The 56,888-nt window shown below is 71.6% G+C and carries 46 protein-coding genes and 1 pseudogene (1 of these 47 cut by a window edge); 24 read left to right on the top strand and 23 right to left on the bottom strand.

The window, feature by feature from the left end; genetic code table 11:
* Window positions 1–97: 97 nt before the first annotated feature.
* From WMF22_RS48760 to WMF22_RS48750, 3 genes are all read right to left on the bottom strand, one after another.
* Window positions 98–1,117, bottom strand: a complete 1,020-nt coding sequence (locus WMF22_RS48760; RefSeq protein WP_438034197.1) for a hypothetical protein — start codon at window positions 1,115–1,117, stop codon at window positions 98–100.
* Window positions 1,114–1,704, bottom strand: a complete 591-nt coding sequence (locus tag WMF22_RS48755) for an RNA polymerase sigma factor (RefSeq protein ID WP_437296666.1) — start codon at window positions 1,702–1,704, stop codon at window positions 1,114–1,116. Before WMF22_RS48755 ends, WMF22_RS48760 begins: the two co-directional genes overlap by 4 nt.
* A 328-nt stretch (window positions 1,705–2,032) precedes the next feature.
* Window positions 2,033–2,284 (bottom strand): helix-turn-helix transcriptional regulator, encoded by a 252-nt coding sequence (locus WMF22_RS48750; protein WP_437296665.1) that lies wholly within the window; start codon window positions 2,282–2,284, stop codon window positions 2,033–2,035.
* A 372-nt stretch (window positions 2,285–2,656) separates the two neighbouring features.
* Between WMF22_RS48750 and WMF22_RS48745 the strand changes: the two genes are divergently transcribed.
* Window positions 2,657–3,352 carry an HAD family hydrolase gene (locus WMF22_RS48745; RefSeq protein WP_437296664.1) on the top strand — a complete coding sequence of 232 codons (696 nt, stop codon included), beginning with the start codon at window positions 2,657–2,659 and terminating at the stop codon, window positions 3,350–3,352.
* 89 nt (window positions 3,353–3,441) lie between these two features.
* Here the strand turns inward: WMF22_RS48745 and WMF22_RS48740 are convergent, their stop codons facing one another.
* On the bottom strand, window positions 3,442–4,026 hold the full coding sequence (locus WMF22_RS48740; RefSeq protein ID WP_231864596.1) for an RNA polymerase sigma factor: 585 nt from the start codon (window positions 4,024–4,026) through the stop codon (window positions 3,442–3,444).
* A gap of 285 nt (window positions 4,027–4,311) precedes the next feature.
* On the opposite strand from WMF22_RS48740, the gene WMF22_RS48735 reads away from it, so the two are divergent.
* Together WMF22_RS48735 and WMF22_RS48730 are read left to right on the top strand one after the other, a co-directional pair.
* Window positions 4,312–5,739, top strand: coding sequence for an ATP phosphoribosyltransferase regulatory subunit (locus WMF22_RS48735; RefSeq protein ID WP_438034196.1), 1,428 nt, complete (start codon window positions 4,312–4,314; stop codon window positions 5,737–5,739).
* A 112-nt stretch (window positions 5,740–5,851) separates the two neighbouring features.
* Window positions 5,852–7,135 (top strand): adenylosuccinate synthase, encoded by a 1,284-nt coding sequence (locus WMF22_RS48730; protein WP_437296662.1) that lies wholly within the window; start codon window positions 5,852–5,854, stop codon window positions 7,133–7,135.
* 149 nt (window positions 7,136–7,284) lie between these two features.
* Here the strand turns inward: WMF22_RS48730 and WMF22_RS48725 are convergent, their stop codons facing one another.
* Window positions 7,285–7,692, bottom strand: coding sequence for a hypothetical protein (locus tag WMF22_RS48725; protein ID WP_438034195.1), 408 nt, complete (start codon window positions 7,690–7,692; stop codon window positions 7,285–7,287).
* A gap of 84 nt (window positions 7,693–7,776) precedes the next feature.
* Here WMF22_RS48725 and WMF22_RS48720 point away from each other — a divergent pair.
* Window positions 7,777–7,949 (top strand): annotated as a pseudogene (locus WMF22_RS48720) (adenylosuccinate synthetase); the annotation flags it as partial.
* Window positions 7,950–8,057: 108 nt separating this feature from the next.
* Here the strand turns inward: WMF22_RS48720 and WMF22_RS48715 are convergent.
* Window positions 8,058–8,579, bottom strand: a complete 522-nt coding sequence (locus WMF22_RS48715; RefSeq protein ID WP_438034194.1) for a hypothetical protein — start codon at window positions 8,577–8,579, stop codon at window positions 8,058–8,060.
* A gap of 665 nt (window positions 8,580–9,244) precedes the next feature.
* Between WMF22_RS48715 and WMF22_RS48710 the strand changes: the two genes are divergently transcribed.
* Entirely contained in the window at window positions 9,245–10,075 is an 831-nt protein-coding gene (locus tag WMF22_RS48710; RefSeq protein WP_437296659.1) for a class I SAM-dependent methyltransferase, read from the top strand.
* A gap of 480 nt (window positions 10,076–10,555) precedes the next feature.
* The gene (locus tag WMF22_RS48705; protein ID WP_437296658.1) at window positions 10,556–11,401 is read left to right on the top strand and encodes a DUF4142 domain-containing protein; all 846 of its coding nucleotides are present in this window, start codon (window positions 10,556–10,558) and stop codon (window positions 11,399–11,401) included.
* Window positions 11,402–11,419: 18 nt separating this feature from the next.
* Here WMF22_RS48705 and WMF22_RS48700 read toward each other — a convergent pair whose 3' ends face one another.
* Complete coding sequence (locus tag WMF22_RS48700) at window positions 11,420–12,088, bottom strand: hypothetical protein (protein WP_044967360.1); 669 nt, start codon at window positions 12,086–12,088, stop codon at window positions 11,420–11,422.
* A 186-nt stretch (window positions 12,089–12,274) separates the two neighbouring features.
* Between WMF22_RS48700 and WMF22_RS48695 the strand changes: the two genes are divergently transcribed.
* From WMF22_RS48695 to WMF22_RS48680, 4 genes are all read left to right on the top strand, one after another.
* Complete coding sequence (locus WMF22_RS48695) at window positions 12,275–13,504, top strand: hypothetical protein (protein ID WP_438034193.1); 1,230 nt, start codon at window positions 12,275–12,277, stop codon at window positions 13,502–13,504.
* Window positions 13,501–14,544 (top strand): tetratricopeptide repeat protein, encoded by a 1,044-nt coding sequence (locus WMF22_RS48690; protein ID WP_437296656.1) that lies wholly within the window; start codon window positions 13,501–13,503, stop codon window positions 14,542–14,544. Before WMF22_RS48695 ends, WMF22_RS48690 begins: the two co-directional genes overlap by 4 nt.
* Window positions 14,545–14,787: 243 nt before the next feature.
* Window positions 14,788–15,882: a hypothetical protein gene (locus WMF22_RS48685; protein WP_437296655.1), complete on the top strand. Its 1,095-nt coding sequence runs from the start codon at window positions 14,788–14,790 to the stop codon at window positions 15,880–15,882.
* A 120-nt stretch (window positions 15,883–16,002) separates the two neighbouring features.
* A complete protein-coding gene (locus WMF22_RS48680; protein ID WP_437296654.1) occupies window positions 16,003–16,455 on the top strand; it encodes a hypothetical protein in 453 nt (150 codons plus the stop codon).
* A gap of 12 nt (window positions 16,456–16,467) precedes the next feature.
* On the opposite strand, the gene WMF22_RS48675 is transcribed toward WMF22_RS48680, so the two are convergent.
* Window positions 16,468–21,816 (bottom strand): AAA family ATPase, encoded by a 5,349-nt coding sequence (locus tag WMF22_RS48675; RefSeq protein WP_437296653.1) that lies wholly within the window; start codon window positions 21,814–21,816, stop codon window positions 16,468–16,470.
* 256 nt (window positions 21,817–22,072) lie between these two features.
* Between WMF22_RS48675 and WMF22_RS48670 the strand changes: the two genes are divergently transcribed.
* The gene (locus WMF22_RS48670; protein ID WP_438034192.1) at window positions 22,073–24,706 is read left to right on the top strand and encodes a hypothetical protein; all 2,634 of its coding nucleotides are present in this window, start codon (window positions 22,073–22,075) and stop codon (window positions 24,704–24,706) included.
* A 28-nt stretch (window positions 24,707–24,734) separates the two neighbouring features.
* Here WMF22_RS48670 and WMF22_RS48665 read toward each other — a convergent pair whose 3' ends face one another.
* Both WMF22_RS48665 and WMF22_RS48660 read right to left on the bottom strand, forming a co-directional pair.
* Window positions 24,735–26,687: a protein kinase domain-containing protein gene (locus WMF22_RS48665; RefSeq protein ID WP_437296651.1), complete on the bottom strand. Its 1,953-nt coding sequence runs from the start codon at window positions 26,685–26,687 to the stop codon at window positions 24,735–24,737.
* Window positions 26,688–26,764: 77 nt separating this feature from the next.
* On the bottom strand, window positions 26,765–28,642 hold the full coding sequence (locus WMF22_RS48660) for a sigma 54-interacting transcriptional regulator (RefSeq protein ID WP_438034191.1): 1,878 nt from the start codon (window positions 28,640–28,642) through the stop codon (window positions 26,765–26,767).
* Between the two features lie 599 nt (window positions 28,643–29,241).
* Here WMF22_RS48660 and WMF22_RS48655 point away from each other — a divergent pair.
* Complete coding sequence (locus WMF22_RS48655; protein WP_437296648.1) at window positions 29,242–29,883, top strand: mannan-binding lectin; 642 nt, start codon at window positions 29,242–29,244, stop codon at window positions 29,881–29,883.
* 205 nt (window positions 29,884–30,088) lie between these two features.
* On the opposite strand, the gene WMF22_RS48650 is transcribed toward WMF22_RS48655, so the two are convergent.
* Window positions 30,089–30,931, bottom strand: a complete 843-nt coding sequence (locus tag WMF22_RS48650) for a Uma2 family endonuclease (RefSeq protein WP_437296647.1) — start codon at window positions 30,929–30,931, stop codon at window positions 30,089–30,091.
* 528 nt (window positions 30,932–31,459) lie between these two features.
* Between WMF22_RS48650 and WMF22_RS48645 the strand changes: the two genes are divergently transcribed.
* Window positions 31,460–33,298 carry a TolB family protein gene (locus WMF22_RS48645; protein ID WP_437296646.1) on the top strand — a complete coding sequence of 613 codons (1,839 nt, stop codon included), beginning with the start codon at window positions 31,460–31,462 and terminating at the stop codon, window positions 33,296–33,298.
* 436 nt (window positions 33,299–33,734) lie between these two features.
* Window positions 33,735–36,047 (top strand): beta-propeller domain-containing protein, encoded by a 2,313-nt coding sequence (locus WMF22_RS48640; protein WP_438034190.1) that lies wholly within the window; start codon window positions 33,735–33,737, stop codon window positions 36,045–36,047.
* A gap of 64 nt (window positions 36,048–36,111) precedes the next feature.
* Here the strand turns inward: WMF22_RS48640 and WMF22_RS48635 are convergent, their stop codons facing one another.
* Window positions 36,112–36,840 (bottom strand): glutathione S-transferase C-terminal domain-containing protein, encoded by a 729-nt coding sequence (locus WMF22_RS48635; RefSeq protein WP_438034189.1) that lies wholly within the window; start codon window positions 36,838–36,840, stop codon window positions 36,112–36,114.
* Window positions 36,841–36,926: 86 nt separating this feature from the next.
* Here WMF22_RS48635 and WMF22_RS48630 point away from each other — a divergent pair, with 86 nt between their 5' ends.
* Window positions 36,927–37,655 carry a helix-turn-helix transcriptional regulator gene (locus WMF22_RS48630; RefSeq protein ID WP_437296643.1) on the top strand — a complete coding sequence of 243 codons (729 nt, stop codon included), beginning with the start codon at window positions 36,927–36,929 and terminating at the stop codon, window positions 37,653–37,655.
* Window positions 37,656–37,667: 12 nt separating this feature from the next.
* Here the strand turns inward: WMF22_RS48630 and WMF22_RS48625 are convergent, their stop codons facing one another.
* Window positions 37,668–38,531 carry a helix-turn-helix transcriptional regulator gene (locus WMF22_RS48625; protein ID WP_438034188.1) on the bottom strand — a complete coding sequence of 288 codons (864 nt, stop codon included), beginning with the start codon at window positions 38,529–38,531 and terminating at the stop codon, window positions 37,668–37,670.
* 158 nt (window positions 38,532–38,689) lie between these two features.
* Between WMF22_RS48625 and WMF22_RS48620 the strand changes: the two genes are divergently transcribed.
* Window positions 38,690–39,454, top strand: a complete 765-nt coding sequence (locus WMF22_RS48620) for an SDR family oxidoreductase (RefSeq protein ID WP_438034187.1) — start codon at window positions 38,690–38,692, stop codon at window positions 39,452–39,454.
* 54 nt (window positions 39,455–39,508) lie between these two features.
* Here the strand turns inward: WMF22_RS48620 and WMF22_RS48615 are convergent, their stop codons facing one another.
* Window positions 39,509–40,297, bottom strand: a complete 789-nt coding sequence (locus tag WMF22_RS48615; protein ID WP_437296640.1) for a Uma2 family endonuclease — start codon at window positions 40,295–40,297, stop codon at window positions 39,509–39,511.
* 216 nt (window positions 40,298–40,513) lie between these two features.
* Between WMF22_RS48615 and WMF22_RS48610 the strand changes: the two genes are divergently transcribed.
* A complete protein-coding gene (locus WMF22_RS48610) occupies window positions 40,514–41,299 on the top strand; it encodes an HAD family hydrolase (protein ID WP_438034186.1) in 786 nt (261 codons plus the stop codon).
* A 16-nt stretch (window positions 41,300–41,315) separates the two neighbouring features.
* Here WMF22_RS48610 and WMF22_RS48605 read toward each other — a convergent pair whose 3' ends face one another.
* Complete coding sequence (locus WMF22_RS48605) at window positions 41,316–42,257, bottom strand: hypothetical protein (RefSeq protein WP_438034185.1); 942 nt, start codon at window positions 42,255–42,257, stop codon at window positions 41,316–41,318.
* Window positions 42,258–42,291: 34 nt separating this feature from the next.
* Window positions 42,292–42,849 carry a glycine cleavage system protein R gene (locus WMF22_RS48600; protein ID WP_437296637.1) on the bottom strand — a complete coding sequence of 186 codons (558 nt, stop codon included), beginning with the start codon at window positions 42,847–42,849 and terminating at the stop codon, window positions 42,292–42,294.
* 223 nt (window positions 42,850–43,072) lie between these two features.
* Between WMF22_RS48600 and hisC the strand changes: the two genes are divergently transcribed.
* Window positions 43,073–44,170, top strand: coding sequence for a histidinol-phosphate transaminase (gene hisC / locus WMF22_RS48595; RefSeq protein WP_438034184.1), 1,098 nt, complete (start codon window positions 43,073–43,075; stop codon window positions 44,168–44,170).
* Between the two features lie 265 nt (window positions 44,171–44,435).
* On the opposite strand, the gene WMF22_RS48590 is transcribed toward hisC, so the two are convergent.
* Complete coding sequence (locus tag WMF22_RS48590; protein ID WP_438034183.1) at window positions 44,436–44,717, bottom strand: hypothetical protein; 282 nt, start codon at window positions 44,715–44,717, stop codon at window positions 44,436–44,438.
* On the opposite strand from WMF22_RS48590, the gene WMF22_RS48585 reads away from it, so the two are divergent.
* Both WMF22_RS48585 and WMF22_RS48580 read left to right on the top strand, forming a co-directional pair.
* Window positions 44,707–45,981 (top strand): DUF4832 domain-containing protein, encoded by a 1,275-nt coding sequence (locus WMF22_RS48585; RefSeq protein WP_438034182.1) that lies wholly within the window; start codon window positions 44,707–44,709, stop codon window positions 45,979–45,981. The genes WMF22_RS48590 and WMF22_RS48585 overlap by 11 nt on opposite strands.
* A 165-nt stretch (window positions 45,982–46,146) precedes the next feature.
* Window positions 46,147–46,959, top strand: a complete 813-nt coding sequence (locus WMF22_RS48580; RefSeq protein ID WP_438034181.1) for an alpha/beta hydrolase — start codon at window positions 46,147–46,149, stop codon at window positions 46,957–46,959.
* Between the two features lie 70 nt (window positions 46,960–47,029).
* Here the strand turns inward: WMF22_RS48580 and WMF22_RS48575 are convergent, their stop codons facing one another.
* A complete protein-coding gene (locus WMF22_RS48575; RefSeq protein ID WP_438034180.1) occupies window positions 47,030–47,962 on the bottom strand; it encodes a LysR family transcriptional regulator in 933 nt (310 codons plus the stop codon).
* Window positions 47,963–48,148: 186 nt separating this feature from the next.
* Between WMF22_RS48575 and WMF22_RS48570 the strand changes: the two genes are divergently transcribed.
* Window positions 48,149–49,102: a zinc-binding dehydrogenase gene (locus WMF22_RS48570; protein WP_438037342.1), complete on the top strand. Its 954-nt coding sequence runs from the start codon at window positions 48,149–48,151 to the stop codon at window positions 49,100–49,102.
* Between the two features lie 123 nt (window positions 49,103–49,225).
* Here the strand turns inward: WMF22_RS48570 and WMF22_RS48565 are convergent, their stop codons facing one another.
* Window positions 49,226–50,026: a helix-turn-helix domain-containing protein gene (locus WMF22_RS48565; RefSeq protein WP_438034179.1), complete on the bottom strand. Its 801-nt coding sequence runs from the start codon at window positions 50,024–50,026 to the stop codon at window positions 49,226–49,228.
* Window positions 50,027–50,080: 54 nt separating this feature from the next.
* Complete coding sequence (locus WMF22_RS48560; RefSeq protein ID WP_437296632.1) at window positions 50,081–51,097, bottom strand: aldo/keto reductase; 1,017 nt, start codon at window positions 51,095–51,097, stop codon at window positions 50,081–50,083.
* Window positions 51,098–51,324: 227 nt separating this feature from the next.
* Here WMF22_RS48560 and WMF22_RS48555 point away from each other — a divergent pair, with 227 nt between their 5' ends.
* Both WMF22_RS48555 and WMF22_RS48550 read left to right on the top strand, forming a co-directional pair.
* Window positions 51,325–52,083, top strand: coding sequence for an SDR family NAD(P)-dependent oxidoreductase (locus WMF22_RS48555; RefSeq protein WP_438034178.1), 759 nt, complete (start codon window positions 51,325–51,327; stop codon window positions 52,081–52,083).
* Between the two features lie 576 nt (window positions 52,084–52,659).
* A complete protein-coding gene (locus WMF22_RS48550; protein ID WP_438034177.1) occupies window positions 52,660–53,334 on the top strand; it encodes a hypothetical protein in 675 nt (224 codons plus the stop codon).
* Between the two features lie 301 nt (window positions 53,335–53,635).
* Here WMF22_RS48550 and WMF22_RS48545 read toward each other — a convergent pair whose 3' ends face one another.
* Window positions 53,636–54,775, bottom strand: coding sequence for a hypothetical protein (locus tag WMF22_RS48545; RefSeq protein WP_437296629.1), 1,140 nt, complete (start codon window positions 54,773–54,775; stop codon window positions 53,636–53,638).
* A 12-nt stretch (window positions 54,776–54,787) separates the two neighbouring features.
* A complete protein-coding gene (locus WMF22_RS48540; protein ID WP_437296628.1) occupies window positions 54,788–55,363 on the bottom strand; it encodes a hypothetical protein in 576 nt (191 codons plus the stop codon).
* Window positions 55,364–55,872: 509 nt separating this feature from the next.
* On the opposite strand from WMF22_RS48540, the gene WMF22_RS48535 reads away from it, so the two are divergent.
* Window positions 55,873–56,022, top strand: a complete 150-nt coding sequence (locus WMF22_RS48535; protein WP_437296627.1) for a hypothetical protein — start codon at window positions 55,873–55,875, stop codon at window positions 56,020–56,022.
* On the opposite strand, the gene eutB is transcribed toward WMF22_RS48535, so the two are convergent.
* Window positions 56,012–56,888, bottom strand: partial view of an ethanolamine ammonia-lyase subunit EutB gene (gene eutB / locus WMF22_RS48530; protein WP_438034176.1) — the 3' portion only. 1,325 nt of this gene lie beyond the right edge of the window; only the last 877 of its 2,202 coding nucleotides appear in the window; its start codon lies beyond the right edge, outside the window; the stop codon is at window positions 56,012–56,014. The two genes, WMF22_RS48535 and eutB, sit on opposite strands and share 11 nt — an antisense overlap.

Below are 56,888 nucleotides of genomic sequence, written 5' to 3'. Positions count from 1 at the left end.
CGGATGGGCGCTCCGGGCGACGGGCAGCGAGCGCGCGGAGGAACGGCAGCGCGTGGGCGCGGTCTCCTGCCACGCCATGACGATGCCTCTTTTCATATCAGTCTGCGGGTCCGCTCCTCCGCTGCACGGCTCCTTTGCGCGCGTCGAGCCCGGCGGCCGACTCGACGCGATCGGCGTGAGGGCTGCCCGGGTGTGCCTCGAGGAAGCGCCGCGCCGCCGCGTGTGCGCCCGCGCGATCCCCCTTGCGCGCCAGCGCCTCGACGCGGATCGCGGCGGCCTCGTCGGAGAGCTGGGCGCTCGGGAACTCGCGCGCGTGGCGAGCCAGGAGCGCGAGGGCGGCCGCCGGATCACCACGTCGCAGCGCGCGCCGCGCGGTGTCGAGCAGCGCCAGCTCGGCGGCCAGCGTCGGCGCGTTCCTCTCGCGTGCGCGCGGGCTGCTCGCCGCCGTGGCGGCAGGAGCCGTGGCGGCGGGCGCGGCCGTGGGCGGAGCCTCGTCCGTTCGCTCCTCCGGGACGCGCTCGTGCAGCTCCGCCTCGGCCGCGACGGGTGCGCGCGGCGCGGCGAGCGCAGCCGGCGCGCTGGCCGCCTCCTGAGCGCGCCCCGCGGGCGTCGGCGCGTCGACGTGCGTCCATTCGGCGACCCCGAGCGTGAGGACCCCTGCGACCGCGCCGATCCCGAGCGCGCTCAAGATGCCGCTCCCGCCCGCCACGCCCGCCACCTTCAGCGCGGCGCTCGCCCCCGCCGCGGCCGCGCCCCCCGTCGCGGCCGCGCCCCCCACCCCCGCGACCGCGCCTCCTGCCGCGACCGCGCCCCCTGCCGCGACCGCGCCCCCTGCCACGGCCGCGCCCCCCGCCGCGGCCGCACCCCCTGCCACGGCCGCGCCCCCCGCCGCGGCCGCACCCCCTGCCGCGCCCGCGCCCCCGGTCCCCGCCGCGGCCGCGCCCCCCGTCCCCGCCACGGCCGCGCTCCCCGTCCCCGCCACGGCGGCCCCGACGCCGACCGCGACGAGCATTCGCCGGGTCAAGCCGCTCGGCGGACTCTCGTCGAGCGCCGCGCGGAGGAGCGTCGTTCGCAGAGCACTCCCCTTCTGGTCCAGAAGGCGCTCGGGATCGGTCATGGCGATTCACCTCGGAAATGGGCCCGCGCCTCTATCCGCCTCACGGCGGCCTGGAAGTGCTCGCGCGCCCGGCGGAGGCGAGACGCGACGGTGCCTGCCGGAAGATCGAGCAGCGCCGCGATGTTCGCCGTCGTCATCTGCTCCAGCTCGAACAGCACGAAGACAGCGCGCTGCTCGAGGGGCATCGTGTCGAGGATGGCATCGAGCGCCGCGCGGGCGCGAGCGCGATCCATCATCTCCTCGGGGTCCGGCGCCGGGTCGACGCGCTCGCTGGGCGCTTCCTCCAGCACCTCCCGGCGCCGCTGCTGGGTCCTCCGCGCGCGCGAGGCGATCCGCAGCGCCGTGCTGAACAGGAACGCGGCCTCCCGGCCCGATTCGATGTCGCCGAGCCGCCGGGCCGCCACGAGGAACACCTGCTGCGCCGCGTCCTCCGCGTCGGCGCGCGGCACGCCGAGCCGCACCAGCGAGCGCCAGACGAACGCCGAATGCTCCATCACGAGCCCGGTGAGGCGCCCGGCCGCCGCCCGGCTGTCGGGCGGCGCTGCGGCGGGGAGCTGCATCAGGGTCAGCGCTTCACCACGGCTCACGCCTTGTGCAATCTCCGGATCGAGACAACTCGATCACAAAATCGACAGGCCAGCACGGAGCAGCAGCCTCTGGTGACCGCGGGCGCTTCGTGGATGAGCTGCGCCGAGCGTTCGAACCAACATGAACGCCGCACCAGCGGAAATTGCGGTCCTTATTGCACGTCGACGCGCACAAGCGCGCTAAGCGTGGGCTCCCCGTACTGCATCCGCGTCGCCTCACGTTGGAGCACGACCGCGCGCGCAGCGCCTTCGTCGTCGCCGGCGCTCGCGGTCACGACGACGCTTCCTTTCCTGTGCCCTTGTTCGACACGGGCAAGCACCGTTGTTCTCAACCCCGCTCGCCCGACGCGTCACCTTTCCACTGAAAGACGTGCTCGAGCGGCACACCGAAGGCCGCCGCGATGCGGAAGGCGACCTCGAGGGAGGGCGAGTAGCGGCCCTGCTCGACGGCGACGATGGTTTGACGGGTGACGCCGACCTTCTCGGCCAGCTCCGCCTGGGTCATCTCGCCCGCCTGAAACCTCAGCGTGCGGATGACGTTCGTGATCCGAGGTTGCCCCTTGCCCACGCCGCGCTCCATTCCTTGAACGTCACCTCGCCCTCCGAGCCAGCGCGTCCTTCCCCATCCGCAGGCGGCGAGCTCCGCCTTCCACACATCCGGCCGCAGATGGCCGGACGTCTGCGCCGCTTCACGCGCGCGGCCCCGGCTCTGTTTCCTCGCGGTTTCGCCCCGCTCGCGCCCCGACGCCCGCTCCGCGGCCGCGCTGGTTCGAGGTGTCCGCGATCCCTCCAGGGATCGCGGACACCTCGAACCAGGTAACTGACCGGCGAACCAATGTCAACTATTTCAATCATAGAGTCTTAATTAGTGGACACCGAGTCCGATTTTTATGACATCTGGGTGCTCGCCGTACCTTCCGTCAGCGAGGGCACCAGCGTAGGCTCTCTGGCGATGCTCACTCCCACGGTGGTCGTGTTCGACCTGGACGGTACGTTGATCGACAGTCGGGGCGACATCGTGGCGGCGGTGAACCATGCGCTCGTGGCGACGGGCCGTGCTCCGCTGCCCGGGCAGGTGATCGTCCGGTACGTGGGCGACGGCGCGCGCGCGCTGTGTGCGCGCGCCGCCAGGCTCCCCGAGACATCCGAGAGCGTCGAGGACGTCCTCCGCCACTTCCTCGACTACTACGCGCGGCACCCGCTCGACTTCACCCGCTGGATGCCCGGCGCGCAGGAGATGCTCGAGAGGCTCTCGGACCTCGGCGATCTCGCGCTCTGCGTCTGCACGAACAAGCCGCGCTCGACCACCGACGCGGTGCTCGCCGCGCTCGGGGTCGGCGCGCGCTTCCGCGCGGTGGTCGCGGGCGGCGACGTCGCCGCCAAGAAGCCGGACGCGGCGCCGCTGCTCCACCTCGCGGCGCGCCTCGGCGTCCAGCCGCACAAGATGGTGATGGTCGGCGACGGCCCCCAGGACATCGAGTGCGCTCGCCGCGCGGGCGCGCGATCGATCGCCGTCCTCGGCGGCTTCGCATCGCAAGACGAGCTCCTCGACGCCCGCCCCGACGTGCTCCTCCGTACCCTGGGAGAGCTCTGGGACGTCCTCCGCCGCTGGCGCGACGCGACGGTCAGGCTCTCCACCGTTCGTTAGCTGCACACCCCCGGGTGGTGCGCGTCGGATTTGCGCGCGCGGCCAGCCTCCCTCCCCGCACGCGCGGGACGTCGCCGCCCGCGCGCCCCTCAGGCCGCGACGCCCTCGGCGATCTCGCGCCCGAACGCCGTCGCGTTGAGGATCGCGCGCAGGCGCACGCGCGCCCGGTGGAGCCGCGAGCGGACAGCGCTCTCGCTCACGGCGAGCTTCTGCGCGATCTCCTGGAGGCCGAGGTCCTCGTGGTAGTGCGCGAGCACCACGTCGCGGTAGTCGTCCGGCAGCTCGCAGAGCGCCTCGCGGACGTACGCCTCCCGCTCCGCCGCGGACGCGGCGTCGTCCTCGCCGATCGTGCTGCGCATCGTCGGCAAGAGGCCGAGCTCCTCGAAGTCGAGCCCCTCGACGATGCGCGCGCGCTGCCGCCGCTGCGACCGCATCAGCATGAGCGCCTCGTTCGCCGTCACGCGGAAGAGCCACGTCGTGAAGCTCGAGTCGCCGCGGAACGAGCGGATCGTCCGCACCACCTGCAGCAGCGTCGACTGCACGAGGTCGAGCCGATCCTCGTCGGACACGGGGTAGCGCGCGAGCTGCCGCTCCACGTGCGGGCGGATGAGCCGCGTGAGCTCGTCGAGCGACTCCCGATCGCCGTCCTTCGCCCGGCAGATGACCTCGGCCAACGGGCCCGCGCTCGGGGCGCGGGGCGAAGGGCGCGACCCGACCACGCCGGGCGGGGTGAGACCGCAGGGCGCCAGAGGAGTCTCAGGCCTCGTGCTGGCGCTCGGTACATCGGTCGGAACGGCGGTCAGAGCCATGAGCCATCTCTCCGTCGAGGGCGCCGCGTGCGCTTCCGGCCCACGGGCCCGGTGGTGCGCACCGACCAGCAAAGGCCTTGCCACGGCAAGCTCAACGGACGTGCGCGCCGCGTGCGCACCGCGTGCTCAGCCGGTATAAGCGGGGCCACGATGTCCAGCGACGCTCCGCGATGGGAAGCCCCCCGAGGGGGAAACAGCCACGTTCCGACGCCCGAGATGGACCGGCCAGCGCCGTCCGCCTCCACCCCGCCGCGTGCGCTGGCCCACCCGCTGCCCGCCGGGATGCGCGATCTCCTCCCCGAGGAGGCGCGGCGCCGGCGCGCGCTCGCCAAGCGCGTGCTCGATCACTTCGTGCTCTGCGGCTACCAGCCGGTCTCGCTGCCCGCGTTCGAGTTCGCCGAGGTGCTCGAGCGCGGGCTCGGCACGCTCGACGCCGCGGACGTGCTGCGCTTCATCGAGCCCGAGTCGGGCGAGGTGGCGGCGCTCCGCCCGGACATGACCCCGCAGATCGCGCGGCTCGTGGCCACGCGGCTCGCGGACGCGCCCCGCCCCATCCGCCTCTGCTACGAGGGCACGGTCCTGCGCCGCCGCCAGGGGCGGGCGCGGCGCCACCGGCAGATCCCGCAGGCCGGCGTCGAGCTCTACGGCGTCGGCACGCTCGCCGGTGAGCTCGAGATCCTCCGCCTCGCCGCCTCCGCGGTGCGGGAGGCCGGCCTGGAGCACTTCGTCGTGGACCTCGGCCACGCGATGATCGCGCGCGCGCTGCTCGACGCCGTCCCGGCGGGGCTCGCGGCCGAGCTCTCGGAGGTGCTCGAGCTGAAGGACGCCTCCCGCCTCGCCGCCGTGCTCGCGAGCCCGAAGGCCGCCGACGTCCCGCGCCGCATCGTCGCGGCCATCGCCGCGCTGCCGGATCTCGCGGGCGGCGGCGCTGCCGACCCGGACGGCGCCGCTGTCTTCGACCGCGCCACGCGCCTGCTCACCGGCACGCCCGCCGAGGCGCCGCTCGCCGAGCTCCGCGCGCTCTGGGACGCGGCGAGGGCGAGCCCCGAGCTCGGCCCGGCGCTCCGGGTCGACCTCGGCGAGCTCCGCGGTCTGGCGTACTATACGGGTGTAATTTTCCACGTACTGGCCGATGGCCCCGGGGAGGCGATCGCGGCGGGCGGGCGCTACGACATGCTGCTCTCCCGCTTCGGCCTGCCGATGCCGGCCGTCGGCTTCGGGCTGAACCTCGACGCGATGGCCTGGGCGCGCGACGTCGCGGGCGCGGCGGACGAGCCGGCGCTGCGGGTGCTCGTCGCAGCGCGGCCGGAGCGCGCCGCGTCGCTCGCGGCGGCGCTGCGGGGGCTGGGAGTCCCGGCCGTGGCGCACGCGCCGGACCAGGATCCTGAAGGGTACGCGCTGTCCTGGCGGTTCTCTCACCTGGTGCGGGAGCGCGACGGGGCGCTTGTGGTCGAGGCGACATCCGGCGGCGGCGAGGCCGCGACGAGCGCGAGCGCGGTTCCGGCGGCCCTCGACGACGCCGCGGCGGCCCAGGCGATCGTGCTGAAGACGGGGGCAGGACGTCCGGGCGGCAAGTAGACGCTCGCTCGGCAAGCGAGCCTGGGGTAAAGGCGAACCTGGACCCGGACGGAGCCGCTCGGAGTGACGAGCGGGCCGAGGCCGGGCCACGTGATCCAAGAGGAGCTTCGGAATGACCGCGATCGTGATCGTCGGCGCACAGTGGGGCGACGAGGGCAAGGGCAAGGTCGTCGACCTTTATACGGAGAGCGCCGACCTCGTGGTGCGCTACGCCGGCGGGCCCAACGCCGGCCACACGCTGGTGGTGGGCGGGGAGAAGCTCATCGTTCGGCTCATCCCGAGCGGCATCCTCCGCTCGAACGCCCGCTGCGTGATGGCGCAGGGCATGGTGGTCGATCCCGGGGTGCTCGTCTCCGAGATCGACGCGGTGGAGGCGCGGGGCTGCTCGACGCAGGGGCGGCTGTTCGTGTCCGATCGCGCGCACCTGATCTTGCCGTTCCATCCGCTCGTCGACTCGCTCCGCGAGGCGGCGGCGGCGGACGGCGTGCGGCTCGGGACGACCAAGCGCGGCATCGGCCCCTGCTACGAGGACAAGGCGTCGCGGCGCGGGGCGCGGCTCGGCGATCTGCGCGACATGAAGCGGCTCGCGCAGCTCGTGTCGCGCTCGCTCGAGGCGTGGACGCCGACGCTGCGCGCCCTGGGCGGCGAGCCGCCGTCGCTCGACGCGATCCTCGACGAGCTCACGCCGCTGGCGAAGCGCATCACGCCGCTGCTCGCCGACACGTCGCAGCTCATCGACGGCGCGCTCCGCCGCGGCGAGCGCGTGCTCCTCGAGGGGGCGCAGGGGACGCTGCTCGACATCGACCATGGCACGTTCCCGTTCGTGACGTCGTCGTCGGCGATCGCGGGGGGCGCGTGCGTCGGCGCCGGGGTCGGCCCGACGCGCATCCGCCGCGTGCTCGGCCTGGCGAAGGCGTACTGCACCCGCGTGGGCGAGGGGCCGTTCCCGACCGAGCTCGACGGCCCGCTCGGCGAGCGGCTCAGGTCGGTCGGCGGCGAGTACGGCTCGGTGACGGGCCGGCCGCGCCGGACCGGGTGGCTGGACCTGCCGGCGCTGCGCTACGCGGCGCGGGTGAACGGCCTCGACGGGATCGCGCTCACCAAGCTCGACGTGCTGACCGGCATGCCGGAGCTCAAGGTCTGCGTCGCCTACGACACGCCGTCGGGGCGCACGCGCGAGTTCCCGATCGACGACATCGCGACGGCGAAGCCGGTGCTCGAGACGGTGGCCGAGTGGAGCGAGCCGATCGACAGCGCGCGGTCGATGACCGAGCTGCCGGCGGCGGCGCGGCACTACGTGGAGATGGTCGAGAAGGAGACCGGCGTGCCGGTCGACGTCGTCTCGGTCGGCGCGGACCGCGAGGCGACCATCGTCCGGCGCAACGCGTTCGCCTGAGGGGGCGGGACCAGGGGCGCGCCGCTGCGCGGGCGCCCCGCCGGGGAGTCGGTCGCTACCGGCGGCGCGGGCGGGTGTAGGCGCCCGCGGACACGCGGCTGGCGCTCGTCCGTCGATGACGGCGTAACGCAGTCACAGCCCGCGGTAGATCATTCCGGATCGGAGGGGGTGGAGGAGGGGGCCACGCTCGACAAGCAGAGCTCCTGCTTGACCCAATTCAGGATCAAGCTTCGGGCGATGGCCCGTCCATTGGCCAGGTGATAGGCGACCCATGCAACTCGGCCGTCGGCAGTTCTCTCCTTGGGATCTAGCCAGCTCGTAAAGCCACCAGATACGGACCCCGCGGACTCCTCCAGCTCGCGCTTGATCGACGCTGGATCAACTTGGACCCGAACGAACAACGATTCGAGGTATTCGGCCAAGGCGACGCACGGATGATTCCCGATGGCCCGCAGTCGCTCGACAACCTCGGCGTCGCTCAGCGAGAGGATCCAGACCTCCTCTGGACCATACCCACTGGAAAATTCAGCAAGAATCTCGTCGATCGACTTGTCCATCTCTCGTTCGCACCGCTCATTGCACCAGGCATTGACCAAAGCAAATGCCACTGGTGACCGGACCAAGATGCGCGCGTCGCACACCTCCGTGCAACATTCGGCGAGTACGGCTCGGTGACGGGCCGGCCGCGGCGGACCGGGTGGCTGGACCTGCCGGCGCTGCGCTACGCGGCGCGGGTGAACGGCCTCGACTTGATCGCGCTCACCGAGCTCGACGTGCTGACCGGCATGCCGAGCTCGAGGTCTGCGTCGCCTACGTGCGGCGCAACGCGTTCGCGTGAGCGGCGGGACCTCGGCTCACCGCAGCGGGCGATGAGCCGCCGTCTCGTCCAGCGGGACGGTTGTCCAGACGTGCAGCTTGAAGATTACTGGCCGGAGCCGCCGCTCTTGCTACCGCCGCCGGGCGCGCCGCCCCGCTGGCCGCTGCCGCCGCCCGGCGCGGTGGTCCCGCCCGGCGTGCCGGTTCCGCCGCCCGGCGCGTAAGCCCCTCCCCCCGGCGTGCCGCCGGTGCCGCTGCCCGGCGTGCCGCCCGTGCCCGGCGCGCCGCCGGTGCTCGGCGTGCCGCCCGTCGTGCCGCCCGTGCCCGGCGCGCCGCTCGGCGTGCCGCCGCTCGTGCCGCCCGTGCCCGGTCTGCGGTGGGTGCCGCTGCCCCACTCCTGCGCGCCTCCCTGGGTGCCCTGCCCGCCCTGGGCGCCCGGCTCTCCCATCTCTCCAGGCACCGTATCCGCGCCGGGCGTTCCGCTCTCGGGCGCTCCTGGGGTTCCAGGCGCGCCGGGGGTCTCTCCACCCGCCGGCGCGGGCGCCGGCGAGGCCGCCTCTCCGCCTTGATTGCCCCCACAGGCCATGAGCGGCAACGCGGTCAGGACTACCAGAAACATGCTTCGCATGATGTGTCTCCCAGGTCGTTTGCGTTCGCGGCTCGTGCCGAGCCGCCGGCGATGCGGACGCGCCCGTGCGCGCGAAGGCCGCCTCCGGAGCCTGGCGGCGTAGCGTCCCGCGCTCGACATGCTGGGGCCGGATCCGGCCCTCGGGATCGAGACGACGCCGGAACGGTGCATCGGGCCGCGCCCGATCGAGAGCCGTTAACCCCTCGGGACACGAACAACGCCTGACGCCGGCCGGCGCGCGCTCGACGACAGGCGCTCAGCCGGCCACGGAGCGAGCGAATCGATCCACACGCGCCACACGCGCCACACGCGCCACACGCGCCACACGTCACCGCGCCCGGGCCGCGCTGGCCCAGCTCCGGCGGCAGGGCGGCGGCGTGCTCATCAGACGCCGCGCGGGAAGGGGCGCCTCCTGCGCGCCGCGGTCCTCGGGCTCGCGGCCCTCGCGCCCGCCGCGCCAGGCCTCTTGTGGCTCCGCCCAAGGCTGCTCGCGTAGACGCGCGGCGGTGACGGCGCGCTCCATTGAAGGCGTCTGGACATAACGTCGGGACAAGCGCGCTTTACAGCCCGGGCCGAACAGCTCACCCGCTACGCGCCGCTCGACAGATCGATGCCGCTGGAAGAAGGTCGGGCGAAGTCAGCAGGGAGAAGTTCGCTTTTCCTCCATGGGATCGACTATTCTGTCCATTCCTATGGCCGAGGACAGCTACGTGTTTGCGGGTTCGGAGCGTGCGCGAGAGCTGGAGCGCCTGCGGCGGATCGAGGGCTTCTTCGACCCCGGCAGCCGGCGCCTTCTCAAGGCGTCCGGGATGGGGCCCGGCTGGAGCTGCCTCGAGGTAGGAGCCGGCGCCGGGTCGATCGCCTGCTGGATGGCAGAGCGCGTGGGCCTCGAGGGCGAGGTGGTCGCGGTCGACCTCGATGTCGGGTTCATGGACGCTTCTCCGCCGCCGGGCGTCCGGATCATCGAGGGCGACATCCGCCAGCTCAATTTCCACGCGGCGCGCTTCGATCTGGTCCACGCCCGCTACGTGCTCGTCCACAACGCGGATTTCCAGGATCTCCTCGACGCCATGCTCGCAGCGCTCAAGCCGGGCGGCCACCTGGTGCTCGAGGAGCCGGACTTCACCGCGGCGAGGGGCGCCTCCGGTCCGGATATCGAGGCCTTCGATCGGGTCAATCGGTCGATCCTCGCGATGTTCGAGGCCGACGGCAAGGACCCCGGCCTCGGCCTGCGCCTCCCCGCGATCCTGACGTCGCGAGGGCTCGCCATCGAGGCCGTCGAGAACGAGGTGCCGCTGTGCCCTGGCGGTCACCCGCTGTCCGAGATCATGAGCCTCTCAGCCACCCAGCTCCAGCACAGGTACCTCGCGACAGGGCGGGTCAGCGCGGAAGATCTCGCCGGCTACGCCCGGTTCGCGGCCGATCCGTCGGCGTGGGGTGTCTACTATGGCACCGTCGGCGTCCTGGCCCGCAAACCGGCCAGGATCTCCGACTGACGTCCTTCTCCCGCCCGGGCGGCCAGGTGACGTGCCAGGTGACGTGCCAGGTGACGGCGACCAAGAGCCCGACTCCGGGCCCGTCCTCCAGCAAAGCGGCAAACTCCGTCCTGCGCTCTCCGTCGAGCCAGGACATGGCATCACGCTGATCCTCCGACAGCGCCGCTCCCGGCCCCCGCCCGCCCTCACGCAGGGATTCCAGCGCCTCCGCCCGGGCGGGTGCCCGCGTCCGTTCATCGACGTCGAGAGGTGGCACCTCTGCGCCGGTCCGTCGCGCGGCACGGACGATTCAGCCGATCCTGCGCGCTGGTGAGAATTGCCTATTTGATGTTCTCGCGGCTTGCGTCTCCCAACAACAGTTCAAGATACGTGACGGGGCGGGCCAGGCATCACCGCCGAGCGCTCCAGCGCCGGCCCCGCTTCCGTCAATGACATGGGGGAATTATGAACATTCGAGTCGACTCTCTTCGTTTTGCATGGATGGCAGCCCTCGCGCTCGCGGGGACCAGCGCTTGCTCCGTCGCGGCGGGAGACGGTGTTCTGGTGGCGGCGGACGAGGACAGCTCGGAGGAGGCGGTCGAGTCCACCTCACAGGCCTTCTCGCTCACCATGCCGCAGCTCGCCGCGGTGCTCGCCGCCTTCAACGCGACCGAGCTCAGCGACGCGCAGATGGCCCGCGCCAAGGCGTCGGACGCGCACGTCTTCGAGCTCGCCCAGACGCTGTTCGATCATCACACCGCCGCGAGCGAGCAGCTCGCGCTCGCGCTCACGCAGATGGGCATGGCGCCGGTGGACAACGAGATCAGCCTGGCGCTGATCGAGCAGGGCGCGGCGAGCCAGCAGCAGCTCACGGGGCTCGCGGGGCCCAGCTTCGACTGGACGTTCGTCAATGTTCAGATCTATCGACACCGGGAGTTCCTCGCCCATCTCCAGGAGCAGATGGCCATCGTGGGGCCCGAGCTGCACCCGGGGCTCTCTCACCTCGTCCCGGAGGTCCTGAGCGCCACGAAGCGGAACCTCTCGTTCGCCACGTCGCTCCTCGCGCTCATCGGCAGCCCGTACATTCCGGAGGGCGGCTATCCGCCTGGCGTACCCTATTTCGGCAACTACGGCACCTACGGCAGCTACATCGACTACGGCAACTACGGTAACTACGGCAATTACGGCAGCTACGGCGGCGGCTTCGCCAACAGCGCGCCTTCCTACGGCCCCGTCTACTTCGGCGCCAACGGGCCCTACTCGCCCGCCGTCTCCCCCTACTACGGGGTTTACGGCCGCGGCGCGCCGTCTGGCTTCGGCGCGCCCGGCCCGTACCCCCGCCCGTGAGCCGAGGGGCGCGGCGCGCTACAGGCGGCGCCGCGCCCGGCCGCGATCCGGGATGACCGCGTGGATCTCCGCCTCGCTGAAGCCAGCCGCCCTGTAGAGACGCTTCAGGTGCACCAGCTCGATGTGCGCGCTCTTCGCCACCGAGGCGCGGATGCGGTCGAGCACGCTCAGCCGCTCCAGCGGCAGCCGGGTCGCCTCGACCGTCGAGCGCACCGCCGCCGCCGCCGACTTCACCTCGGCCGCCGCGGCCTGCGCCTTGTCCAGGCTGAGCTTCGGGTGGATCCCCGAGCCGAGCAGCTGCGCGAGCACCTCCAGCCGATCCGGCTGCCCCGTGAGATCGCCGTCCTCGTCGTCGGCGAAGTAGGCCACGCCGCCCGGGAACAGGATCGACAGCGCAGGATCCGCGGAGGGGCGGCCCACGGCGTTCCAGACGTCGTCGGCGACCTTGCCGAGCGCGTCGTCGGCGCGCGCGGACTCGGCCTCGACCTTGGCGAGCAGCGGCTCCGCCTCGGAGCGCGCGGCGTTGCGCTGGGCCTCCACCCCGTCGAAGAGCGTCAGCACGGGCACGAGCCGCTGCTCGGCGAGCTCCCGGAGGGGCCCGCCCTTCGCGGAAGCGCTGTGGAGCGTCGCGCGCACGTCACCGATGATGTCGTCCGCTGGCGCATCCTTGCGAATCACCTCGCCCATGATGTCGATCCTCCTCAGGCTCCAAGGCTGCGGAGTCCAGCGAAACACGACCCGCGAACGCCCCCCGTCGACGCTGTCACCTCGGGCACCATAACGGACCAACGCCCACCCGATCAACCGGATCGCAGCCCTGCGCCGCCGGCCCCGGCGTGAGCCTCCAGCGCGCCTCCCTGGTACACTCTCGCCGTGCACCTCGGCCCGCTGCTGCTCACGGCCCTGCTCGTCCTCCCGCTCGCCGCGCACGCCGGACAGGGCGGCGATCTGGTCGCCGCCGCGGCGGCCGCGGGGCGTCCGCCCGAGTGCTCGGCGCGATCCGGCCGGGCCATCGCGCGGGGGCCCACCGTCTGGGAGCGCGCGCGGGCGCCTGAGCTCCCGCGCTACTGCGACCTGCTCGCGCGCGGCCAGGCGCAGCTCGGCGGCGACGCCGAGGCGGCGCGCGCGTCGGCGCGCCTCGCCGACCAGCTCCTCCCGGGGCACGCCGCGCCGCAGGTCCTGCTCGCCCGCGCCGCCCTCGCGCTCGGCTCGCCCGAGGACGCCGCGCGCGCCTTCGAGCGGGCGCGGAGCGTCGATCCCCGCAGCGTCGAGGATCCGCAGACGATGCACGACCTCGCGCGCTCGCTCGCCCGCACCGGCAAGCGCGGCGAGGCGATCGCGATCTACCGCGCGCTCGTCCCGCGGATCGATCTGCTCGGGACCGCGGACCAGCGCGCGCTCGTGCTGCTCGAGGCGGCGCACCTGTCGATGGCCACCGCGGGCGCGGCGTCCGTCGCCGACGCGAGCGCGAGGCCGCCCGCCGGCGCGCACAGAGACGCGCACAGAGACGCGCACAGAGACGCGCACAGAGACGCGCACGGAGAGGCGGCCGCCCGCGGGGACCTCGACGAGGCGATCGCCTACCTGCGCGAGGCGCGCCTGCGCGCGCAGACGCAGCTCGCCCGCGACGTCACGCTGTCGCTCGCGCTCGCGCTGGACCGCTCCGGCGACAAGGCCCAGGCGGACGCCGCGCTCGAAGGCGACGTGACCGCGCTCGAGGCGGCGCGCCCGCGCGGCGAAGGTGCGCGCGGGCGCGCGGACGACCGGAGCGCCGGCGCGGCCGCGCGCGAGCGGACCGCGGACGACCTCGCCAGCGCGTCGGCGCGCCTGCGCACCGTCGAGTACCTCGCGGTCCCGGAGGACAGGCTCGCCCTCGAGGCGCTCGCGCTGGAGCGGGCCATGACGGCGGCCGCGATCGCGCGCTGGGAGGCGTACCTGGCGGGCGCCGGCGGCCAGGGGCCGTGGGCCCCGGCGGCGCGCGCGCGCCTCGACGCCCTCCGGCGAGGCGCCGGCGGCGGGGGACGCGCGCCCGCGCGCGCGGCCGGGCGCGCCCCGCAGGAGCGGAGCGCGGCGCCGCGGTCAGGCGCGGGAGGGGCGCGGTGACGCGGCCATCGCCCCCGCCCCGGCGGTCGCCCCTGCCGTGGCGCTCGCGCCTGCCGGGCGTCGCGGCGCTCCTCGCGTCCGCGCTCGCGGCGGGGCCCCTCCACGCAGCGCCGACCGTCTGGTCCCGCGCGCTCGATCCGGCGGCCGACGAGCGCGAGGAGCTCATCTCCCAGGCGGACGCGCTGCTCGCGCGGTACGACCAGCTCCGGCGCTCGCCGCTCCTGGAGCGGGTCGAGGAGATCGGCCCGCTCTGGCTGCGCGAGGCGCGCGCCCTGTACGAGCGCGCCGGCGCGGCGACGTCGCGCACCCCTTCGGTGCGGCTGCGCTACGCCGACATCCTGGAGCACCTCGGCGACGTGCAGGGCGCCGTCGCGACGCTCGAGGGGCTCCTCCGGCTCCAGCCTCCGGCGCCTTTCCGGGCCGACGCCTGGCACGCGCTGGCGGTCTGCTACGCGCGGCTCGGCAGGTACACGGACGAGATCGAGGCGTACGACGAGGCGCTGGTGCTCGAGCCGCACGCGGCCTCGCGGGCGCTGCTGCTGGCCAACCAGGCCGAGGCCTACATGGCGCTCGGCGACATCACGTCGGCGGTCGAGGGCTACCGCGCCTCGCTCTCGACCCTCGGGTCGCTCGATATGGTCCGTTACGGCGTGACCACGCTCTGGGGGCTCGCCGTGGCGCTCGACCGGTCCGGCGACCTGGAGGGGGGCATCGAGAACATCCGGCTCGCGAGGACCTACGACCGGGCCGACCAGCAGATCAACGGCGCGGGCTGGTTCTACGTGCCCGCCCACGACGAGGCCTGGTACGCGGCGCTCGGCCACTGGGCCGCGGCGCGGAGCGCAGAGCTCGGCGCCGCGCGCGCGGAGGCCTACCTGCAGGCCGTGGCCGCGTGGGACTCCTACATCGCCCGGGCGCCGGGCAACGATCCCTGGCTGCCGCTGGCGAAGGCGCGGCGGGCGCAGTGCGAGAGGGAATCGGAGCAGACGTTGAAGACGTTGAAGCGCCTGCGCAAGCTCGCGGCGCCGCAGCGGCGCTGAGCCGAGGCGGCGGGCGCTTCATCGTCTGGACGGCCGCGCGCCGCTCCCGCCCGCTCCGGCGGCGTACGGCGAAGGGCGGCGGCGCGTGCGCGTGGTTACCGATGGCGCTCTGGTCGTACAGCGTACAGCGGGCGATGGCGAGAGCCCCCTTTACGACCCCGGCCGGCGGGTTCACCTTAACGTGGTCGCCCTCGCGCGCGGGGGCGCGCCGGCCAGCTCACCCCGAACGGAGGATCCATCGAGATGCGTGACTCGGTGTTCGATGAGGTTGTGCTCTGGTCCGGACGTCCCAAGGTCGTCGCGACGCCGATGCTCTACCTCGTGGGCGCGGCGGTCTGCGGCGTGACCTCCGCGATCAGCACCGCGTCCGCCGTCGTCGTGAGCAAGGCGCTCGACGCGTCGCCGAACCAGCTGCTCGCCTTCGCGGCCTGGATGGCGAGCCTCGCGGTGGCGTTCAGCTACCTGCCGCGCTGGTGGCGCTCGGAGCTGGAGTACATGCTCACCGATCGGCACATCGTCGTGCAGCGCGGGAAGCTCCGGCGCTCCATCGAGCGGCGGTCGATCAGCTACGCGCGCATCCACTGGAACCCGAAGCACCCCGGCGTCGGCGACCTCGAGCTCGTCAGGGCGGTGCCGACCGGGGCCCTCCGGCGGCGGCTGTCGATCGTGCTGACCGGTGTCGTGGCGCCGGATCGCGTCTGGGCGATCCTCCGGGGCGTGGTCCCGTCGGCGCCCGCGGGCGACGGTCACCGCCTGCTCTCGCAGCGCCTCGACGAGGGCGAGCGGGTGCTCTGGTCGGCGCACCCGGCCGACGGCTGGCACAAGTGGCTCCCGAACGGCCTGCGCGGCGTCGGCTCGGTGCTGCTCGGCGTGCTCCTCGGCGGCTTCGCGGTGGTCACGGCGGTGCACGCCGTGCGCAGCATCCGCATCGTGACCGCGGCGGGCATGGATCCGGAGAGCGTCTCCTTCGTGGCGCTCGTCGCGTCCCTGTCGCTCACGATCGTGCTGCTCGTCGCCGCGGGCGCGGCGATGCTCTACATGTCGGTGGTGCGCCCGGCGCGGCTCGCGGCGCGGACGCGGTACCTCATCACCGACCGGCGCGTGCTCATCCAGCGCGGCGACGAGGAGCTGCACCTCGATCGCTCGCGCATCGTCGACGTGATCGACGCGCCGGGCGCCGGGGGCCTCCGGGACGTGTTCCTCGTGCTCGACGGCCCGCGCGCCCGCGCCGTCGCCGCGAGCGGCGCCTTCGGCGAGGCCCCGGGCGCCGGGCTCCAGCCGGTGCTGCACCGGGTCACGGACGTGGACTCGGTGCGGCAGATCCTGCGGCCGGCGTAGTCCGCTGCGCGGTGCCGTTCAGGCTGGATCTCGAGCGCTGCCTCACACGCGAGCCCCGATCCTGCGCCTCCGAGCTGAGCAGTGTACCCCGCGCACGCTGGATCAGGGTAAGGAGCCCCCATGCCGATCGTTCAGATCTCCGATCCGCAGCAGCCGGCGCCGACGAGCTGCGGCGTCATCGTCTTTCGCGTCGATCTCCAGACGGGCAATGTCGACGGCACCTTCGCCCTCGCCCTCTACGAGGGGGAGCTCGCGCGCGAGACCGGAACCAAGATCAGCGGCCCGCCCGGAGATTTCGAGGGCGAGTACTCGGTCGTCACCCTGCGCCCCGACGGGACCACGTTCGCCCGAGGCCGCATGATCGCCCAGCGGCTCGGCGCGCAGGGCGTCTACCTGGTCCGCTGGTACCTCGAGCCGGTCCCGGAGGCGCTCGAGGATCTCGGCTATGTCCCGGGGACGCGGCTCATCTACGAGGCGATAGGGATGACGCTCCGAGGCGGCGCGGAGATCGCGGTCGCCTGGGACAACAACGTCTTCGCGCGGCGCTGGCCCCAGGGATCCGCCCCGCAATAGAGAGCCCCAGCCTCAGCCGGGCAACGCGACGATGAACGTCGCGCCCTCGCCTTCCTTTCCATCGACCCGGATCGTGCCCCGGTGGGCCTGGACGATGTCGTAGCTCAGCGACAGCCCGAGCCCCGTGCCCTGGCCCGTGGGCTTCGTCGTGAAGAACGGGTGGAAGATCTTCTCCCGCAGCGCCGCGGGGACGCCGACCCCGTTGTCGCGCACCCGGATCTCGACCTCGCGCCCGAGCCGCCGCGTGCTCACCGCCAGCGTCGGCACGTACGGCCCGGCCGCCGAGCGCTGCTTGTCTCGCAGCGCGTGGAAGGCGTTCGTCAGGAGGTTCACGAACACCCGCCCGATCTCCTGCGGCACCAGCTCGATCGCGCCCACCGCCGCGTCGTAATCGCGCTCGATGATCACGTTCAGATCGAGCTTCTGCGCCCGCATCCCGTGGTAGGCGAGGCTCACGTACTGATCGAGCAGCCCGTTCAGCCCGACGCTCTGGCGCTCGCCCGTGCCGCCGCTCGCGTGCTGCATCATCCCCCGCACGATCCCGTCGGTGCGCCGCCCGTTCTCGGCGATCTTCTCGGCGCTCTGCTTCAGGCTCACCACCAGCTCCTCGATCTCGGCGACCCGGAGATCCCGGTTCGACGCGAGCCCGTCCAGGATCTCGGCGGCGATATCGACGTTCGCCTCGGCGAAGTTGTTGATGAAGTTGAGCGGGTTCTTGATCTCGTGCGCGATGCCCGCGGTGAGCTGCCCGAGCGAGGCCATCTTCTCCGATTGCACGAGCTGGAACTGCGTCGCCTTGAGGTGATGCAGCGCCTCCTCGAGGTCGGCGTTCTTCTTCCGCAGCTCCGCCGTCCGCTCCCCGACCCGCTGCTCGAGCTGCCCGTAGAGCACCGCGTTCTCGATGGACACGGCCATCTGGGCCGAGAGCAGCCGCAGGACCTCCAGCCGCTCCTGCGTGAACGCGCCCGTGGCCAGGTTGTTCTCGAGATAGAGCACGCCGATGAGCTTGCCCTGGTTGAGGAGCGGCATGCACAGGACCGACCGCGTCTGGTTCCGGGTGATGTAGGGGCTCTGGGTGAAATCGCCCTCGTGCGCCGCGTCGCCGAGCAGCACGCTCTCGCGGGTCCGCTCCACGTAGACGGCGATGCTCTCCGCGAACTGCCCCCCCTCCACGGAGGACACCAGATCCAGCTCCGTGACCGCGGGGGCGGCCCGCGGGTCGGCCGGATCCACGCGCGCCTCCACGCTGGGGATGAGCTCCTCGCCCTGCGCGAGCAGCAAGACGCCGCGCTCGGCCCCCGCGTTCTCGATGACGATGGTCATCAGCTTGGTGAGCAGCCGCTCCAGCACGAGCTCGCTGGCGATCGCCTGCGACGCCTTGAGCACGCTGCCCAGATCGAGCACCCGCGACGTCTGCTGCCGGGTGCTCGTGGTGGTGAGCGTCGTCCGGTCGAGGGGCGCCTCGGCCAGCGGCTGCGGCGGGTTGAGCTCCGCGTCGAGCAGCGCCACCTTGCGCCGCGCGCCCCAGAGCTCGAAGCCATAACGCGCGTCGGCAAGGTAATCCCTGCCGAGCCGCTCCTTCCCGCGCCGGAGCCAGAACCTGCCGTAAAGCTCGCTCGCGAGCGCCTCGTCCTGGAGGAACCCGTGCGCCCTCGCCGAGGTGATGGCGCGCTCGTAGCGCTCGATGGCCTCCCCGGTCTCGCCCGCGAGCCGCGAAAGCTCGGCTCCGACCAGCGCGTGCATGTGCGAGAACGTCTCGGGGCAGACCTCCGCCCAGCGCCCCAGCTGATCCCGCCTCGCCGCGGCGGCCTCCAGGAAGGCCCGCCGCTCGTCCGCCCCGGCGCCGTCGGCCAGCGCCGCGAGGCACAGCGCGTGATGAAACTGGTGCTCCGCCGACGCCACGTTGCCGGTGACGGCCGAGATGAGCGCCTCGGCCCTCGTCGCCGCGGCGCGCGCCCCCGCCAGATCGCCGTGCAGGTAGAGCGTCTGCGTCTTCAGGATGTGATGGTAACAGAGCGCCATCACGCTCTGGTTCGCCTCGCATGCGGCCAGGTAGTCGGCCTCGGCGGCGGGATCCGGCGCGGCGCCCCCGGCCCTGCCCGAGAGGTCCGCGATCGCGAGCTCCAGCCCGCGGATGATGTCGATCGCGATCTGGTTCTTGCTCTTCTGGTTGAAGTGCAAAAACTCCGGCAGATCCGCGAGCACCTGGGCGAGGGGCCTGCCCTCGTACAGCTGGTTGAACAGCTTGTAGATGAGGATGTAGCCCGCGTACCGCAGCTCCCCGGCCTCGAGCCCCGCCTTGTACCCAGCGTCGTTGACCGCCTGGGCCGCCGGCAGGTGCTTCACCCACGGCAACAGGAAATTGCCGAGGGCGAAGCAGCCGTTGCAGACGTCGCCGGGGCTGTTGAACCGCTCGCCGAGCCGCACCGCGAGCACCCCCATCTCGTAGCCCGCGAGCTGCTGGCCCCGGAACCCCGAGAGCACGATCCCGTAGAACGCGAAGATCGAGCAGGCGCCGGGGGCGAGCCCGTACTGGAGGCTCAGGCCGACCGACTTCGTGACGGTGAACGCGTAGAGCTGCCGGTCCACGTAGAACGTCGCCGAGAGCACGTTCGAGAGCAGCTTGAGCGCGGCCTTGCCGGCGGGGTCCTCCACGGCGGGCGCCTCCAGCAGCGACTCGAGGGGGCGATCGGCGAGCCGGCGGTCGACGTCCGCGAGCTCCGCCTCGAGCGCCGCGCCGAGATCCCGCTCGGGCAGGTCGATGCCGAGCAGGGCGAGCCCGCGCCGGGCCACGTCGATGGCCTCCGCGTACCGCCCGACCATGGTGCAATGGCTGACAAGCGCGTCGTAGACGCCGGCCTGCTCTAGCGGCGTCCGCGCGTGATCGAGCAGCGCCCGGGCGAGCGTCTCGGCGCGCGCGTGGTTGCCGTTGAGCCCCTCGGCCTCCGCGAGCGCGCGGTGGAGATCCGCGGTGAGATCGTGGTGCTCTCCCCAGGAGCCCTCGGGCAGGAGCGCGAGCCCCGCGGCGAGGTACTCCCGCGCCGCGGCGTAGGCGGTGGAGCTCTTCGCCCGCTTCCCGGCCTCCAGGTTCAGCCGGGCGATCTCGAGCCGCTCGACCGGATCCGTGACGAGGCTCTGGCCCTGGTTCAGGTGCGTCGCGAGCTGGAAGATCCGCTCGGCCCGCTCCGGCCCGCTGATCTTCGAGAGGAGCAGCCGCCCGATCCTGAGGTGCACCGCGGGCCGCTCCGCCTCCTCGACGAGCGCGTACGCCGCCTGCTGCACCCGGTCGTGCAAGAACCGGTAATGCCGCACGAGCAGCGAGGGATTGGTCGAGTCCTGGACCACCTCGAGCTCGGAGGCCGGGAGCAGGAGCCCCTCCAGCGCCGCCGCGAAGAGCGCCTGGGACAGCGCCTCCTCGGACCTGCCCGCCACCAGCGAGAGCGCGCGCCCGTCGATCTCGCTGCCCATGCAGGCGCCGAGGCTGAGCGCCTGCTGGGTCGCGGCCGGCAGGCTGCGGATCTTGCCGATCATGAGATCGATGATGCCGTCGGTGACGCCCTTCGCCTCGATCCGGCCGAGGTCCCATTGCCACCGCCCCCGCTGCCGGTCGAAGGCGATGAAGCCTTCCTTGTGCACCGCCTTCAGCAGCTCGCTCACGAACAGCGGGTTGCCCTCGGTCTTGCGCACGATGAGCTCCGCCAGCGGGCGGACCCGCTCCGGCTCCGCGTGCATGGCCTGGCCGAGCAGCTCCTCCACGTGCTCGCGCGCGAGCGGCCCGAGGTGGATCTCGCGCACCGCCGTCCCGTACGCGCGGATGGCCGCGAGCGTCATCGCGAGCGGGTGAGCCGGCCCGACCTCGTTGTCCCGGTAGGCCCCGATCAGGAAGAGGTGCGCCAGCCGCTCCTCGCCGAGCACCCGCTCGAGCAGCCGCAGGCTGGCCGCGTCGGCCCATTGCAGGTCGTCGAGGAAGATCACGAGCGGGTGCTCCCGCTTCGCGAAGACCCGCAGGAAGCGCTCGAGCACCAGGTTGAAGCGGTTCTGCGTCTCCGTCGGCCCGAGCTCGGGCACGGGCGGCTGCGGCCCGAGGATCGCCTCCACCTCGGGGATCACGTCGAGGATGACCTGCCCGTTCTGGCCGAGCGCGCCGCGCAGCGCCTCCTGCCACCCCGCGAGCCGCGCCTGGCTCTCCCCGAGGATCTGCCGCACGAGCGACCGGAACGCCGCCACCACGGCCGCGTAGGGCGTCGCCCGCTGGAGCTGGTCGTACTTCCCGCCGATGAAGTACCCCCGCCGCCGCGTGATCGGCTCGTACAGCTCGCGCACGAGCGCGCTCTTGCCGATGCCCGAGGAGCCGGTCACGAGCAGCAGCTCGGCCGCCCCGCGCGCCCCCTCGACGGCGCTCCGCGCGCCCTGCGCGACCCGCTCGAAGGTCGAGAGCAGCGCCTCCACCTCGCGCTCCCTGCCGTAGAGCCGCTGGGGGATCTGGAACCGCTCCGGCACGTCGCGCGCCCCGAGCTCGATCGCCCCCACCGCGCCCGTCTCGCGGAGCGCCGCGATGCACGCCGCGAGATCCGCCTTGATGCCGTACGTGCTCTGGTATCTCGCCTCGGGCGCCTTCTCCAGGAGCCGCATCACCACGTCCGACACCGCCCTCGGCACGCCTTTCGCCCGGGTGTGAGGCGGCGCCGGGAGCCTCGCCAGGTGGCAATGCACGAGCTCCATCGCGTCCTGCGCCGGGAAGGGGAGCGCCCCGGTGAAGAGCTCGTAGAGGGTGACGCCGAGCGAGTAGAAGTCGGTGCGGTAATCGATCGCCCGGTTGGTCCGGCCGGTCTGCTCGGGGGCGATGTACATGAGCGTCCCGTCGAGCACGTCCGGGCTCTTGAGGACGGGGTTCTCCCGCGAGAGCACGGTGGAGATGCCAAAGTCGATGATGGCGAGCCGCTCCCGCTCCGCGCTCCAGACGATGTTCGAGGGGTTGATGTCCTTGTGGATGATGCGCTGCTCGTGGAGCTGCCCGAGCGCGTCGACGACACGGACGGCGATGTCCAGCGCCTCGGCGAGCGGCGGCGTCCCCCGGCGCAGCAGCCTGTCCAGCGACTCCCCGCCGAAGTCCTCGATAGCCATCGTCCAGCCCTGCAGCTCGAGCCCGAGGCCGTAGGCGCGGGGGACGCAGGGCAGCTCGATCCCGCGCTGCATATCATATTCGCGCTGGAACCAGGCGAGCCGCTCGGGAGACGGGCGGAGCGGCTTCAGGATCTTGAGGATGAGGGGCGCCCCGTCCGCCTTGCGCAGGGCGCGGCAGACGCGGGTGTTGGTGCTGTCGTAGACCTGAGCCTGTATCTCGTACCCGGGCAGGACCATGCTGGATCTAGCCTCGAAGCGCCGCGGGGCAGCGGGGCGAGTGGCGGAGGGCGGCGCGCATGGGAGCGGATTGGACCACGGTCCGCGGGACAAAGCCATGTCCCCGCCGGAACCGACGCCCACGACGCCCACGACGCCCACGACGCTCCTTCGACGCTCCTTTGTTCGAGCGCGCGCGGCGCCTCCTCCCGCCGGAGGTGGTTGCGAGGCGACCCACATTGACGCCCGCATTGCGGTGCTGATAACAACGACCCTCATGCTCCGTTCAAGGGGGGGAAAAGCCCTCGCGCCGTGGATCCTGCTGGTGGGCCTCGGAGGTTGTTCCAAGCCGCCCCCGTGCGCCCCTGTCCAGATCCACGAGCGGAAGCACCCGTTCATCGCCTTCGATCGCCAGGAGATCCCCGCCCTGCGCCAGCGGGTCACCCAGGACCCTTACAAGACCTGGATGGACGATGTCCGCCGCGGCCCGCCGGGGCAGGGCCACCCGTGCGGGGCCCCCTCCACGGATACGGACGCCAAAGAGCTCCAGCTCTCCAACTGCGCGCTGTACGGGGCCCTCTCCTGGGTGATCGAGCAGCGCGCCGACGGATTGAAGGCGGCGCGCGGCGCGCTGCTGAAGGCGGGCGACACCGCCACCGGCTGGAGCCAGACGCCCGGCGCCTGGTACTGGGGCGGAAGCCTGCTCAACTATGCCTACGCCTACGACCTCGTGCAGCCGGCGCTGAGCGCGGACGACGACGCGGCCATCCGCGACAAGCTGGAGGACGCGCTCGGGAAGACGATGGGTGTGTACGAAGAGTTCAACACGACGTACGTCACCAACTTCCGCTATCGCGTGGGCAGCGGCGCGGCCACGCTGAGCTACGCCCTGGGCGAGCGCGATCACGCCTGCACCGTCGAGCGCGATCTCTTCGGCGACGCGCTGCTGGAGTCGCTCTTCGCCCTCCGCTCCTACGGCCCCTACATGCAAGCCTGCCTCACCCAGGACGGCACCTACGTCGAGGGCCCGAGCTACCAGGACGACGTGTTCTCCGTGATGCTGCCCTATCTCCAGGCCATGAAGAGGCTCTCCGGCGGGGCGCGCGACGGCCGGGATTACATCAACGCGGTGAACACGCCCGCTGCCTGGGGCAATGACAACCGCATCGCCCGCATGCTCCGCTACGGGGCCGCCCTCTCCATGCCGGACGGCAACGCGGCCACCATCGAGACCGGCTGGCGCGAGCCCCTGCAGCTGAGCAGCATCGCCGCCAGCATGCTCAGCGAGAAAGAGGGGCGCCGCGACGCGAAGGGCCTCTATGGCTGGCTCAGCGCGAAGGGCAAGGCCGTCGTCAACAACCCGGTCTACAGCATCCTCTACACCGATCCCGACATCGCCAAGGCCTTCGCCGGGGGCCAGGAGCCCACGTACACGTCGATCGTCACCTCGGACATGACGTCGCTGCGCTCCGGCTGGAGCGCGGACGCGGTTCACCTGCTGATGACCACCGAGCACGAGTACCGGCCGTCCTCGCACAGCCAGCCCGACCAGACGAGCTTCCTCCTGCACGCGAAGGGGCAATACCTGATCATCGATCCGGGCGACGGCCGCAACTACGACCCCGCGGGCAGCGCCCACACCTCGCTGTTCTACTGGGTCAACTTCAGCCCGGAGTCGCACAACCTGGTCACCGTCGACAGCTTCAAGGGGATCCGGGATACTTACCAGACGCCCGCGTGGCGCCAGCTCGGTGTCTTCAGCGATCTGACCCGGCCCGTGGACGATCCGGCGATCCTCCGGGCCTCGTTCCTGACCGGGGAGCTCGACTCCTCGACGGTCACGATCGACGACTACGTCAACGTGCCCGACGTGTCCACGCGGCGCACGGCGGCGCTCGCGCGGAGGAGCTACGTGGTCGTCTTCGACCACATGATCTCCGCGGGCGTCGGCTCGGCCCAGCCGATGCTCCACTATTACGACACCCACCTCCATTACAGCGGTTGGCTGGGCTGCCGGCCGGGCGCGCCCGCCATCTGCACCGACTACGCCACCGCCAGGCCCTCCTCGCCCAGCACCGATGTGGACTGCGGCGACGTCTGCGGCGAGGTCCGGATGGCCAGCGACCTCGCGGCGGAGGCAGCGACGGGGCTCGCCCCGAGCGGGCCGGTGACGCCGGACGCCGCCGGCCGCGCTGCGTCCGCCCCCACGGCGGGCCGGCTGGTGTGGGCGACGCGGACCGACGACGGCAAGCGCGAGCTCGAGCTCGACGTGGTCTACGTCCCCCGACCTGACGCCTTCTCGGTCGATCGAAGCGGCTTCACCAACTTCTTCCCGAACATGACCTTCCGGCACCCGTTCTCGGTGGCGCGCTACATCGCCTCCAGCACGCAATGGCTGACCGTGCTCTACCCGCGCGACCTCACCGCGGGCGAGCCGAAGCCGGCGGTCGAGGCGCTCACGGTGAGCGGCGGGAGCGGCTCGGCCGCGCTGATCTCCATCGCCGAGCAAGACACGCAGGATCTCGCGCTGGTCTCCGACGGCGCGCAGCCGGTGGAGGTCGGCGACGGTCCGCGCGTGCCCTCCACGAAGCTGCAGGGTCGCAGCGCGCTGCTGCTCCTGCGCCACAGGGCGCTCGAGCGCGCCCAGGTCGACGCCGGCACCTCCCTGAGCGTCGGCGGCCGCGCCCTGCTGCTCGCCACGTCGCCCGTGTCCGCGTCGCTCCGGCCCGAGGGCGCCGGCGTCGCCGCGGAGCTGGTGCTCCCGAGCGCGGCGCAGGTCGGCCTCGCCGTCTCCCAGAAGGACGCGCAGCTCTACCTCGACGGCAAGCCCGCGCCGACGCGCTACGACGCCGCCAGCGGCACGGCCTCGACGAGCGTGCCCCAGGGCCGCCACCGCCTCGCGGCGCGCTGAGGCGCTTCGCGGCAGCGCCTTCGCGGCCTCATCGCATGGTGGTCGTCGAGTGGACTCCGACGGTCGGCTCGCACCCTGCGATGACGTCGACCGGAGCGCGCTTGACGAGGTTGAAGACGCTCACGGGAGGGGCCCCCGGCAGCAGGCTCCTCGCGCCGACGTCTTCGAAATCGAAGAGCTGCTGCGCGGCCTCGCGGACGGTCGCTTCGACGAGGATCTCCCCGGGCCGCGACGCCCTGGCGAGGTGCGCGGCGGCGTTGACCACCTCGCCGAGCACCGTGTAGTCGAGCCGGCCGTACGCCTGAGATCCGACGCTGCCGGAGAGGACCTGCCCCGTGGAGAGCCCGATGCAGATCCCCTGCGTGTACGGCGAGCCCTCGCCGGCGCGGCGCGCCACCGCCGACATCTGCGCGCGGACGGCCACGCACGCGCTGAGCGCCCGCGACAGGTGATCCGGCCCCTGGAACACCGTCATCACCGCGTCGCCGAGGAACTTGTCGACGACCCCCCCCTTGGCGACGAGCTCCGGGACGATCACCTCGAAGTTGGCCCGGAGCAGCCGCATGGCCTCGCCCGGCAGCCTCTCCCTTGTCACGGGCGTGAACTGGAAGATGTCGATGAACGCCACCGTGGCCATGACCGCCTCGCTCGCGAGCGCGATCGCGGGGCCCATCTCCCGGATCCGCTCGATCAACGCCGCGCTCGTGAACTGCCGGAGGATCTTGTTCTCCTCGTCCGAGCGGGCGTTCCTCCGCAGCTCCGCGACGTGCTTGATGGTCTTGTCGATGGTCGCCTCGAGATCGCCGCGCTGGATCGGCTTGAGCAGGAAATCGAACGCTCCCTGGTTCATCGCGCTCCGGATGTTCCCCATGTCGCCGTAGGCGGACATCATCACCGTCCTCGCAAAGGGGCTCACCTCGGGGACGCGCCCAAGGAACGTGAGGCCGTCCATCACGGGCATGTTGATGTCGGTGACGACGACGTCGATGTCGGGGTGGCGCCGGAGCTCGTCGAGGGCGTTCTCGCCGTTGTCGGCGAAGATGAACTCGTAGACCCGGTCGCGGATCTTCTGCCGGAAGAGCAGCTTCATCATGAGCGCCACGTCGGGCTCATCGTCGGCGATGAGGATCTTGGCGGGGCCCCCGCTGGCCTCGATCACCGCCGCGAACGCCGCCACGAAATCGGCCGCGGACTGGAACCGCTGCGCCGGGTCCTTCGCGAGCGCGTGCTCGAAGAAGCGGTCGAAGCCGGGCAGCAGGCCGGGCACGAGGCCCGACGGCGCCGGGAACGGATCGGTACAGATGCTGATGAGCAGCTCTCCGATCCCGCTCGCCGCGAAGGGGAGCCGGCCCGTGAGGGCCCTGTAGGTGATGACGCCGAGCGACCAGAGATCGCTCAGGTGATCCGGCACGACGGCGCGCACCTGCTCGGGGCTTATGTACGACGGCGTGCCGACGACCCTGCCGAACGAGCCCTGCTGTTCCTCGTCCGACTCGAAGACCGTCCACACCACGCCGAAATCCAGGAGCTTCACGCACTCTCCTGGCTCCTTCCGCGCCAGAAAGACGTTCGCCGGCTTGAGATCGCGGTGAATGATCCCCGCTGAGCTCGCCACCTGCAGGCCAATGGCGATCTGCCGGAGCAGGGCGAGCGTCGCCGACGGCGAGAGCTGCCGCTCCCGGGTGAGCCTGGCCTCGAGGTCCTCCCCTTCGAGCAGCTCCATGACGATGTACGGGCAATCTTCGTCGATGCCGTAGTCGTGTATCTGGATGATGTGCTCGTTCTGGAGCCGCGCGATCGCCATCGCCTCTCGCTCGAACCGGCGTCGCGCCGAGTCCGAGCTGACATGCTCGGGCGTCATCACCTTGAGCGCCACGGGGCGCCGGAGCACCTGATCGAACGCCTCCCAGATGACGCCCATCCCGCCGCGTCCGATCTCTCGTCTCAGCGCGTACTTCCGCGCGATCGTGCGATTCAGCATGGTCAGCGCAGTGTAGCGAGCTCCCAGCGCGCTTGCTCAGGTTCGAGACGCGGGAGCGCGCCGGCGGCAGCCGCGCATCATCGAGGAGACGGCCGCTTCACCCCCAGGACCTTCATGCGGTAGGACAGCGTGCGCACCGGGATCCCCAGCCTGCGCGCGGCCTCGGTCCGGTTCCAGCCCGCGGTTTCGAGCATGTCCTGGAGCAGCTTGGCCTCGTACTGCTGCACCTTCCCCCGGACCCGCCCGCCCTCGGGGGGCGCCTCCTTCGGGGCGGACGGCGTGGGGCAGAACACGGCCATGTCCGGCGGAGCGCCGCCGAGCTCGGCGTCCCTCCCCCGGTCCGCGGGGCGCTCCGACTCGCCGCGCGCCGCCGCCGCGCGCACCCTCGGGGGCAGATCCTCGAGCCCGACGAGCGCGCCGGGCGTCACCACCACCGCGCGCTCGATCACGTTGCGCAGCTCGCGCACGTTGCCAGGCCACGCGTACGCGCAGAGCAGGGCGAGCGCCTCGGGGGTGATGCCCTCGACATGGCGCCCGTTGGCCGCGCTGGCCGCGCGCAAGAAATGCCGCGCGAGCGGCTCGATCTCGTCCGTTCGAGCGCGCAGCGGCGGGATGTCGATCACGACCCCGCCGAGCCGATAATACAGGTCGGCCCGGAACGCGCCCGACGCGGCCATCGCCTCGAGATCCCGGTGCGTCGCCGCGACGACGCGCACGTCGACCTCGATCTCGCGGCTCGAGCCGACGCGGCTGAACGACCCCGACTCGAGCACGCGGAGCAGCGCGGCCTGGGCCGGCGGCGGCAGCTCGCCGATCTCGTCCAGGAACACCGTGCCGCCGTCGGCCTCCTCGAACACGCCCTTCTGCTGCTGCAGCGCGCCCGTGAACGCCCCGCGCTCGTGGCCGAACAGGGTGCTCTCCACGAGGTCCTTCGGGATCGCGCCGCAGTTGACGCGCACAACGCGCCGCCCCTTGCGCGGGCCGCCCTCGTGGATCATCCGCGCGACGACCTCCTTGCCGGTCCCCGTCTCGCCGTGAAGGATGACCGGGATGCGCGAGGCGCCCACGCGCCTCACCGTGTCGATCACCTCGCGCATCTGCTGGCCGGCGATGATCCCCCCTTCCTCCGGCTCCTCGCGCGCGAGCACCGAGGTCGCGGCGGGGCCGCACGCCACCGGGCGCTCGGGCGAGGCGTGGCGGGCCGCCTCGCGGGCGGCCGCGAAGACCTCGTCCGCGGTGCTGCCGGCGTCCGGGTAGAGGGCGAGGCCGACGAGGAGCCGGGCGTCGCTGCCCACGAAGGAGGCCGCGATGGCCTGCGCGGTGCGGCTCGCCTCCTCGGCGCCGGCCTCGGGCAGCAGCACGTGGGCAGCGCAGGTGCCGTAGAGCGCCACGCGGTGCACGGGCTGGAGGCAGGCGCGCACGGCGTTGATCCAGCCCTCCGCCGCCACCGCCGCGCTGATGCGCACGTGGAGCAGCGCGAACGGGCGGCGAAAATGCCGGGCGCGCGTCAGCTCGTCCTCCACGCGGCGCAAGAGCTTCTCCTCCCCCTCGAGATCGAGGGACTCGCCCCCGGCGCCGAACGCCTGCACCCGCAGCGCGACGCTGCCGAGAACGACCTCATCCCCTACCGCGATCCCGGCGCGGGAGACGCGGCGGCCGTCGAGGAACGTGCCGTTCTTGGATCCCAGGTCATCGACCCACACCCGCCCGCGCGAGAGGAGGAAGCGGGCGTGCTCCCGCGACAGGGTGCGATCGTCGATGCAGAGCGCGGCAGGCGCGGCGCGCCCCACGACAAGCGGCGTGTCGGGCGAGAGCAAACGTCTCTCCGTCTTTCCGGCGTAGTGCCAGACGAGCGCGATGCCCAGCGCCGCGGTCTGCTGAACGGCAGAGATCGACCTCCCTGCCAAGGTCCAGGTCTTCGCCGCGTCGTCCTGCACCGATTTGCCTGACCGCATGCACTCCGCCTCGCTGGTCTCTATATCAGGCTCCTCCGGGAGGTCCAAGCGCCACCACGGACCTCGCCGCTCATGAGTATCCGCCGCGCCGCTGCTGTTGGTGTCGCCAGGTCGACGCAGGCGGTCGATTCATTTCCACTTCCACTTCCACTTCCACTTCCACTTCCACGTCCATTGCGCGCGAGCATTCGCCGACGCGCCTGGCGCGCCCGGTCATGCACGGTGGGCCAGGGACCGGGGGCTCTGGCCGGCTCACGTGCCGGGCGGAGGGACGATCTGGACGAAGGCCGCGATGATCGCCGGAAGGACACCGCTGTTACGTTCGGCCCATCCTTGCCGGCAAACTCTTGCCGGGCAACTCGCGACGGCGATCTCTCGCGGGCAAGGTCTTGCCGAGACGGCCGCCGGCGGGCGCGCCGCGCCCCCGGCGACGCGCGGGTGCCGCTCGCATTCTGCCCGCTGACATAGAGGGCCTGGCGCTTCCGAGGAGAGCGCGCCCTGGTGGCACGCGCGCTGCAAACAACCGAAACCAGAAGCGGACGGGCGGCGAACATCGCGACCCAAGACATCCACCAGACCGACCACTCCAGGAGCCGACCATGAACACGAAACACATCTTCTCCGGACTCTTCACCTCCAGCGCGCTCGGCATCATGCTCATCGCGGGTTGCAGCGTACCGATGGAAGAAGGCGACTCCGAGCAGGCGTTCGCCGACGAGGAGACCGTCGAGGAGGCGTCGCAGGCGCTCGGCCCTGCGTGCGTCGCCACGAACCTCGCGCTGGAGGCCGGGCCCATCTGGAACAACATCGATGCCCAGACCAAGTGCCCGAACGTCTGCGACCCCCAGAACATGAACTGGAACGGTCAGTGGTGGACCACCGTTCCGGGCGCGATGTCGGTCTGCGAATGCAGCCCGCGCCCTGCCGCCGTCGTGCAGGCCGGCCCCATCTGGAACAACATTCACGCTCAGACGCAGTGTCCGAACACCTGCGCCGCGTACAGCAGCGCGACGAAGTGGAACGGGCAATGGTGGACGACCGTCCCGGGCCAGATGTCCGTCTGCGAGTGCGCGTTCACCCCGCCGGCCACGGTGTCGCTCGAGGCCGGGCCCATCTGGAGCAACGCCGACGCCCCGAGCAAGTGCCCCGCCGCCTGCGGCACGAGCCGCGCCTGGAACGGGCAGTGGAGCACGACCGTCTCGGGCCAGATGTCCGTCTGCGGATGCGCTTGCACGCCCTGACGTCGCGACGACCCGCTCGTGAGCGCGCTGGCGCAGCCGGGTCGCGGCGCTGAGGCATCCCCTCGAATTCTTCGGGGAATTCACAGGGAGACGGGGAGGGGAATCTTCAAATACTCCCTGTCTCCTCGCCTCCCTGTTCAATTTCTCCGCTGAAAAGGGCTGCAAAAATCAGGGGATTCCTCGGGCCCCGGCGAGCGCACCGCGCTCACCTCCGGGTCACGCGGGCCTCCAGGTCGCGCACCCGCGCCTCGAGCTCGCGGACCCGCGCCTCGGCGGCGGCGCGGGCGCGCTGCTCCGCGACGCGGGCGCGCTGCTCCAGGGCGCGCGCCTCGCCCTCGGCGCGGAGGGCCTCTTCCTCGGCAGGCACGAGATCCGTCGCGCGGGAGCTCCGCGCGACGCGCAACGTCGGGTGCGGGCCGTCCTTCAGCACGACGAGGTGCGCGTCGAGCGCCTCGATCCAGACGGGATCGCCGCTCCCGTGGACCCGCAGGTAGGTGCCGTCCGCGTCCCGCCGGTACAGCTGGAGAGGCACCCGCTCCTCCGCGAGCGGCGCGCGGGCAGCAGCCGCCTCGGGATCGAAGAGCAGGAGCTCGGGACAGCCGAGCTGCCAGTACTTCGCCGGCGCATCCTCGTACATACGGCGCCAGTCGCCCGCGACCACCTCCAGCGCGAACCGCGGCGGACGATGGCCCGGCAGCCAGGTCTGCCACTGCCGCGGGATGGGCGGCAGCGGGCGATGATCGAGGACGTAGAGGTCCGGCAGGACGCGCACGAACGGCTCGCTTCGCACCCACGCGAAGAAGTGCCCGGTGCCTGCATACAAGTCGGCCCAGCCACGCTCGCGCGCCAGCTGCGCGATCACCGAGAGCAGCAGGCGGACGACCTCGGACCTTCCGACCTTGTCAGGACGCTCCGCGTCATCGGGCAGATACCAGCCGGACCAGTCGATCGCGGCGCCGGCCTCCTCCGGCGAGAGATCGCGGAGCACGAGCGCGCGGGGAGAACGCCGAGGGGTAAGGGGGAACCCGATGCGATTCGGCGATGCCACGCGAGGAAACTAGCACCCCGACAGGCCCCGCGGGGCAGCAGAGACAACGGACGCAACCGACGCAACGAGCGCAACCGACGCGGCCGACGCGGCCGACGCGGCCGACGCAACCGTCGCAACCGACGCAACCGACGCAACCGTCGCAACCGTCGCAACCGACGCAACGCGACGCAACGCGACGCGACCGGCGGCAACCAGGCCAGGCGACGTGCCCCTGCCGGGCGCTTGACAGCGACAAGGGTCCATGTCCTCTTACCTGCTCGAACCTTTCTTCACATCGTCGTCAACGGCGGCAACGGCGGCAGCCTCGCGCTGAGCGATCTCGCGATCCGCTGCTGGTACACCCCGGAGCCCGGCGCGACGAACCAGCAGCACCGTGACCACGCAGCCATCGCGTCAGCCCGGGTTCGGGCGCGTCGCGCAAGCGTCCGGGATCAACGCCGGCCGCGGCCGCGAGCTCACGGCTGTACCTCACGGTGTGCTGGTCCGGTAGCGCCGAGCCCCGGGCGCGCGCACGGAGGAACCTGGATGAGAACCTTGCATCGACGGATCGGGACTCTGGTGATCGGCTCTGCCTGCGCGATCGCCTGCTCTGCAGGCGCGGATCGGCCCCCGCAGCAGGTCCAGGGAACTGGCGGCGCGGGCGGCATCCCGGACGACATCGGCGGCGGAACGGGTGGCATCTTCGACGTGGGCAGCGGCGGCCCCGTGGAGCCGCCTCCCTGCGCGGTGTGCGAGGACTTTCCCGCGGCCCCGGTGCTCGACGACAGCGGGACGCCGCCGCCGGCGAACGCGGCCGAGCTCTTCGGCGCTCCGGGCAGCGGCGGGACAGGCGGCCCGTGCCTGGCCGAGCCGGAGATCGGCGCGCTCTACCCGAACAACTGGCTGCGGCCCAGGTTCCGCTGGATCGCGCCGCAGGGACAGGACCTGTTCGAGATCCGCGTGCACGCCGACAGGGAGAAGAACGATCTGGTCGTCTACACGACGAACAGAGAATGGAAGATGCCCAAGGACATGTGGGAGCAGCTGGCCGCGCACGTCCGCGGCGAGCCGATCACCATCACGATCCGCTCCGTGTCGACGAGCGCGCCGGGCGCGCCGCTCGTGGGCTCCTCCGGCCCGATCACCATCGCGCCGGCGCCGGCGGGCGGCAGCATGGTGTACTGGGCGGCGATCGGCGAAGGGCCCGCGGACGCCTGGCTGGCAGGCTTCGGCGTGGGCGAGGAGGGCGTCGTCGACGCGCTGAAGGTCGACCAGGTGCAGCAGGGCGGCCGGCGCGACGAGAACGGCAACGTGAGGGGCGACGGCAAGGCGCGGTGCATCGGGTGCCATTCGTCGACGCCCGACGGCGAGGCCGTCATGTTCATGGACCACTGGCCGTGGGATCTCGCCATCGCGTCCGTGAAGGAAGACTCGGTGGGAGCGGTCCCCGCCTATGTGACGCCCGGCGGCTCGGAGGCCATGAACCAGGCCTGGCTCGGGCCACCCAAGATGTCGCCCGCGCATTTCTCCCCCGGAGACCGGATCTTCATCACCTCCTATGGCCGGGACAAGGGCAGCGTCTGGGATGGCCAGTCGCACACCAGCATGCCGAACGCGCGCCTCGCGTGGTTCGACCTGGAGTCGCCCGCGCCGACCTACGCCGAGGGGACGAACGCCACGATGGCCAAGACCGAGATGGCGGCCGCGGAAGGGACCGCCTTCGGCTTCATCGAGCGCGAGGGCGACCCGCGCGGGGCGATGATGCCGGACTGGAGCAACAACGGCCAGACCATCGTCTACGTGTCGACCGACACCGGCAAGGACGGGCGCCTCGCCGCAGGCGCCGGCGATCTCTACACCGTGCCTTACAACAACAGGCAGGGCGGCGCGGCCGCGCCCCTGCCCGGCGCCGCAGAGGCGAATTTCAACGAGTACTACCCGGCATTCGCCCCCGACGACAAGCTGATCGCGTTCAACAGGGCGCCTGGTCCGGGGGAGATGTACTATAACCCCAACTCCGATATTCACGTCATCCCCGCGGCCGGCGGCACGCCGACGCGGCTCGCGGCCAACGACCCGCCCGCGTGCCTCGGGGTCACGAGCCCTGGAATCCACAACAGCTGGCCTCAATGGTCGCCCGAGGCCACGACCGTCGACGGCAAGACGTATTACTGGGTCATCTTCTCGTCGTCACGCGACGGCTATACGCTCCAGAAGGCCTCGAACAAGAAGGCTTCGCAGCTCTACGTGACCGGCGTGGTCGTGGAGGGCACGACGGTGCACACGTATCCGGCCATCTACCTCTGGAACCAGGATCCAGGCACGAGCAACCACACGCCCGCATGGGACGTGTTCAAGATCCCTCCGGCGCCCGTCCCCCTCTGATCCAGCGAGAGACTCACACGTTTCAGAACGCTCACCCCACAAGGTGTGCTGTCCAGGTCTCATGAAGGTCCGCGCCATCCCGTACTGACGGAAACCAACAGTCACACCATCCGTCTGGCACACGTGTGCCAAGCGGCCTGCGGCCAGTGCTTGCATGTCGTGCTCTCCGCGGCGCGGCAGGAGCGGCGCGCGAGCGAAGCGCGGTGAACCGAGCGAGCGGGCGGCTGGCGCGGGCCTTGCGAACGCAGCAGGCACCATGCGAACCCACCGCACCCATTCCTCCCTTTGGCTCCTCCTGGCAACAGGCCTCCTCGCTGTCGGATGCGAGACGGGATCAACGCCTGGCGAGCCTGTCGACTCTCAGCGGGCGGCGCTCCACCGGGCTCAGTCCTGCGACGACCTCGAAGCGCTGCTGAAGCAGGACGCGCTCGCCAAGATGAACGCCCAGATCGACGCCACGATCGCGAGCTACTCGGCGTACGGCTACCCCCGCGGCGGCGTCGTCGGCGGCGTCGACAACGGCAGCGTCGGCGTCCCCGGAGGGGCCCAGGATCCCACGGACACGCCCGCCCCGGTGCCGCCCACGGCAGGCGACGGGGATACCGGCCAGGAGACCTCGGGGGAAGACAGCGGCAGCGGCGCCGACCCTGCCCACTCCGAGACGAACACCCAGGTCGCCGGCGTCGATGAGGCGGATATCATCAAGACCGACGGCAACAACATCTACGTGCTCCACGGCCAGAGCTTCTACACCCTGACGGCGTGGCCGGCGTCGTCGCTCGCGGTGGGCAGCTCGCTCGCTATCGAGGGGTCGCCCCTCGAGATGTTCGTGGCAGGCGACAAGGTCGTCGTCTACTCGTCGGTCAACGGGGCCGCGATCTACGAGCAGGCGGGCGTCACGCCGCGGCCGGGGTACTACGACTACCTGCTCGTCGACACCATGGTCGGCGGCGGCGGCGTCGCGCCGACGCCTGGAAACCCCAGCGCGCCGAGCGGCGCGCCGGGGACCCCCGCCGACGGCGGAGACGCGAGGCCGCTGCCGCCGGACGACACCGAGCCGCCGTCCGGCGGTGATACGCCGTCGGAGGACGACACGCCCCCCGACGCCGAGGAGCCGTCCGGCGGCGAAGCGCCGGCGCCCCCGCCTCCGGACGGCGGCGGGGCCGATGAGCCGCCGCCGCCCGACCCGGGCGTCGACGTGCCCGGCTCGGGCGGCGTCTGGGCGCCGCTCACGAAGATCACCGTCCTGAGCCTCGCCGGCGGCGCACCCAGCGTGGTCAAGGAGGTCTACTTCGAGGGAGGTTACAGCTCGGCGCGGCGCACCGGCCCGAACGTGCGCACGGTGCTGGCCGGCGGCGCCCACGGCCCCGCGCTCCGCTACTGGCCGTCAGGCCTGACCGAGTACCCCGAGACCGCCGAGGCGTGGACCGCGGCGTTCGAGCAGCTCCGCACCGAGAACGCGGCGCTCATCGAGGACGCCCCGCTCTCGACGTGGCTGCCGTACCGCTTCGAGAAGCAGGGAGAGGCGGTCACGCTGCTCGACGCGAGCTGCTCGGACTTCTACGTTCCGGAGGCCGGCACGACGTCGTACGGCCTGACGCAGATCGAGTCGATCGACCTCGGCGACCTCGCCGCGGCGCCGGAGTCGACGTCGATCGTCGGCGCGACCGACACCGTGTACGCGAGCCACGACGCGCTCTACGTCGCCGCGCGCTCCTGGCAGCAGCAGGCGGCGCCGGGCGAGGTGTTCGTCGGCACGAACCTCACCCACCTGCACAAGTTCGATCTGATCGCCGACCCGAGCCAGCCCGGGTACGTCGCGTCAGGCTCGGTGCCCGGCCACATCATCAACCAGTTCTCGCTCGACGAGCACAACGGCAAGCTCCGCGTCTCGACGACCTCGCAGGTGCCGGCGGAGCCGAGGTGGACGACGAGCAACAACGTGTTCGTCCTCGAGGCGCAAGGGGCCGATCTCGCCCAGATCGGCGCCGTCACCGATCTCGCCCCCGGCGAGACCATCCAGTCCACCCGGTTCGTCGGAGATCGCGGTTATGTCGTGACGTTCCGCCGGGTCGATCCGCTGTTCGTGATCGATCTCGCGGACCCGGCGTCCCCCTCCGTCGCGGGTGAGCTCAAGATCCCCGGCTTCAGCGAGTACATGCACCCGCTCGACGACGGTCACCTCCTGACGATCGGCAGGGATGGCGAGGAGGACGGCACGGTGACCGGCCTTGCTCTCCAGATCTTCGACGTCACGAGCGCGTCGGCGCCCGCGCTCCTGCACAAGGAGGCGCTCGACGGGGCGCGGTACATGCACTCCGAGGCCGAGTACAACCACAAGGCGTTCACGTACTACGGCGAGCTCGGCGTGCTCGCCTTCCCGCTCGTGAGCTTCGACGGGGAGACCGGCGCGATGTCGAGCACGCTGGAGCTGTTCAACGTCGATATCGAGGACGGGTTCAGCCGGCTCGGCGCGGTCGACCACAGCGGCTTCTTCAGCAGCGTGCCGTCGGGGTGCACCTACGGCGGGGCCGCCGTGCAGCGCGGGCTGTTCATCGAGGACTACGTCTACTCGTACTCCCAGGGCGGCGTGCTCGTGAACGCGCTCGACGACCTCGCGACGCCGGTGGCGTCGCTGCCCCTGCCCACCCCGGACTCGACCGGGTACGCGTGCGCCGGCGTCGACGGCGGCGTCGCGGAGCCCGCGCCGGCGCCCGAGCCGGCGCCCGAGCCGGCGCCCGAGGAGTAGCGCCGACCAGGCGGCGATCGGCCGCAGCGCCGCCGCCCCGTCCGGGCCGGCGGCGCTGCGCCGCTCAGGCGCCCGGCCGCGCCGCCTCCCACGGGTGATCCGGGTAAAACTCCTTCATGAGCCGCGCGGTGTACGCGGTGAGGTTCGCGAACCCCTCGGCCCTGCGCCGCAGCGGCGAGTCGAAGAACGGCGTGAGGATGCCCGCCAGCACCGCGAACGCCGTCGCGTCGACGCCCGCCGGGCGCGCTCCGAAGAGGTACGGCTCGTCCCCGAGCAGCGCGGAGAGCGCGGAGAGCGAGCGCGCGCCGAGCTCGACGATCTCGGCGTCCGAGTGCCGCCCGATGCCCATCGCGCGGAAGTTCTCGCGGACGCGCGCGAGGAGCTCCTCGCGCAGCTTCGGTCGCGCCTCCTCCGGCGCGCCGTTGACGAAATTCGCCGGGCCCTTCGCGAAGTTCTCCGGGATGAGCCAGCGCGCGCAGCCCGAGGCCGCGGCGAGCTGGTGCTCGAGCATGCGCTCGACGGCCCACGCCTCGGCGCGCTGCCGGGCGTCGAGGCCGGCGTCGAGATCCTTGCCGTGCTTCTTCTCGAGGTGCTCGCGGATGAAGTGCGAGTCGGCGATGCGCGCGCCGCCGTCGTCGATGAAGGGCAGCTGCCCCTTCGGCGACAGATCGGGCCGCGCGCGCTCCTTCGCGTAGGGCAGGCCCAGCAGCTTGAGCTGGACCTCGGTCTTGGTGACGTAGGGGCTGGCCTCCGGCAAGCCGAACATGGGGCCGAAGCTGTGGAGCGTGATCATGGGCAATCTCCGAGCGGTTGTGGGTGCGCGGTGGACTGCGCTTGATGTAGCCCCGCCCTGCTGACAACCTGGTGTCAGCATCCCCCGTGCGACGCGCCGATCGCCTGTTCCAGATCCTGCAGATCCTGCGCCGGCAGCGGGCGCCGATCACGGCGGCGGCGCTCGCCGAGGAGCTCGAGACGTCGAAGCGCACCGTCTACCGCGACATCGCGGACCTCCTGGCCCAGCGCGTCCCGATCCGCGGCGAGGCCGGCACGGGGTACGTGCTCGATCGCGGCTTCGACATGCCGCCGCTGATGCTGACGCCCGACGAGATCGAGGTCGCGGTCCTCGGCGCGCAGTGGGTCGCCCAGCGCGGGGACGTCGCCCTGCAGCGGGCGGCGAAGGACCTCATCGCGAAGATCGCCGCGGCGGTCCCCGAGCGGCTGCGGCCCTTCGTGTTCGAGCCCGCGACGGGCGCGCACGCCGCGGGGGACCAGGCGCCCGACGCGCTCGACCTGGCCGAGGTGCGGGCGTCGATCCGCGCCGGCACGAAGATCGCGCTTCGCTACCGCGACGAGACGGGGTGCGAGAGCGAGCGCGTCGTGTGGCCCGTGATCGTGGGGTATCGCGAGTCGACGCGGCTCCTCGCGGCGTGGTGCGAGCTCCGCCAGGACTTCCGCCACTTCCGCACGGACCGCGTGACAGGCGCCAGGTTCCTCGACGAGCGCTACGCCGAGAAGCCGAGCGCCCTCCGCGCGCGGTGGCGCGCGCACATGCGCGCGCGCAGGGAGCTGCCGGAGCACGCCGGCGCGACGTCGGCCAGGGCGCGCTAGGACGTCAGCAATTCATCCGCGGTCAGCCCCGCACAGCGCCGCGAGGCGGCGCTCGTCCTCGGGTCCGCCCGCAGCGCGCGCCGTGTAGTAGACGAGCTGCTGGCGGCTCGACGTCGTCGAGGCGAGCGTGTGCCACTCGAGCACGAGCGGCCCGGCGCCGCCGGCGTCGCTGCCGCCCGCGCCCTCGGCCTCGACGCGGAAGGCCTTCGTGCCGCTCACCTTGGCGCGGACCTCGTGCCGCGCCCAGATCGCCCGGAACGCCTCGCTCGTCTCGAGCAGCTCGGCGACGAGCGCGTCGAACTCCGGATCTCCCACGTGCGAGCTCGCGCTGAAGCGGAAGGCGGCCACGACCTCCCGCTCGATCACGCCGATCTCCGCGTAGCGCGCGCGGTAGGCCGCATGGCGGAAGGTCATCCAGAGCAGGTTGCGCCTCCGCGGGGAGACGTCGCCGAAGTCCACGAGCAGGCGGCGCGCCGCGCCGTTCCACGCGAGCACGTCGAACCGAGGGCTGAAGACGAGCGCCGGGACGCGCATCGCCTCGAGCGCGCGCGCCATCGCCGGCTCGGCCCTCTCCTGGCGCGCCGCGGCCCGCGCGGGCTCGGGCCTCGCCAGGTAGAACAGGTGACCTCGCTCGTCGTCGTCGAGCTTCAGCACGCGCGCGATCGCCTCGAGCGTCTCACGCGACGGGTTCACGTCACGCCCTTGCTCGAGCCGCGTGTACCAGTCGACGCTGAGCCCGGCGAGCTGCGCGATCTCCTCGCGCCTGAGGCCCGGCGTGCGCCGCCGCTTCCCCGCGAACGCGCCGCCCGCGATCGGCGCCGCGCGCATCCGCCTCCCTCGGAGGAAATCCGCCAGCTCGCTCCGCCTGTCGCTCACGATCGCGCGCGCCCCGGGCACGCATCGAAAGATGCACTGTTCGCGCTTCTCTATCCAGGGATTGCGAATCCCAGGTTCGCGGCACGTCTGCCTAACCTCGACGCGGAGCTCCAGATTGCGGGCACCCCCGAGCGGGGACCCAACCAGGAGCTGGCACCATGTCTCAACATCTCCCTCTCGCAGGTCGCATCGCCGTCGTCACCGGGGCCTCCAGCGGCATCGGTGCGGCCACCGCGCGCAAGCTCGCAGCGCAGGGCGCCGCCGTCGCGCTCCTCGCGCGCCGCAAAGACCGCCTCGATTCGCTGGCCGAGGGCATCCGCGCCGCGGGCGGGCGCGCGCTGGCGCTCGCGGTCGACGCCAGGGACAGGACCGCCGTCGCCGGCGCGGCGCGGTCGATCGCGGCCGAGCTCGGCCCCGTCGACCTCGTGATCAACAACGCCGGCGTCATGTTGCCGTCCGGCGTCGAGGAGCACCGGATCGCCGATTTCGAACAGATGATCGAGGTCAACCTCACCGGCGCGATGCGGGTCGTCGACGCGTTCATCGATCCGCTGCTCGCGGCCGCGAGGCGGGGCGGCCCGTCGGACCTCATCAACATCTCGTCGATCGGCGCGCACGGCGTCTTTCCGACGTTCGCCGTGTACTGCGCCACCAAGGCCGCCGTCACCCACCTCTCGCGCAACCTGCGCGCCGAGCTCGGACCGAAGCACGTCCGCGTCTCGGTCATCGAGCCTGGGTTCGTCGACACGGAGCTCCAGAGCCACATGACCGACGAGGCCGCCAAGGCGTGGATCGCCGAGGCGAGGCAGCAGATCACGTGGCTCACGGCGGACGACCTGGCGAGCACCATCGCCTTCACGGCCGCCCTCCCGCGGCACGTCAACCTGGCGCACGTCACCGTCATGCCGACCCAGCAGGTGTGACCGGCGCCTCCTCGCGACCGGAGACGCTCGCGGCGCCGTGACGCGCGCCCTGCGCTACCCGTGATCCAGCTTCTCCAGCTCGCGCACGCGCGCCTCCAGCTCACGCACGCGCGCCTCGGCCGCCTCCCTCGCGCGGGCCTCGATCGCCGCGGCTTCCTCCTGGGTGGGCACGAGCTCGCCCTTGCCGCCGGTGCGCGTGAGGCGGAGCCGGGCCTCGGCCCCGCTGCCGATCACGCAGAGCCAGCTGTCGAGCGCGGGGCTCCACACGCGCCCGGCGCCGGCGTACACGCGGACATACGCGCCGTCGGGGTCGCGCCGGTAGGCCTGGAGCGCCACGCGCCCCGCCGGCGGCCGGTGCGTGGCGGCCAGCGGATCGAAGATCGCGAGCTCGGGGCAGCCGAGCTGGCAGTACTTGAGCGGGACGTCCTCGTAGGCCTTCTGCCAGTCGGTCGCCACGATCTCCAGGGCGAAGCGCGGGGGCCGGTGTCCGGGCAGCCAGGTCTGCCACTGCTTGGGCAGCGGCGGCGCGGGGCGGTGATCGAGGAGGTAGACGTCCGGCGAGACGCGCACGAGCGGCTCCTCGCGCACCCAGGCGAAGAACCGATCCGTGCCGGCGTGGTGGTCGGTCCAGCCGCGCTCGCGTGCGAGCTGCGCGATCGAGGAGAGGAGCAGGCGGGAGATCTCGTCGTGCTCGCCCCACGCGCCGATGCCGTCCGCGTCGTCCAGGTACCAGTCCGACCAGTCGATGGTCGCGCGGAGCTCCTCGGGCTCCGGGTCGCGGACGACGAGCGCGCGCGGCAGGCGCGTCGCAGGGGGAGCGGCTCCGGAACGGGCAGGCAGCACGAGCCCGCACGGTAGCACCCCGAGCGGAGCGGCGGGAGCCACAGGCGGGCGCGACGGCGCGCGGCAGTCGGCCGTGGCGCGCCGTCGGGCGGAGCCGGAGGAGGCGCGGCGCGGCGCCGCGGGCGGCTGTCGCCAGCGCGCTCCAACGGACTGCGCGCCGCGTCGCCGAGGCGGCGTGGGGCTCCCGATCCGGCGCGCCGGCGCCATGTCGGCGGCATGCGTTCTCTCGGGGGAGTGCTCTTCGACGTGGATGGGGTGGTGGTCGACTCGCCGCATGAGCGCGCCTGGCAGGAGGCGCTGGAGGCGCTGATGGCGACCGAGTGGCGCGCGATCGCGCCCGAGACGCGCTACGCGCCGGAGCGGTTCACGACGGCCGTCTACCAGAGCGAAGTCGCCGGCAAGGCGCGCGAGAGCGGCGCGCGCGCGGCGCTCGACTACTTCGGCGTGCCCGACGCGGCGGAGCGCGCCCGGGTCTACGCCGAGCGCAAGCAGGAGGTGCTGCTCCAGAAGATCGCGGCGGGGAAGTTCGTCGTGTTCCCTGACGCGACGCGGCTGATCCTGGAGCTCAAGGCGCGCGGCGTGCTCCTCGCAGCGGCGTCGTCGTCCAGGAACGCCAGCGAGCTCCTCCGCAGGATCCGCGTCGACGCCTTCGTCGAGCACCAGAACCCCCGCCGCGCGCCGGTCTCCCTGGGCGGGACGCTGCTCGATCTGTTCGACGCCGACCTCTGCGGCGTCGCGGTGGCGCGCGGAAAACCGGCGCCGGACCTGTTCCTGGCCGCCGCGCGCGCGCTCGGCGTCCCGCCGCCGCGCTGCCTCGTGATCGAGGACGCGCCCTCCGGGGTGCAGGCCGCGAAGACGGCCGGGATGATCTCGATCGGCGTGGCGCGGCTCGCCGACGAGGCGCTGCTGGCGGCCGCGGGGGCGGATCGCGTCGTGACGACGCTCGACCAGCTCGATGCGGACGCGCTGGTCGACGGGCGGATCGCGGCGCGCGCGGCGTGAGCCGCGGCGCCCCCCCTCAGCCGCCCTGCTTGCGGACGATCGCCAGGCTCCAGATCTCCCCGGCGCTCGTCCCGACCCACAGCGTCGGCGACCCCTTGCCCGCGACCGCGAGCACGGCCGGCTCGCCGCGGGCGCCGAGCGTGACGCTCGCCGTCGGCGCGGGCGGCGCGCCGGAGGCGGCCTCGATGGCGGCGCCGTCGAACAGCGCGACGCGGCCGTCCGCGAAGGCCGCGAAGAGGCTCGACTCGAGGACGGCGACGTCGGCGACGGGATCGGCGAACGTGAGCATCTTGGCCGCGAGCTTGCCGGACGACCTCACGACCGCGCAGAGCGCGCTCGCGCCGCGCTTGTACACCGCCGTCAGCTTCGGGCCGCCGCGCACGCGATCGAGGTTCTGGGCCGCGCGCGGCAGCGAGGCGCGGAGCGTCGGGCCCGGCTCGGGCGTGGCGCCGGGGTGGACGCGGAGCTCGCCGCCCTCCCCCACGCCGTCCATCACCACGTGCGCCTCGGTCTCGGTCAGGTCGAACGCCCGCGCGGAGCCGCGCACCGCGAACGTGCGGCCGTTCACCTCGGTCTTGTCGAGCTTGAGCTCCGTCGCGCTGCCGTCCCAGCCGAGCGCGAGCGCCGTCTCGCCCGACGGCCGCGTGGCGAGCTGCCGCGCGTCCCGGCCGACCTGATCGAGCTTCGGGCCGTGCGTGATGCCGAGCAGCGCCCACACCGCGTCGTCGCCGCTCCGCACCACGGCGACGTCCTTCGACAGGAGCGCCACGTCGTGCGCCGAAGGCAGCGACAGGTTCGTCGTCTTCGCGCCGGAGCCGCCGACCGGGCAGACGACGAGGCGCACCGGATCGGTCGAGACCATCGCGACGAGCCCGGGGCTCGCGAGGACCGCGGCGCCTCGGATCTCCGCGTCCAGGCCGTGCACCTTGCGGGGGGAGCTCAGATTGCTGAAGGGCATGGCCCGCTAGGATACCGGTTCTCGCGCGGCGCGGTCAGCCCTTGATGAGCGAGCGGACGTCGATGTCGAGGTTCTCGGACTCCGCGACCGCATCCATCGCCTTGCGGAGCTGGGTGACGGTCACCCCGGCGGGGACGTCGACGCGGGCCTCCATCCGGAAGAGCTGCGAGCCGGTGACGGGCGCCTCGTAGGCCGAGGTCTCGAGCGAGACGATGTTGACGCCGACGCCGTGGAGCGCGCGCGACACCGCGCGCACGATGCCCTCGTGATCGAGCGCGTCGACGGAGATGACGCAAGGGATGGTCGCCGCGCGCCGGTGCGACTCCGGGCTCTTGGTCCTGCGGCTCTGCACCGTGAGCCCCGTCGCCCGGGTGAGCGCCTCCGTCTCGCGCTCGACCGCCGCGATCGCGCCGGGGGGCCCCGACGCGAGCAGGAGGATGCCGAACTCGCCGCCGAGCACCGCCATCCGGCTGTCCTCCACGTTGGCGCCGCGCTCCGTCAGGTAGTGGGTCACCTCCGCGACGATGCCCGTCCGATCAGGGCCGAGGCAGGAGAGGACCAGGAAGACTTCAGGCTCGGACGTCGTCGTCATGCGGCGCATCTTAGTCCGATCCGCGCGGCCAGCGCACCTCGCCGCCGGCGCGCGGCGAGGCGCGCGTCCCGGACGACGAGCGCCCGGGCAACGCCGTCCGTGTCCTCCGGCCGAGCTCCCCCGAGGGCGGCCGGATCGAGCGCCGCGCGCGCGTCCGCGCGCGTCATGCCGGCGACGAGGCGCTTGTCTCCGGCGGGCCAGTGGGCGAGAGACGGCCATCCCCATGCTGTACGAACGCGACAACATCCATCGACTCACGCCCTACACGCCCGGCGAGCAGCCGCAGCGGGCCGACGTGGTCAAGCTCAACACGAACGAGAACCCGTACCCGCCGCCGGCCGCCGTGCTCGAGGCGATCCGGGACGTCTCGGCCGATCAGCTCCGCCGGTACCCGCCGCCCCGGGCGCAGCAGTTCCGCGAGACAGCGGCGCGGATCCATGGCCTGTCGCCCGAGCAGGTGATCGCCACGAACGGCGGCGACGAGCTGCTCCGCATGGCCGTGACGGTGTTCTGCGAGCCCGGCGGCCGCGGCATCGGCGAGACGTACCCGACCTACTCGCTCTACGACGTGCTCGCGGAGATCCACGGCACGACGATCACCCAGGTCCCCCTCGCGGAGGACTGGTCGGTCCCGGAGGATTTCGCAGAGCGCCTGAACGAGCGCGGCTGCCGGCTCGCGCTCCTCGTCAACCCGCACGCGCCGTCGGGGCGGCAGGAGCCGCTCGACAAGCTCGAGCGCGTCGCGCGGGCGTTCCGCGGCGTGCTCCTCATCGACGAGGCGTACGTCGACTTCGCGGAGCTCGACGCGACGCCGCTGCTCGACCCGGCGCGGGGGCTCGACAACGTGCTGCTGCTGCGGACCCTGAGCAAAGGGTACTCGCTCGCGGGGCTCAGGTTCGGGTACGGGCTCGGGCACCCGCGGCTCATCGAGACGCTCGACAAGGCCCGCGACAGCTACAACACCGACATCCTCTCGCAGGCCGCGGCCACCGCGGCGCTGTCCGCGCGGGACGAGGCGCGGAAGAGCTGGGAGAAGGTGATCGCCGAGCGCGCCCGGCTCACGGGGGCGCTCCGGCAGAGGGGGTTCACGGTGGCGCCGAGCCAGAGCAACTTCGTCCTGGCGAGCCCGCCGGGAGGAGGGCTGTCGGCGCAGGCGATGTACCGGGCGCTCTACGACCGCGCGATCTTCGTGCGCTACTGGGACGCGCCGCGCATCCAGGACAGGCTGCGGATCACGGTGGGCACGCCGGAGCAGAGCGACGCGCTGCTTAACGCGATCGACGAGCTGTCGCGCGCCGCCGGGGCCGCGAGCGCGTCATGAGCTGAGCCGCCGTGGCGGATGGGGCTATGCGCCCTCGCGCGCCGTCCGCTTCGTGCGCACGTGTACGATCGTTGCGCAGCCCCTGGCCTCAGCGCATCGCGCGCCGGCGGGCCGCGCCTGTGGCATCGGCCCTGCAATCCCCTCGACCATTCACTGCACAGCGTGCCCCACAGGTCGGGTCCTAACGCCTCGTCGATCCACGGCGGGAGAGGAGATTGCTTATGCGTCAACAGCGTCAACAGCATCAACAGCGTCACCAGCGTCATCAGAGCAGCCGTTCATCGTCCCATGTCCCGTCGCGCCTGTTTCGCGGCGGCGCCCCCTGCCTTTCCCTGGCGCTCGCGACGGCGTGCGGTGCTGGCTCCGGCGGGAGCCCGGACGACTCGCTGACGTCCAGCGCGACCGCCGAGGGCTCCGGCAACGGCGGCAGCGGCACCGGCACCGGCAGCACCTCCGGCAGCGGCCACGGCGGCAGCTCCGGCAGCGGCGGCGGCGCGGTCGCCCCGCCCGGCAGCTGCGGCGCGAGCGGCGCCACCGTGAGGCGCACCTACGCGCCCAGGCTGTTCACGGCGGGCGCGGATCCCTCCGGGGATGCCGAGTGCCAGGGCGTGCTCAACCCCGAGCGCGGCGTCTTCCATTTCAGGGATCTTCGAAGCCTGGGATCCGTCGCTGGCCTTCGAGACGAGGGATACACGCTGATCTACGGTCAGGCGCTCATCGACGATTACCGCGCACGGGACATCGATCAACCCCTCATCGACCAGCTCAACGAGAGCTTCGCCGCCGTGCGCTCGGCGGGGCTCAAGGTGCTCCCCCGCTTCTACTACGCGACGGACATCGGCGAGGACGACGCGCCGCTCGGCCGCGTGCTGTCCCACATCGACCAGCTCAAGCCCGTCCTGGAGGCGAACGCCGACGTCATCGCCGTGCTGCACCCTGGCTTCGTCGGCGCCTGGGGCGAGTGGCACTCCTCGACGAACGATCTCACCCGTCCAGAGAGCCGCAAGCAGATCTTCGACGCGCTGCTTCAGGCGCTGCCCGCGAGCCGGATGACCCTCGCGCGCCGCCCCTCGCACAAGCTCGAGGCGTACGGCGGCCCGCTGACCGAGGAGACGGCGTTCTCCGGAGCGCCGCTCTCGCGCGTCGGCCACCTGAACGACTGCTTCCTCGCGAGCGAAGACGACGAAGGCACCTACCAGCTCCCCGGCGAGAAGGCCTACGCCGCCGCGGACTCGGCGTTCACGCCGGTCGGAGGCGAGACCTGCGGCCGCAACCCGCCGCGCAGCGAGTGCGCCTCGGCGCTCGCCGAGCTGTCCGCGCACCACTTCAGCTTCATCAACACCGACTATCATCCCGACGTGCTCGATGACTGGCGATCCGGGGGCTGCTTCGAGACGATCGCCTGCCGCCTCGGGTACCGCTTCGTCGTGATGGAGCACGAGTCATCCGAGCAGATCGCGCGCGGGCAGCCGCTGCCCCTCCGGCTGCGCGTGTTCAACGACGGGTACGCCCGGGCCTATAACCCGCGACCGGTCTACCTCGTGCTCCAGCAGGGCGAAGCGCGGCGCGTGGTCCAGGTCGACGCCGATCCGCGCCGCTGGGCTCCTGGCGAGGAGAGTGAGATGTGCCTCGAGGCGCAGATTCCGGCCGATCTCCCGCCGGGCGACTATCAGCTCGGCCTGTGGCTGCCCGACGCATCCGAGCGCCTGCGCGACGACCCGCGCTACGCGATCCGACTCTCGAGCGGCGCGGCGTGGGACGGCGCCAGCGGCGTCAATCTGCTCCACGCCGCGGTCCGGGTGGTCGAGTGACCGGCCAGGGGGCCCCGCCGCGCGCGAGCGGCCGCACCCACGGCCCAGGCTGATCCGTCGGCCGTCAAGCGTCGAGCTTCGTCGTGCTAGAGCGGTGATCGGCCGCGCCTGATACAGCGCCTACATAAGAAAACCGTCAAGCACCTCAGCCAAGGAGAAGCACAGATGAGCCAGGAATCCGAGCGAGACAAGATGATGAAGAAGACTGCGGTCCTCGAGATCCCCGGCATGGATGCCGTCCTCCTCCGCAGGGGTATCGAGTACCAGGCGACCGATGCAGGCGCCCTGACCTTCGACCTCTACGCTCCACCAACCTCGGTGGCCGAGGCGCGGGCGCCTGCCGTCGTCTTCGTGTCCGGCTATCCGGATCCGGGGTTCGAGTCGGTGTTCGGCTGCAAACGCAAGGAGATAGGGCAATCGACGTCGTGGGGACGGCTGGTGGCCGCTTCCGGCCTCGTGGGCATCAATTACACGAACCGGGAGCCGTCCGATCTCCACGCGCTGCTCGATCACCTCCGGCAGAACGCCGCCTCGCTCGGGATCGACGAGCGCCGGATCGGCCTGTGGGCCTGCTCCGGCAACGTCCCCATGGCCCTGTCGGCGCTGATGCGGGAACCGAGCGGCTCGCTCCGGTGCGCCGCCCTCTGCTACGGCTTCATGCTCGATCTCGGTGCGTCCACCCGCGTCGCGGAGGCGGCGGCGCAGTTCCGGTTCGTCAACCCGTGCGCCGGGAAGTCGATCGACGACCTCCCTCAGGATCTGCCCCTGTTCATCGCCAGGGCAGGACAGGACAGGATGCCTCACCTGAACGAGACGATCGATGACTTCGCCGCCGGAGCGCTGGCCCGCAACCTGCCAGTGACGCTCGTGAACCACGCCGCGGGGCCGCACGCGTTCGATCTGCTCGACGACAGCGAGGCTTCGCGAGAGACGATCAGGAGCCTCCTGGGGTTCCTGCGCTTCTATCTCCTGGGGTAGCGCGATCCGGCCTGCGCGCTCGGCTCACCGGGCCCCGCCGGCGAGCGACGCCACAAGCCCCCGCTCGGCCTCACGCTCTGACGGACGACGGCTCGGCCGCGCCGCGCACCGCGTCGCGGAACCACCGCTGCGCCGGATCGCGGTGGTGGCGCTCGTGCCAGTACATGCGCACCTCGAAGCCGGGGAGCTTCACCGGCGGATCGACAACGCGCAAGGGGAGGATCTCCGCGAAGGCCTCGGCCACGCGCGCGCCGACGGTGACGACCAGGTCGGAGCCGGCGACCACGTGGGGCGCGAGGAGGAAGTGCGGCACCGCCAGCGCCACGCGACGGCGCTTGCCGAGCTGCGCCAGCGTCTCGTCGACGACACCGCCGGGCGTGCCGCGCGGGGCGATGAAGACGTGGCGCATCGACGTCCAGGCGGCGAGGTCGATGCCCTTCTTCACCAGCGGGTGCCCCTTGCGCACGAGGCAGACGAAGCGCTCGCGGTAGAGCGGGCGTGACCGGATGCCAGCGGGGAGCCCCTCGCTGCGCGCCGGGGCCACCACCACGTCGGCGTCGCCGCGGGCGAGCTGCTCCCCGAAGGAGGCGTCGACCGCGCGGAGCCAGAGATCGACGTTAGGCGCCTCGCGCCCGAGGCGATCGAGGAGCTGCGGCGCGAGGACGAAGGAGCCGTAGTCAGCGGTGGCGACGCTGAAGCTGCGGGCGGCGCTCGCGGCGACGAACGGCTCCTCGGCGCGGAAGCAGCGATCGAGAGCGCGCATCGCCTCGCGCACCGGCTCCGCCAGCTCCTCGGCCCGCGCCGTCGGGGCGAGGCCGCGCGAGGTGCGGACGAAGAGCGGATCGCCGAAGAGGCGCCGGAGCCGGCCGAGCGCGTGGCTCGTCGCCGACTGGGTGAGGCCGAGCCGCTTGCCCGCGCGCGTGAGGTGCCGCTCGTCGAGGAGCGCGCCGAGCACCCGCACGAGGTTGAGATCGACCGAGGCCACGTCATGAAGGGCAGGCATGATGAGTATGTCTATCATGCAGTGGATCGATGCGCCGAGCCGACGCATCTTCTCCGCGTCGACGGCGCGTTCGCCGTGAAGAACAAGGAGCACGCACATGCACTGCGTCATCGCGGGGGTTCGGGGGAAACGGGCTCGGTCGTCGCCAACACGGCGCCACCGCCACAATCGTTTGGAGGTTTCAGCATGAAAGCGGCAGTCGTACATGCGCTCGGTGTCCCGCCGTCCTATGACGATTTCCGTGAGCCGGAGCCCGGCGACGGTGAGACCGTGGTGACCGTACACGCCGCTCCGCTCAGCCCCATCGTCAAAGGCCTGGCCTCGGGCAGGCACTATGCGAGCGGAACGAGCGGCGGCTTCGTCCCGGGCGTCGACGGCGTCGGCACAGACGCTGCGGGGAGGCGTGTCTACTTCCTGTTCCCGAAGGCGCCCTTCGGCTCGATGGCGGAGAGGTCGCTCGCCATGGACAGCATGATCGTGCCGGTGCCCGACGCGCTATCCGATGAGCAGGCCGCGGCGATCGCGACCGCGGGGCTCGCCTCCTGGATCGCGCTGTCACGCCGGGCGCTCCTCCAGGAGGGCGACACGGTGCTCGTGAACGGCGCGACGGGCGCGGCGGGGGGCATGGCGATTCAAACCGCCCGTCACTTCGGAGCGAGCAAGGTGATCGCTGTCGGTCGTGACAAGGTGAAGCTGGACCGGCTCGACGCCGACGTGAAAATCGCCTTGGACGAGGACGCGGATCGATCATTGCGGGATCAATTCGATCAAGGCGTCGACGTCGTGCTCGACTTCGTGTGGGGCGAGCCGGCCGTCCGCGTTCTCCGGGCAGCGACGAAGGACCGTGGGTCCAGGGCTGGCGAGCCACGCCTGCGCTTCGTTCAGCTGGGTACCGTGGCTGGCGACGAGATTCCAATCCGAGGTGACATGCTGCGCAGCACGGGGCTCGAGCTCATCGGCAGCGGTATCGGAAGCGTTCCCGTGAAGGATCTGCTGGCCGGGGCCGGCGAGTTGCTGGCAGCGGCCCCGGAGGCCGGCTTTCGTGCGCCGTTCAAGAGTCTGCCCCTCAGCGCTGTGACCAATGCCTGGAACGAGGAGCCGGATGTGCGGTGTCTTCTCCTGCCGAACGCGACGGCCTAGAGCGGCGGTCATCCGCTTCGGATACGGGCCCATCTCGACGTTTTCGGTGCTCAGCGCACTGGAGTGCGCTTCCGCGCCGAAAACGCCGATCTGGACCCGTCTCCTGTGCGGATGACCGCCGCTCTAAGGTCGATCATCAGCCTGCATGCAAGGAGAACTGGTCATCCGGCCGGCCGCGCGTTTGAAGAACGCGCCCGGTGTGAGCCCGACGAGCTGACGGAAGTCGGCGATGAGGTGGGCCTGGTCATAGTAGCCCGCGTCCGCGGCGATGCGCGCCCAGTCGCACGAGGTCGCTGCCATTCGCACCACGCGTTGCAGGCGGACGGTCCGCGCGAACTCCTTCGGGCCGATGCCGACGTTCTCGATGAATGCGCGGCGAAGGTGCCGCGCCGTGACGCCGAGCCGATCGGCAACGCTCTCCACCCGGACCTCGCCCCCTTCGAGCAAGCGAACCGCACGGCGGGCGAGCTCCCCCGATGTCGTCTCGAAGGGTTGGCCGGCGCGGAGGGCGAGCGCCCGGGCGACGCGGTCGATCACGTCCGCGCGGCTCCTCGCGGCGAGTAGCTCACCGCAGAGCTCGCGCCCCGCGCGGCCCCACACGTCCTCCAGCGGAACGATCCGGTCCGTGAGCTCGCTCGCCGCCACGCCGAGCAGCGGAACCGACCAGCCAGGCTTGAACCGAAGAGTGACCGTCCGCGCGAGGCCGGTCTTGCTCTTGAATATCGCGCGCGTCCGGGGGCCCGCGGCCCACACGTCCCCCTCACGCCCCCCCTCGAGCACTCGAAAAAAGAGGCCCGTTCTGCCGTCGGGAAGCCACTCGACGTCGAACACCCGACCGGGGGGTGCCGCGACATCACGGACGTCCTCGACGAAGCGCGGGAGCGCGAGGGTGAAGAGATCCATCGCAGCGGCCACGTTCGTCATTCTTACGCCTCTCGTGCGGCCGTTCAAGCCGACGCGGGTGCCCGCGTCGATCGGCTACCGCTCACTGTCGAGCGCCTTCATGTGCTGGGCGGGGTAGCGCGTGCCGCCGATCGCGTCCGCTGGCACGATGCTCTCGAGCGCCGCGACGTCGCTCGCCGACAGCGGCTTGTCGAGGGCCACGAGGGCATCGTCGAGCTGGGCTCGCGTGCGGGCCCCGACGATCGGCACCAGCGTGGGCTGCTTCGCCAGCACCCACGCGAGCGCAACCTGAGCCGGCGTCATCCCGCGCTCGCCGGCGAAGGCGTGGAGCTTCTCGACGACGCTCGCGTTCTTTGCCCCCTGTTCGCCGGCGAAGCGCGGCATGTACTGCCGGAAGTCCCCCTTTCCGGAGGGCTTGCTGCCGGTGAGCAGCCCTCGCGCAAAGACCCCGTAGAGCGTCGCGCTCATCCCCAGCTCTTCGAGCGCGGGGAAGATGGACGCCTCGGGCCCGCGCGTCGCGATCGCATACTCGATCTGCAGGTCCACGATCGGGTGCACCTTGCTCGCGCGCCGGATCGTCTCGACCCCCACCTCGGACAGCCCGATATGCCGGACGAAGCCGGCCTTGATGAGATCGGCGATCGCCCCGACGGTGTCCTCGATGGGCACCTGCGGGTCGAGGCGCGCGGGGCGGTACACATCGATGACCTCCACGCCCAGCCGTTGCAGGCTGTACGTCACGAAGTTCTTCACGGCCGCCGGGCGGGTGTCGATGCCCAGCGCTGCGCCGTCCGGGCCGCGCATCGCGCCGAACTTCACCGACAGGTGGACCTTGTCGCGCACCCCCTCGATCGCGCGCCGGATGAGGAGCTCGTTGTGCCCGTTGCCGTAGAAGTCTCCGGTGTCGATCAGGGTGATCCCTCGCTCGATGGCGTGGCGGATCGTCGCCACGCTCTCGGCGTCCTCGGCCGGACCGTAGGCGCCGGACATCGCCATGCAGCCGAGGCCGACGGGAAAGACGCTGGGCCCGGTCTTGCCCAGCGGAGTCGATCGGAGCGGGGAGCGGCCCATCGTGGCATCGAGGTGGGTCATGGGGTGTTCATGCCACGCGCCCGCGGCCTCCGATTGGAAGAACCGGACATTTCGACGATCCGGCAGACCACAACCGTGTCGTGCACCGGCTCGTGCACGGCGGGTTGCTCATGCGGCGCGGGACGACCGCTCACGATGTCCGCTCCTTCCAATCGGAGGGCGGCGGCAAGGGGTACGAAGGCGTGGACATACGCTGTATCCAGCCAACCACCGTCAGGAGCGAACACATGCAAGACAATCACGTCGCCTTGGTCACGGGGGCCAATCAGGGGATCGGCCTCCAGATCGCAAAGGAGCTCGCCGCGAAGAACTTCACCGTTATGGTCGGCTCGCGTGACTTCGTGCGCGGCGTGGAGGCGGCCAAGACGATCGACGGAGACGCACGCGCGCTCCAGCTCGACGTGACGGATCGGGCTTCGATCGCCGCTGCGGCGAGGCGCATCCGCGAGGAGCTCGGCCGCCTCGACGTGCTCGTCAACAACGCGGCCATCTCGCACACGGGACGGCGGCCGGGCCTGACCGTCGAGGAGTATGCCAGGTCGACCCTCGCGAGCAACGTGTCCGTCGATGAGCTGCGCGCTGTGTTCGAGACCAACGTGTTCGGCGTCGTCGCTGTTTTCCAGGCGATGCTGCCGCTCCTGCGCGAGGCGCCGGCGGCCCGCATCGTCAACGTGTCGAGCGGCGCTGGCTCGCTGACGATGAACGCGGATCCGGCCTTTCCATGGCGCTCGATCTTCGGCCCCGCCTACCCTGCATCCAAGACGGCTCTCAACGCGATGACGCTCGCCATGGCGATCGAGCTGGAGTCGACCGGGATCAAGGTCAACGCCGCCTCCCCGGGCTTCACCAGGACGAACCTCAACAACTATTCGGGCACGGAGACCGTCGAGGAGGGCGCCCGCGAGGCGGTCCGCCTTGCGCTGCTCGGCCCGGACGGCCCCACGGGTACGTTCTCGCACGCAAACCTCGGACGGCTTCCGTGGTGACCGCGTGTTGGGCACGCCGGGTCTGAAAACAGCTCCATGACAACGTCACCCGCAACCATCGGTGCACGACCATCCACGAACTCGTCAAGGAGGTGGATGATTGCCTGCAGGCCCTCTCCCCCCTACCCGGGGTCGACCGCGAGCCTGCGGCCGGTGCTCAGCTCGCCCGTTGCCGATTCAGGATCGGCTATTTAGGTGCAGCCTCAGCCGAACAGTGCTCTCACACGGGTCAACCGACTCATGGGCACCTGTTCCCGCCGCGACAGGGGTGACCCTGCAGCATCCCTCTGGCTTCGAGATGCGGGTCAGGTAGGACCCAGATCCCGTCGCTGCGCTCCGAGCGCGCCCGGGCGCTCCTGAACGGGTCGCCGAGCGCTGGTGGAATGGGCGGCCGAGTCGATCGGAATACGCATTCGGCAGCAAATGAGCGTGGCTTGCGCGCGGTGTTTGTTGTAAGAAGTGAGTATGAATCAGCTTGCGAAATCAGGGGGGACAAGGGGAGCTGCCCGTCAATCATCCGTCCGAGGGATCCCCGTCGCGGGCGGTGGGCCTGCTCCGCGCGCGACGAGCAGCGCCATGTCGCGCATCATCGGGGGTATCGCGATCGTCGGTGCGCTCCCTCTGGCGTATTGGCTCGGCACCCGTACGGCGACGGCCGATCGTCCGGCGCTCACGGCGCGGGAGTCCGGCGCGCCGGATCGCAGCGTCTCCGCACCTATCAAGAAACCGCCCGTGATCCCAGCTGCGCCTGATGTCGTGCGCGAGGGATCCCTCGCCGAGCCCGAGTCGGCTGTCGGCGCGCCGCCCTCCGAGCCTCTGGAACCACCGCAACAGGAGCCGTCGGCGCTCGAGCATCGCGATCGGGTCGTGGCTGAGCTGCGCGCCTCTGGCGTGGACCGCCGCCTGGGCGCGCCGGCATCGACGGTGGTCGACGGGTGGTCGAGCAAGCTCGCGCGGTTCGCGGTCGGCGGGTCGTTCGAGAAGGAGGAGTGTTTCGCGAAGGGCTGCTTTGTGACCATCGTCCACCCATCGCTGCAGGACGCGGAGAAAGCCACCGATATCATCACCCGCACCGGCGAGTTCAATGGCTGGCAAGCGGGCAAGATGCGCAGCGGTCCGATCGCTCACGACGATGGTCGCGTGGAACTTACATGGGTGATGTATCCACCGCCGCCCGACGGCCATGTGCTCCCCGAGACGCTGCCCCCGGACAACTTCGAGGAGCTGATGCGGCGCGGCTCCCCCCAGTGAGGGGTGCTCACGTCTGCATGATCGTGAGCGCCGGGCGCCTGTCTTGAGGTACGAAGTCTGTCGCGGGCCCGGGCTCCGACCCGACGCGCTGACCGCGCCAGCTCGTCTCGGCCCTGCTTGTCGAGCCCGCCCGCGGCTAGAGCACCGATCACGTTGAAACCCGGAGAAATTTCACAGGGAGGCGGGGAGGCGGGGAGGAAGAAGAAAATGAATTTCTCCCTCTTGCCGTCTCTCGCTCCCCGCCTCTCCGCCTCCCGGTGAAATTTCTCCTCTTTCTCGTGGTTTCAACCCGTTTGTCGCTCTAGATGCCGTTGTCGTTTACTGGAGACACGCTCACGGTGGACGTGATCCCTTCGAGCGTCACGTTCGACGGCAGCTTGCACATGACACCGACCTGCACCTCGGGGCCGATCAGCGTCCTGTAGGCGTCGAGGCGCACTTGACGCGTGACGCCGGCTACCTTTGTAAATGATGCGGATTCGGACATGCTCCCATCCCGGGTGACCCAGGTGAGCTTGCAGTCCGGGCAGCTGCCGCCGGCGACGCAGCCCGACGTGGCGGTGCCTCCCGCGTATTGAACCTCGGTGAACGAGATGAACCGGTTGTGCTCGGCGGTGTCGTCCGCGGGCGGAGTGATGGGACAGAACACGTCCAGCTCCGAAACCGACGTGTTGGTGATCCCGGACTCGCTGCGCGTGATCCCCGAGACCCCGCTCGCGGTCGTGGCCGCCGAGCACTCGATGCCGCTGACCTGGACGTTGTTCCAAACCGGCGTGAGGGACCAGGGATCGGGGACCGTCGACGGCAGCGAGTCGGGATTGTTGAGGGAGTCGCAGTTGTCAGCGAGCTGACACAGCATGATTTTGTAGCCGAGTATCGCCGTGGAGGCCGGCAAGACGCAGTTGTAGTCCAGGCTAGCCGCAGTCAAGCCCTCGTTGGCTTCCAGCGTGTGCGTTGCGTCGCTCCCCCAGAAGCTGCCGAAAGAACTGGGGTTGGAGTAGGCTGACGCGTCCGCGAGCTTGATCTTGCCGCTCCCGGCACCACCGGTGTTGCTCACCGTCGTGCTGTAGTACTTCGATCCATTGTTGGCCTGCATTCCGGCGTAGCAGCTGACGGTGCGAGAAGGGACGAAGGTCTGTCGCTGAAAATTCACGACCGCCAACATGGCCTCCGCCCAGTGATTGGCGTTGAAAGTGTAGGAGCCAGGGCCGTTGGAGCCCCAGCGGCTGGCCAGGGAGATCGGACAGATGGCCGTCCGATTCGACTGGGTGGTGTTGAGGAGGGCGCCGCTGCTGTAGACCACGCGATCGTCCGCGAGCGGTGTCGCGAAGTGACATGCCGCCCCACCGTCCTTCAGCAGCCAGTTCTTGTGCGTGGCCGACGCTGCCCCGGCGAACAGAGAGCAAGCACCGAACAATGCTATCATCGCGAGCTTTTTCATGGTGTTCACCTGTCAGTTCGGGATGACCGTGCTCGCGTAGTAGTAGATGCTGGTCAAATTGGGGGCATTGCAGGTCAGGCCCCAGTTCATCGTGGATTGGGAGCCGAATTCATTGAAGAAATACATGCTGCCGCCCCCTGTCCACGAGCTCGGCCCCGGGGTGGTGCAGCCCTGACTCGGGTCCGCCGAGCACGCGTAACGCGTGACTCCATAAGAGATGGATCCGTTGATCGCCTTCTCGAACTGACGGCAGCTGACCGAAGCAGTGCTGGCAGCATCATACACCCTGACCACGGTTGCCAGAGGGTCCACGTAGGTCGGATCATCGCTGTCCACTCCGTAGTAAGCCGTTGACCGCCGCGTGATCGGGCAGAACAGCGTGACCCCTCCAGGGGCCAAGGACAAGATTCCGCCTATGCTGCGCTGGAGATACACCTCGTCGCTCGATGTCCCGGCGACGCACCGGCTACCGCTCATGTTCACGTTGTTGTCCCCCCGGGTGTAGATGAAGTTGACCGGCGCCGCGTCGACCCCGACCGCCAGAGTGCTGACCACACCGAGCGCCAGCGCCTGCATTTGTAATTTCATGATGTCCTCCTTGGGATTCCCTTCTCACGCGCGAACCCCGAATAACGATCGGGCCCCGCCTCACGTAGCCGCATGGCTTCGCATCCGGCGCACCGGCTCTTCGTGAGACCTCGGAGAGGCGCTTCCGACGTTGCGTGTCGCCCGTTGCTGCGCCTGATGCGCTTGCCCGCTGGTGTTTATTGAAGAATGGCGAGCAACACGCGCCAGAGGGCGTGGCCGCGGGGAGATCTAGCACCCCGCGTGCCAGAGGCCGAGGAGGGCTGAGCCCTGGGGCGCTCGCCTCCGCCGCCGCGGCGTCGGCAGCGCGTGAGGGGCTGGCAGTGCGGACGCCGCCTGGGAACAGCTCCGGCCAGACAACAGGCGTGGAGAATGTTGCCGTCGCTGATCACGGAGAATGCGTGACATGTCACGGTGCAGGCGTGACATGTCACGGTGCAGGCGTGACATGTCACGGGACAGGCGTGACATGTCACGGGACAGGCGTGACATGTCACGGGAACGAGCCGGTCATGGGCCTTGTCCTGCAGGGGCGAAAAGAAACGGTGCTAGGGGCCGATTCGTTTCCGATGGGCGTTGGCGAGTGTCTGCTCAGCAAGTTCGGCGCATCGCCGAAGCACGACCTCCCGGCAGGATTGCTGGCCCGCAGCGCTACGCTGTGAGCGACGCCTCCAGCCGGTTGCCGGCCGCACGGTGAGCGAGCACCGCCACGACCTTCTCGACGATCACGCCCCCCGCCTCCGCGGCGGGCAGCCCGCCAGCGTGGATGTTGGAGATCACCGTGTATTCGAAGCCGATCGCAGGGTTGCCGCTGAAGGCGGCGGCCGCCTCCTGGTCCGCGCCGGGCGTGAGGCGGTAGGCGAGGTAGGCCGAGAGGCTGCTCGACGCCAGCTCGCCGCTCCCCGGGCGCTCGCCGAGCAGCACGACGACCAGCCGCGCCGCGAGCCGCTCGGCGACGGCCTCCGCGAGCTTCACCCGGCCATAACGCGCGAGCAGCGGCTGGCCGACGGTCACGCCGCGCGCCCCCAGGCCGTCCAGCAGGACCGGGAGCAGGTCAGGGATGTTGCGGTGAACGGCCTCGGCGCTCAGGCCGTCCGACACAACGATCTGCACCTCGGCCTCCTCCGGCGCGAGCCGGGCGGCGCTCTCCGGGGAGAGGCGCGCCCCCGCGTCGGCGGAGCCGAGGTGCTCTCCCTTGCTGGCCGCCGTCGTGGCGATGAGGCGGAACGCGGCGACGCGGGCCAGCTCGTCCTCGCGCAGCTCGGTGGCGAGCGCCGCCCGCGCGATGGCCTCGTCGCGGCGACCGCGGCGGCTCACCGCGTTGGCCGGGCGCGGGCCGGCGATCGCGAAGCCGTGGGCGGCGGGCGTGGCCGCGAGCAGCTCGGCGAGCTCGGCCTCGTCCGGGCAGAACTGCCGCACGTCGCCGAAGCGCGGCCCGCGGGTGATCGCGCCCGCCTCGCCCTGCCCCTCCCCCGCGCGCGCCAGGATGCCCCGGGCGAGGGCCCACTCCAGGAACTCGCCGCCGGGC

Origin of the sequence: Sorangium sp. So ce204 (assembly GCF_051526795.1) — a bacterium.
GTDB classification, from domain to species: domain Bacteria; phylum Myxococcota_A; class Polyangia; order Polyangiales; family Polyangiaceae; genus Sorangium; species Sorangium cellulosum_B.
This window is presented reverse-complemented; position numbering and strand designations above follow the sequence as displayed.

Bases quoted from the DNA above. Each gene is read 5' to 3' on its own strand.
- WMF22_RS48760 (WP_438034197.1), bottom strand. From the start codon at position 1,117: ATGACCGATCCCGAGCGCCTTCTGGACCAGAAGGGGAGTGCTCTGCGA.
- WMF22_RS48750 (WP_437296665.1), bottom strand. From the start codon at position 2,284: ATGGAGCGCGGCGTGGGCAAGGGGCAACCTCGGATCACGAACGTCATC.
- WMF22_RS48745 (WP_437296664.1), top strand. From the start codon at position 2,657: ATGCTCACTCCCACGGTGGTCGTGTTCGACCTGGACGGTACGTTGATC.
- WMF22_RS48735 (WP_438034196.1), top strand. From the start codon at position 4,312: ATGTCCAGCGACGCTCCGCGATGGGAAGCCCCCCGAGGGGGAAACAGC.
- WMF22_RS48730 (WP_437296662.1), top strand. From the start codon at position 5,852: ATGACCGCGATCGTGATCGTCGGCGCACAGTGGGGCGACGAGGGCAAG.
- WMF22_RS48725 (WP_438034195.1), bottom strand. From the start codon at position 7,692: ATGGACAAGTCGATCGACGAGATTCTTGCTGAATTTTCCAGTGGGTAT.
- WMF22_RS48715 (WP_438034194.1), bottom strand. From the start codon at position 8,579: ATGCGAAGCATGTTTCTGGTAGTCCTGACCGCGTTGCCGCTCATGGCC.
- WMF22_RS48710 (WP_437296659.1), top strand. From the start codon at position 9,245: ATGGGATCGACTATTCTGTCCATTCCTATGGCCGAGGACAGCTACGTG.
- WMF22_RS48705 (WP_437296658.1), top strand. From the start codon at position 10,556: ATGGCAGCCCTCGCGCTCGCGGGGACCAGCGCTTGCTCCGTCGCGGCG.
- WMF22_RS48700 (WP_044967360.1), bottom strand. From the start codon at position 12,088: ATGGGCGAGGTGATTCGCAAGGATGCGCCAGCGGACGACATCATCGGT.
- WMF22_RS48685 (WP_437296655.1), top strand. From the start codon at position 14,788: ATGCGTGACTCGGTGTTCGATGAGGTTGTGCTCTGGTCCGGACGTCCC.
- WMF22_RS48680 (WP_437296654.1), top strand. From the start codon at position 16,003: ATGCCGATCGTTCAGATCTCCGATCCGCAGCAGCCGGCGCCGACGAGC.
- WMF22_RS48675 (WP_437296653.1), bottom strand. From the start codon at position 21,816: ATGGTCCTGCCCGGGTACGAGATACAGGCTCAGGTCTACGACAGCACC.
- WMF22_RS48670 (WP_438034192.1), top strand. From the start codon at position 22,073: ATGCTCCGTTCAAGGGGGGGAAAAGCCCTCGCGCCGTGGATCCTGCTG.
- WMF22_RS48665 (WP_437296651.1), bottom strand. From the start codon at position 26,687: ATGCTGAATCGCACGATCGCGCGGAAGTACGCGCTGAGACGAGAGATC.
- WMF22_RS48660 (WP_438034191.1), bottom strand. From the start codon at position 28,642: ATGCGGTCAGGCAAATCGGTGCAGGACGACGCGGCGAAGACCTGGACC.
- WMF22_RS48655 (WP_437296648.1), top strand. From the start codon at position 29,242: ATGAACACGAAACACATCTTCTCCGGACTCTTCACCTCCAGCGCGCTC.
- WMF22_RS48645 (WP_437296646.1), top strand. From the start codon at position 31,460: ATGAGAACCTTGCATCGACGGATCGGGACTCTGGTGATCGGCTCTGCC.
- WMF22_RS48640 (WP_438034190.1), top strand. From the start codon at position 33,735: ATGAACGCCCAGATCGACGCCACGATCGCGAGCTACTCGGCGTACGGC.
- WMF22_RS48635 (WP_438034189.1), bottom strand. From the start codon at position 36,840: ATGATCACGCTCCACAGCTTCGGCCCCATGTTCGGCTTGCCGGAGGCC.
- WMF22_RS48620 (WP_438034187.1), top strand. From the start codon at position 38,690: ATGTCTCAACATCTCCCTCTCGCAGGTCGCATCGCCGTCGTCACCGGG.
- WMF22_RS48610 (WP_438034186.1), top strand. From the start codon at position 40,514: ATGCGTTCTCTCGGGGGAGTGCTCTTCGACGTGGATGGGGTGGTGGTC.
- WMF22_RS48605 (WP_438034185.1), bottom strand. From the start codon at position 42,257: ATGCCCTTCAGCAATCTGAGCTCCCCCCGCAAGGTGCACGGCCTGGAC.
- WMF22_RS48600 (WP_437296637.1), bottom strand. From the start codon at position 42,849: ATGACGACGACGTCCGAGCCTGAAGTCTTCCTGGTCCTCTCCTGCCTC.
- hisC (WP_438034184.1), top strand. From the start codon at position 43,073: ATGCTGTACGAACGCGACAACATCCATCGACTCACGCCCTACACGCCC.
- WMF22_RS48580 (WP_438034181.1), top strand. From the start codon at position 46,147: ATGAGCCAGGAATCCGAGCGAGACAAGATGATGAAGAAGACTGCGGTC.
- WMF22_RS48575 (WP_438034180.1), bottom strand. From the start codon at position 47,962: ATGCCTGCCCTTCATGACGTGGCCTCGGTCGATCTCAACCTCGTGCGG.
- WMF22_RS48570 (WP_438037342.1), top strand. From the start codon at position 48,149: ATGAAAGCGGCAGTCGTACATGCGCTCGGTGTCCCGCCGTCCTATGAC.
- WMF22_RS48565 (WP_438034179.1), bottom strand. From the start codon at position 50,026: ATGACGAACGTGGCCGCTGCGATGGATCTCTTCACCCTCGCGCTCCCG.
- WMF22_RS48560 (WP_437296632.1), bottom strand. From the start codon at position 51,097: ATGACCCACCTCGATGCCACGATGGGCCGCTCCCCGCTCCGATCGACT.
- WMF22_RS48555 (WP_438034178.1), top strand. From the start codon at position 51,325: ATGCAAGACAATCACGTCGCCTTGGTCACGGGGGCCAATCAGGGGATC.
- WMF22_RS48550 (WP_438034177.1), top strand. From the start codon at position 52,660: ATGTCGCGCATCATCGGGGGTATCGCGATCGTCGGTGCGCTCCCTCTG.
- WMF22_RS48545 (WP_437296629.1), bottom strand. From the start codon at position 54,775: ATGAAAAAGCTCGCGATGATAGCATTGTTCGGTGCTTGCTCTCTGTTC.
- WMF22_RS48540 (WP_437296628.1), bottom strand. From the start codon at position 55,363: ATGAAATTACAAATGCAGGCGCTGGCGCTCGGTGTGGTCAGCACTCTG.
- WMF22_RS48535 (WP_437296627.1), top strand. From the start codon at position 55,873: ATGGGCCTTGTCCTGCAGGGGCGAAAAGAAACGGTGCTAGGGGCCGAT.